General features: G+C 65.2%; 54 protein-coding genes (2 of these 54 cut by a window edge). 32 read left to right on the top strand and 22 right to left on the bottom strand.

All coding sequences use genetic code 11. The annotated features are described in order from the left end of the window. The 14 genes from ACVW17_RS34135 to ACVW17_RS34070 form a co-directional block, all read left to right on the top strand. Positions 1-440: the 3' end of a DUF445 domain-containing protein gene (locus ACVW17_RS34135; protein WP_456798427.1), read on the top strand. It extends 844 nt beyond the left edge of the window; 440 of the gene's 1284 nt are visible here — the last part of the coding sequence; its start codon lies off the left edge, out of view; it ends in the stop codon at positions 438-440. Positions 441-634: 194 nt separating this feature from the next. After that, positions 635-1405, top strand: coding sequence for an esterase/lipase family protein (locus ACVW17_RS34130; RefSeq protein ID WP_456798426.1), 771 nt, complete (start codon positions 635-637; stop codon positions 1403-1405). Between the two features lie 214 nt (positions 1406-1619). Then, positions 1620-2489 (top strand): phenylacetic acid degradation operon negative regulatory protein PaaX, encoded by an 870-nt coding sequence (gene paaX / locus ACVW17_RS34125; protein WP_456798425.1) that lies wholly within the window; start codon positions 1620-1622, stop codon positions 2487-2489. Between the two features lie 76 nt (positions 2490-2565). Next, the gene (gene paaA / locus ACVW17_RS34120; RefSeq protein WP_456798424.1) at positions 2566-3558 is read left to right on the top strand and encodes a 1,2-phenylacetyl-CoA epoxidase subunit PaaA; all 993 of its coding nucleotides are present in this window, start codon (positions 2566-2568) and stop codon (positions 3556-3558) included. Positions 3559-3570: 12 nt separating this feature from the next. Next, positions 3571-3858 (top strand): 1,2-phenylacetyl-CoA epoxidase subunit PaaB, encoded by a 288-nt coding sequence (gene paaB / locus ACVW17_RS34115; RefSeq protein ID WP_456798423.1) that lies wholly within the window; start codon positions 3571-3573, stop codon positions 3856-3858. A gap of 146 nt (positions 3859-4004) precedes the next feature. Then, entirely contained in the window at positions 4005-4781 is a 777-nt protein-coding gene (paaC, locus tag ACVW17_RS34110; protein WP_456798422.1) for a 1,2-phenylacetyl-CoA epoxidase subunit PaaC, read from the top strand. Beyond that, positions 4775-5278: a 1,2-phenylacetyl-CoA epoxidase subunit PaaD gene (gene paaD / locus ACVW17_RS34105; protein WP_456798421.1), complete on the top strand. Its 504-nt coding sequence runs from the start codon at positions 4775-4777 to the stop codon at positions 5276-5278. The genes paaC and paaD overlap by 7 nt, the downstream gene beginning before the upstream one ends. A gap of 127 nt (positions 5279-5405) precedes the next feature. Continuing rightward, a complete protein-coding gene (gene paaE / locus ACVW17_RS34100) occupies positions 5406-6485 on the top strand; it encodes a 1,2-phenylacetyl-CoA epoxidase subunit PaaE (RefSeq protein ID WP_456798420.1) in 1080 nt (359 codons plus the stop codon). 199 nt (positions 6486-6684) lie between these two features. After that, positions 6685-7140, top strand: a complete 456-nt coding sequence (paaI, locus tag ACVW17_RS34095) for a hydroxyphenylacetyl-CoA thioesterase PaaI (protein WP_456798419.1) — start codon at positions 6685-6687, stop codon at positions 7138-7140. A gap of 20 nt (positions 7141-7160) precedes the next feature. Next, on the top strand, positions 7161-8492 hold the full coding sequence (gene paaK, locus ACVW17_RS34090) for a phenylacetate--CoA ligase PaaK (protein ID WP_456798418.1): 1332 nt from the start codon (positions 7161-7163) through the stop codon (positions 8490-8492). A gap of 32 nt (positions 8493-8524) precedes the next feature. Next, positions 8525-9544, top strand: coding sequence for a quinone oxidoreductase family protein (locus ACVW17_RS34085; protein WP_456798417.1), 1020 nt, complete (start codon positions 8525-8527; stop codon positions 9542-9544). A 109-nt stretch (positions 9545-9653) separates the two neighbouring features. Then, positions 9654-10709 (top strand): YeeE/YedE family protein, encoded by a 1056-nt coding sequence (locus ACVW17_RS34080; RefSeq protein ID WP_456798416.1) that lies wholly within the window; start codon positions 9654-9656, stop codon positions 10707-10709. Positions 10710-10901: 192 nt separating this feature from the next. After that, the gene (locus ACVW17_RS34075) at positions 10902-11336 is read left to right on the top strand and encodes a DUF4304 domain-containing protein (protein WP_456798415.1); all 435 of its coding nucleotides are present in this window, start codon (positions 10902-10904) and stop codon (positions 11334-11336) included. A 77-nt stretch (positions 11337-11413) separates the two neighbouring features. Further along, positions 11414-11629, top strand: a complete 216-nt coding sequence (locus ACVW17_RS34070) for a hypothetical protein (protein WP_456798414.1) — start codon at positions 11414-11416, stop codon at positions 11627-11629. Positions 11630-11886: 257 nt separating this feature from the next. Here ACVW17_RS34070 and ACVW17_RS34065 read toward each other — a convergent pair whose 3' ends face one another. Next, on the bottom strand, positions 11887-12228 hold the full coding sequence (locus tag ACVW17_RS34065; protein ID WP_456798413.1) for a hypothetical protein: 342 nt from the start codon (positions 12226-12228) through the stop codon (positions 11887-11889). A gap of 984 nt (positions 12229-13212) precedes the next feature. Continuing rightward, entirely contained in the window at positions 13213-14112 is a 900-nt protein-coding gene (locus ACVW17_RS34060) for a DMT family transporter (RefSeq protein ID WP_456798412.1), read from the bottom strand. Positions 14113-14201: 89 nt separating this feature from the next. Between ACVW17_RS34060 and pdxR the strand changes: the two genes are divergently transcribed. Beyond that, on the top strand, positions 14202-15659 hold the full coding sequence (pdxR, locus tag ACVW17_RS34055) for a MocR-like pyridoxine biosynthesis transcription factor PdxR (protein ID WP_456798411.1): 1458 nt from the start codon (positions 14202-14204) through the stop codon (positions 15657-15659). Positions 15660-15928: 269 nt separating this feature from the next. Here the strand turns inward: pdxR and ACVW17_RS34050 are convergent, their stop codons facing one another. From ACVW17_RS34050 to ACVW17_RS33990, 13 genes are all read right to left on the bottom strand, one after another. Further along, complete coding sequence (locus tag ACVW17_RS34050) at positions 15929-17149, bottom strand: bifunctional alpha/beta hydrolase/OsmC family protein (protein ID WP_456798410.1); 1221 nt, start codon at positions 17147-17149, stop codon at positions 15929-15931. Positions 17150-17177: 28 nt separating this feature from the next. After that, entirely contained in the window at positions 17178-17840 is a 663-nt protein-coding gene (locus ACVW17_RS34045) for a sulfite oxidase-like oxidoreductase (RefSeq protein ID WP_456798409.1), read from the bottom strand. A gap of 13 nt (positions 17841-17853) precedes the next feature. Continuing rightward, entirely contained in the window at positions 17854-19176 is a 1323-nt protein-coding gene (locus ACVW17_RS34040) for an MFS transporter (RefSeq protein WP_456798408.1), read from the bottom strand. Between the two features lie 77 nt (positions 19177-19253). After that, on the bottom strand, positions 19254-20480 hold the full coding sequence (locus ACVW17_RS34035; RefSeq protein ID WP_456755956.1) for a cytochrome P450: 1227 nt from the start codon (positions 20478-20480) through the stop codon (positions 19254-19256). Positions 20481-20540: 60 nt separating this feature from the next. Continuing rightward, on the bottom strand, positions 20541-20747 hold the full coding sequence (locus ACVW17_RS34030; protein WP_029078045.1) for a ferredoxin: 207 nt from the start codon (positions 20745-20747) through the stop codon (positions 20541-20543). Between the two features lie 197 nt (positions 20748-20944). Then, positions 20945-22228, bottom strand: a complete 1284-nt coding sequence (locus ACVW17_RS34025; protein ID WP_456798407.1) for an aspartate aminotransferase family protein — start codon at positions 22226-22228, stop codon at positions 20945-20947. A 4-nt stretch (positions 22229-22232) separates the two neighbouring features. Further along, positions 22233-23297, bottom strand: coding sequence for a phosphotransferase (locus ACVW17_RS34020; protein WP_456798406.1), 1065 nt, complete (start codon positions 23295-23297; stop codon positions 22233-22235). A 22-nt stretch (positions 23298-23319) separates the two neighbouring features. Next, entirely contained in the window at positions 23320-24249 is a 930-nt protein-coding gene (locus ACVW17_RS34015) for a 2-hydroxyacid dehydrogenase (RefSeq protein WP_456798405.1), read from the bottom strand. 3 nt (positions 24250-24252) lie between these two features. Further along, a complete protein-coding gene (locus ACVW17_RS34010; RefSeq protein ID WP_456798404.1) occupies positions 24253-25872 on the bottom strand; it encodes an ABC transporter ATP-binding protein in 1620 nt (539 codons plus the stop codon). Positions 25873-25875: 3 nt separating this feature from the next. After that, positions 25876-26715: an ABC transporter permease gene (locus tag ACVW17_RS34005; RefSeq protein WP_456798403.1), complete on the bottom strand. Its 840-nt coding sequence runs from the start codon at positions 26713-26715 to the stop codon at positions 25876-25878. Continuing rightward, positions 26712-27683, bottom strand: coding sequence for an ABC transporter permease (locus tag ACVW17_RS34000; RefSeq protein WP_456798402.1), 972 nt, complete (start codon positions 27681-27683; stop codon positions 26712-26714). The genes ACVW17_RS34005 and ACVW17_RS34000 overlap by 4 nt, the downstream gene beginning before the upstream one ends. A gap of 73 nt (positions 27684-27756) precedes the next feature. Next, positions 27757-29307, bottom strand: a complete 1551-nt coding sequence (locus ACVW17_RS33995) for an ABC transporter substrate-binding protein (protein WP_456798401.1) — start codon at positions 29305-29307, stop codon at positions 27757-27759. A gap of 27 nt (positions 29308-29334) precedes the next feature. Then, complete coding sequence (locus tag ACVW17_RS33990) at positions 29335-30108, bottom strand: class II aldolase/adducin family protein (protein WP_456798400.1); 774 nt, start codon at positions 30106-30108, stop codon at positions 29335-29337. A gap of 148 nt (positions 30109-30256) precedes the next feature. On the opposite strand from ACVW17_RS33990, the gene ACVW17_RS33985 reads away from it, so the two are divergent. The 3 genes from ACVW17_RS33985 to ACVW17_RS33975 all read left to right on the top strand — a co-directional run bounded on the left by ACVW17_RS33985 (position 30257) and on the right by ACVW17_RS33975 (position 32891). Then, positions 30257-30961, top strand: coding sequence for a GntR family transcriptional regulator (locus tag ACVW17_RS33985; protein WP_456755947.1), 705 nt, complete (start codon positions 30257-30259; stop codon positions 30959-30961). 45 nt (positions 30962-31006) lie between these two features. After that, positions 31007-32032 (top strand): histone deacetylase family protein, encoded by a 1026-nt coding sequence (locus ACVW17_RS33980; protein WP_456755946.1) that lies wholly within the window; start codon positions 31007-31009, stop codon positions 32030-32032. A gap of 229 nt (positions 32033-32261) precedes the next feature. After that, complete coding sequence (locus tag ACVW17_RS33975; RefSeq protein WP_456755945.1) at positions 32262-32891, top strand: TetR/AcrR family transcriptional regulator; 630 nt, start codon at positions 32262-32264, stop codon at positions 32889-32891. Here the strand turns inward: ACVW17_RS33975 and ACVW17_RS33970 are convergent. After that, on the bottom strand, positions 32888-34309 hold the full coding sequence (locus ACVW17_RS33970) for an amidase (RefSeq protein ID WP_456798399.1): 1422 nt from the start codon (positions 34307-34309) through the stop codon (positions 32888-32890). The genes ACVW17_RS33975 and ACVW17_RS33970 overlap by 4 nt on opposite strands. A 221-nt stretch (positions 34310-34530) precedes the next feature. Further along, complete coding sequence (locus ACVW17_RS33965; RefSeq protein WP_456798398.1) at positions 34531-35307, bottom strand: SDR family oxidoreductase; 777 nt, start codon at positions 35305-35307, stop codon at positions 34531-34533. Positions 35308-35477: 170 nt separating this feature from the next. Between ACVW17_RS33965 and ACVW17_RS33960 the strand changes: the two genes are divergently transcribed. Further along, positions 35478-36551 carry a tartrate dehydrogenase gene (locus tag ACVW17_RS33960; protein WP_456755942.1) on the top strand — a complete coding sequence of 358 codons (1074 nt, stop codon included), beginning with the start codon at positions 35478-35480 and terminating at the stop codon, positions 36549-36551. 147 nt (positions 36552-36698) lie between these two features. Here ACVW17_RS33960 and ACVW17_RS33955 read toward each other — a convergent pair whose 3' ends face one another. The 3 genes from ACVW17_RS33955 to ACVW17_RS33945 form a co-directional block, all read right to left on the bottom strand. Beyond that, positions 36699-37610, bottom strand: coding sequence for an NAD(P)-dependent oxidoreductase (locus ACVW17_RS33955; RefSeq protein ID WP_456798397.1), 912 nt, complete (start codon positions 37608-37610; stop codon positions 36699-36701). A 30-nt stretch (positions 37611-37640) separates the two neighbouring features. Further along, the gene (locus ACVW17_RS33950) at positions 37641-38891 is read right to left on the bottom strand and encodes an allantoate amidohydrolase (protein ID WP_456798396.1); all 1251 of its coding nucleotides are present in this window, start codon (positions 38889-38891) and stop codon (positions 37641-37643) included. Between the two features lie 138 nt (positions 38892-39029). Then, positions 39030-39947: a LysR family transcriptional regulator gene (locus ACVW17_RS33945; RefSeq protein WP_456755939.1), complete on the bottom strand. Its 918-nt coding sequence runs from the start codon at positions 39945-39947 to the stop codon at positions 39030-39032. Between the two features lie 120 nt (positions 39948-40067). On the opposite strand from ACVW17_RS33945, the gene ACVW17_RS33940 reads away from it, so the two are divergent. The 6 genes from ACVW17_RS33940 (at position 40068) to ACVW17_RS33915 (ending at position 45539) form a co-directional block, all read left to right on the top strand. Continuing rightward, complete coding sequence (locus ACVW17_RS33940; RefSeq protein ID WP_456798395.1) at positions 40068-40886, top strand: putative hydro-lyase; 819 nt, start codon at positions 40068-40070, stop codon at positions 40884-40886. A gap of 84 nt (positions 40887-40970) precedes the next feature. Next, positions 40971-42212: an ABC transporter substrate-binding protein gene (locus tag ACVW17_RS33935; RefSeq protein ID WP_456755937.1), complete on the top strand. Its 1242-nt coding sequence runs from the start codon at positions 40971-40973 to the stop codon at positions 42210-42212. 31 nt (positions 42213-42243) lie between these two features. Beyond that, complete coding sequence (locus ACVW17_RS33930; protein WP_456755936.1) at positions 42244-43122, top strand: branched-chain amino acid ABC transporter permease; 879 nt, start codon at positions 42244-42246, stop codon at positions 43120-43122. Continuing rightward, positions 43122-44108: a branched-chain amino acid ABC transporter permease gene (locus ACVW17_RS33925; protein WP_456755935.1), complete on the top strand. Its 987-nt coding sequence runs from the start codon at positions 43122-43124 to the stop codon at positions 44106-44108. The genes ACVW17_RS33930 and ACVW17_RS33925 overlap by 1 nt, the downstream gene beginning before the upstream one ends. Beyond that, positions 44105-44851, top strand: coding sequence for an ABC transporter ATP-binding protein (locus ACVW17_RS33920; protein WP_456798394.1), 747 nt, complete (start codon positions 44105-44107; stop codon positions 44849-44851). The genes ACVW17_RS33925 and ACVW17_RS33920 overlap by 4 nt, the downstream gene beginning before the upstream one ends. After that, on the top strand, positions 44835-45539 hold the full coding sequence (locus ACVW17_RS33915) for an ABC transporter ATP-binding protein (protein WP_456798393.1): 705 nt from the start codon (positions 44835-44837) through the stop codon (positions 45537-45539). The genes ACVW17_RS33920 and ACVW17_RS33915 overlap by 17 nt, the downstream gene beginning before the upstream one ends. A 195-nt stretch (positions 45540-45734) precedes the next feature. Here ACVW17_RS33915 and ACVW17_RS33910 read toward each other — a convergent pair whose 3' ends face one another. Together ACVW17_RS33910 and otnC are read right to left on the bottom strand one after the other, a co-directional pair. Further along, positions 45735-46037 carry a hypothetical protein gene (locus ACVW17_RS33910; RefSeq protein WP_456755932.1) on the bottom strand — a complete coding sequence of 101 codons (303 nt, stop codon included), beginning with the start codon at positions 46035-46037 and terminating at the stop codon, positions 45735-45737. A gap of 33 nt (positions 46038-46070) precedes the next feature. Then, complete coding sequence (gene otnC / locus ACVW17_RS33905; protein WP_456755931.1) at positions 46071-46727, bottom strand: 3-oxo-tetronate 4-phosphate decarboxylase; 657 nt, start codon at positions 46725-46727, stop codon at positions 46071-46073. Between the two features lie 177 nt (positions 46728-46904). Between otnC and ltnD the strand changes: the two genes are divergently transcribed. The 7 genes from ltnD to ACVW17_RS33870 all read left to right on the top strand — a co-directional run. Further along, complete coding sequence (gene ltnD / locus ACVW17_RS33900; RefSeq protein WP_456798392.1) at positions 46905-47816, top strand: L-threonate dehydrogenase; 912 nt, start codon at positions 46905-46907, stop codon at positions 47814-47816. 12 nt (positions 47817-47828) lie between these two features. Then, positions 47829-48611: a 2-oxo-tetronate isomerase gene (gene otnI / locus ACVW17_RS33895; protein WP_456755929.1), complete on the top strand. Its 783-nt coding sequence runs from the start codon at positions 47829-47831 to the stop codon at positions 48609-48611. Then, positions 48608-49909, top strand: a complete 1302-nt coding sequence (gene otnK / locus ACVW17_RS33890; RefSeq protein WP_456798391.1) for a 3-oxo-tetronate kinase — start codon at positions 48608-48610, stop codon at positions 49907-49909. Before otnI ends, otnK begins: the two co-directional genes overlap by 4 nt. Positions 49910-50080: 171 nt before the next feature. Beyond that, positions 50081-51772: a methyl-accepting chemotaxis protein gene (locus ACVW17_RS33885; protein ID WP_456755927.1), complete on the top strand. Its 1692-nt coding sequence runs from the start codon at positions 50081-50083 to the stop codon at positions 51770-51772. A gap of 192 nt (positions 51773-51964) precedes the next feature. Next, positions 51965-53671, top strand: a complete 1707-nt coding sequence (locus tag ACVW17_RS33880) for a methyl-accepting chemotaxis protein (protein ID WP_456798390.1) — start codon at positions 51965-51967, stop codon at positions 53669-53671. Positions 53672-54056: 385 nt separating this feature from the next. After that, positions 54057-57236 carry an efflux RND transporter permease subunit gene (locus ACVW17_RS33875; RefSeq protein ID WP_456798389.1) on the top strand — a complete coding sequence of 1060 codons (3180 nt, stop codon included), beginning with the start codon at positions 54057-54059 and terminating at the stop codon, positions 57234-57236. Beyond that, positions 57223-57323, top strand: partial view of an efflux RND transporter periplasmic adaptor subunit gene (locus ACVW17_RS33870; protein WP_456798388.1) — the 5' portion only. The gene runs 1102 nt beyond the window's last position; 101 of the gene's 1203 nt are visible here — the first part of the coding sequence; the start codon lies at positions 57223-57225; its stop codon lies beyond the right edge, outside the window. The genes ACVW17_RS33875 and ACVW17_RS33870 overlap by 14 nt, the downstream gene beginning before the upstream one ends.

Here is a 57323-nt window from a genome sequence, read left to right as displayed (position 1 = left end):
AGGCGTTCGCCGATCGGATCGACGGGCTCAAGCGCGACCTGCTGGCGCGGCCGGAGCTCGCCAATCTCGGGCGCACCGTCTGGGCCAACGTCAAGGACTTCATCGCGCGCAGCGCCTCCGGCGAGTCGCAGGTGTTGCAGCATCAGCTGGCGCGTATGTTCGTCGAGGCCGGCGATGCGCTCGACGGCGATGCGGACCTGCGCAGCGAAATCAATCAGGGCCTGGTCGCGATCCTGCGCACGGTCGTTACCGAACAGAAGAGCGGCGTCTCGAGCTTCATCGCCGACCAGATGAAGAGCTGGGACATGGAGCAGTTGATCTCGCTCATCGAGGTCAATGTCGGCAAGGACCTGCAATACATCCGCTTCAACGGCTCGCTGATCGGCGGGCTTGCCGGCCTTGCGCTTTACACGCTGGAATATGCGCTGCGCCTGCTGTGACCGATTGGGCACGGCGACCACATTAGTTGTGGCAAGTGTGACCTGGACCGCTTGCACGAAAGTGATCGGTTCCCTAGCTTTTCATGATCGTTTGTTGCGTTGCGGAACGATTCCGCCGGGTTTGCGTCAACCCTATTGACTCACCTGATGATCCCATTGCCGGCCGTCACCACGGCGCCGGAACAGGAGCTGAAATGTCCGTTGCTGCGCAGACGCTACGCCCGCCGTCCAGGACGCTGATGTTTCTGGAAGGCCGCGCCATTCACGAGCTCGGTGCCTTCCTCGGCGCATTGCCGCTGCTGAGCCTCGCGCCGCGCGGCGATGGGCATCCGGTGCTGGTGCTGCCCGGACTGATCGCCTCCGACTTGTCGACGCGCCCGCTGCGCGACTTCCTGGGGAGCAAGGGCTACGCCGTCAGCGGCTGGCGCCAGGGCCGCAACCTCGGGCTTCGCGCCGGCGTGCAGGACGGGATGGTCGATCTGCTGCAGGAGATGAACGAGACGACCGGTCGCAAGGTCTCGGTGGTCGGCTGGAGCCTCGGCGGCTTGTATGCGCGCCAGCTCGCCAAGATGATGCCGGAACGCGTGCGCCAGGTGATCACGCTCGGCAGCCCGTTCGCCGCCGGCCCGAAATCGACCAATGCCTGGCGCGTCTACGAGATGGCCAGCGGTCGCCGCGCCGACGAGGAGGATTCCCGCTTCGGCGGCTCGCTCGCCAGCGCACCGCCGGTGCCGACCACCGCGATCTTCAGCCGCACCGACGGCGTCTGCGCCTGGCAGGGTTGCCGCGAGCAGGCCTCGTCGATGACCGACAGCATCGAGGTCGAGAGCAGCCATTGCGGCATGGGCCATCACCCGGCGGTGGTCTACGCGGTCGCCGATCGCCTCGCGCAGAAGGAAGGCGAGTGGGCGCCGTTCGACCGCAGCGGCTGGCGCAGCCTGGTCTATCCGGATCCCAACCGCTGACTTTGTTTGCCTCGCCCCGCTTGCGGGGAGAGGTCGGATCGCATGAAGCGAAGCGCAATGCGATCCGGGTGAGGGGGAGTCTCCGCGAGTCGTCTTTCACCGTGAGCGCGGAGGCAGCCCCTCACCCCAACCCTCTCTCCGCAAGAGGGTGGCGAGGGAGAAGCCAGAGCGGCGACATTGTCGTTCCTCGACAAAACGCGCTATGCGTTGCGGCATGCCACAGCCGCTTGCCCGCATCGTCGATCAGCTGAAGCGCGAGCCGTCACGCACCGGCTCGATCATCATCACCGTGTTCGGCGACTCCATCGTGCCGCGCGGCGGCGCGGTGTGGCTCGGCACGCTGCTCGAATTCTTCAAGTCGCTCGACATCGACGGCAATGTGGTGCGCACCGCGATGTCGCGGCTGGCGGCCGACGGCTGGCTCGAGCGCAGCAAGGTCGGCCGCAACAGCTTCTATCGGTTGAACGCCCGGGGACGGCAGACCTTCGACACCGCGACGCGGCACATCTACGATCCGCCGCCGTCGGACTGGACCGGCCGCTTCGAGCTGCTCCTGATCGGCAATGCCGAAGACCGCGACGCCGCGCGCGAGGCGTTGAAGAATGCCGGCTTCGGCAGCCCGCTGCCGGGCGTGTGGGTCGCGCCGTCGGGCGTGCCGATCCCGGATGAAGCGTCGCGCGCGATCCGTCTCGAAGTCTCCGCGGAGGACGACAGCGGGCGCCGGCTGCTCAGCGCGAGCTGGCCGCTCGATCGCACCGCGGACGCCTATCTGAAGTTCATGAAGACGTTCGAGCCGCTGCACGGTGCGATCATGCGCGGCGAGAGACTGAGCGACGCCGACGCCTTCACCGCGCGCATCCTGCTGATCCACCATTACCGCCGGGTCGTGCTGCGCGATCCGCTGCTGCCGTATCAGCTATTGCCGAAGGACTGGCCGGGCAGGGCTGCGCGCAAGCTCTGCGGCGAGATCTATCGCGGGCTGCTTCCCGCGTCGGAACAATGGCTTGACGATCACGCGACCAACGAGGACGGGCCGCTGCCGAAGCCCAACGGGGCGGTGGCGCGACGTTTCGAGGGCGTCTGAACATATTACAAAAATATCTTGCGTTTCAAAAATTGTGTTATATATTGCTGCCTAACAACACACTGGGAGGTCGGCCATGTACACGCAGGCGCTCAACTCATCCGACGGCGACGATCGCGGCGTCGAGGATGTTGCCCGTGCCGATCAGTTCCAGGCCCGCATCGACGCCGACGAGCGCATCGAGCCGAACGACTGGATGCCCGCCGCGTATCGCAAGACGCTGACCAGGCAGATTTCCCAGCACGCCCATTCCGAAATCGTCGGCATGCTTCCCGAGGGCAACTGGATCACCCGCGCGCCGTCGCTGCGCCGCAAGGCCGCGCTGCTCGCCAAGGTGCAGGACGAATGCGGCCACGGGCTCTATCTCTACGCCGCCGCCGAGACGCTCGGCACCTCGCGCGAGGAGCTGGTCGATGCGATGCTCTCGGGCAAGGCGAAATATTCCTCGATCTTCAATTATCCGACGCTGACCTGGGCCGACATCGGCACCATCGGCTGGCTGGTCGATGGTGCTGCGATCATGAACCAGATCCCGCTGTGCCGCTGCTCCTACGGCCCCTATGCGCGCGCGATGATCCGCGTCTGCAAGGAGGAGTCATTCCATCAGCGCCAGGGTTTTGAGATCATGGTGACGCTGTGCCGCGGCACCGCCGAGCAGAAGGCGATGGCGCAGAATGCGCTCGACCGCTGGTGGTGGCCGGTGCTGATGATGTTCGGCCCGCCCGACCAGGTCAGCCAGCACAGCGACACTTCGACCAAGTGGAAGATCAAGCGCTTCTCAAACGACGAGCTGCGCCAGAAATTCATCGACGCCACCGTGCCGCAGGCCGAGTTCCTCGGGTTGACGATTCCCGATCCCGGCATGAAGCAGAACGAGAACGGCAATTGGGTGCACAGCCCGATCGACTGGGACGAGTTCAAGCAGGTGCTGGCCGGGAACGGCCCCTGCAACCGCGATCGCCTCGCCGCGCGCCGCAAGGCGCATGAGGAAGGCGCCTGGGTGCGCGAGGCCGCGATGGCCTATGCCGAGAAGCGCAAGCGCCGCCAGCTCGCGCAAGCTGCCGAATAGAGGAGCGCCGCTATGGCCACGCCGAACGTTCCGCTCTGGGAAGTCTTCATCCGCAGCCGCAACGGCCTCGCGCATAAGCATGTCGGCTCGCTGCACGCAGCGGACTCGACGCTCGCGATACAGGCCGCGCGCGACATCTACACCCGTCGCGGCGAGGGGCTGTCGATCTGGGTGGTGCCGTCGAACGCGATCACCGCGTCCGATCCGGCCGAGAAGGGCATGATGTTCGAGCCGGCGGAGTCCAAGATCTACCGCCACCCGACCTTCTACGACGTCCCCGACGAAGTCGGGCATATGTGAATTTCACCCGTCATGGTGAGGAGGCGCGTTAGCGCCGTCTCGAACCATGACGCCCGGATCGTGATCGCAGCCCATCCTTCGAGACGCCTGCTGCGCAGGCTCCTCAGGATGACGTCGAGCAAGTGGATGCAGGTGGAATAGAGAACATGGCAACCGCCAATATCGAAGTCTCCGAAACGCCGCTGGTGCTCTACGCGCTGCGCCGCGCCGACGATGCGCTGATCCTCGGCCATCGGCTGTCCGAATGGTGCGGCCATGCGCCGGCGATGGAGGAGGACATGGCGCTCGCCAATATGGGGCTCGACCTGCTCGGCCAGGCCCGCGAGCTCTACACCTATGCCGCCAAGGTCGAAGGCCGCGGCAATGATGAGGACAAGTTCGCCTATCTGCGCGACGTCCGGCAGTATCGCAACCTGCTGCTGGTCGAGCAGCCGAACGGCGACTTTGCCCGCACCATGGTGCGGCAGTTCTTCTACGCGGCATTCGCCGATCTCTACTGGCGCGCGATGATGGCGTCCTCCGATCCGACGTTTGCTGCGATCGCGGCGAAGTCGGAGAAGGAGAGCGCCTATCACGTCAGGCATTCGTCGGAATGGATCGTCCGGCTCGGCGACGGCACCGAGGAGAGCCACCGCCGCGCGCAGCATGCGATCGACGACCTCTGGGCCTATACCGGCGAGATGTTCGCGGTCGACGACGGCGAACGCGGCCTGATCGATGCCGGCATCGCGATCGATCCGGCGACGCTCAAGTCGCGCTGGCTGAAGACCGTCAGCGGCATCGTCAACGAGGCGACGCTGGCGTTGCCGAACAGCGATTGGATGCAGCAGGGCGGCCGCGTCGGCAGCCATAGCGAGCATCTCGGCCATCTCCTCAGCGAATTGCAATCCCTGCAGCGGACCTTCCCGGGGGCCACATGGTGACCGTCGCGCTCAGCGATGCCGATCTGCGCCGGCGCGCCTGGCGCGCGGCCGCACAGGTGGTCGATCCGGAAATCCCGGTGCTGACCATCGCCGATCTCGGCGTGCTGCGCGACGTCGCGGTGCATGACGGCCATGTCGAGGTCGCGATCACGCCGACCTATTCCGGCTGCCCGGCGATGAACATGATCGCGCTCGAGATCGAACTCGCGCTGGAGCGCGAAGGCATTCACGCGCCGAAGGTGCGCACCGTGCTGTCGCCGGCCTGGACCACCGACTGGATGAGCGAGGACGGCCGCCGCAAGCTCTGGGACTACGGCATCGCGCCGCCACAGCCCGGCTCCTCGCGCCGCGCGCTGTTCGGCCAGCAGCAGGTGGCGTGCCCGCACTGCAGCTCCGTCGATACCGAGCTGCTGTCCGAATTCGGCTCGACCTCCTGCAAGGCGCTGTGGCGTTGCAAGAGCTGCCGTGAACCCTTCGATTACTTCAAGTGTCATTGACCATGCTCGAGGCTATCAACAAGCACCCCGTCATTGCGAGCGAAGCGAAGCAATCCATGCTTCCTCGCTCGCGGAGCGATGGATTGCTTCGTCGCTTCGCTCCTCGCAATGACGGCGGAGATAGCTGATGTCCCTTGCGCCGCGCTTTCACCGTTTGTCCGTCAGCGATCTGCGCCGCGAGGCGTCGGACGCCGTCTCGATGACCTTCGCGATCCCCGACGATCTGCACGACGACTACCGCTTCACGCCGGGCCAGTACCTGACCTTGCGCACCACGATGGACGGCGAGGAAGTCCGTCGCTCCTATTCGATCTGCTCGGGTCCCGACGACGGCGAATTGCGCATCGCGGTGAAGAAGGTCGACGGCGGCGCATTCTCGAACTGGGCCGCCGACGAGCTGAAGGCCGGCGACCAGCTCGACGTGATGACGCCGACCGGCCGCTTCGGCGTCGCGCATGCGCCCGGCGAGGCGCGGACCTATGTCGGCTTCGCCGCCGGCAGCGGCATCACGCCGATCCTCTCGATCATCAAGGGCGTGCTGGCGCGCGAGCCGAATAGCCGCTTCTTCCTGTTCTACGGCAACCGCTCGACCGAAGGCGTCATGTTCCGCGAGGCGCTGGAGGAACTGAAGGACCGCTTCATGCAGCGGCTGTCGGTGTTCCACGTCATCTCGGGCGAGGAGCAGGACATCCCGATCCTGCACGGCCGGCTCGACGGCGACAAGGTGCGGGTGCTGCTGCGCTCGCTGGTGCCGGCCGCAACCGTCGATCACGTCTTCATCTGTGGGCCGGCCGCGATGAGCGAGACCATCGAGGCGACCTGCCGCGAGATCGGCATCGCCGACGAGCGCATCCATGTCGAGCGCTTCGTGTCGGAATTCGGCGGCAAGCCGCGCCCGAAAATCGTCGTTGCCACCGGCGCGCCGCCGAAGGCGATCGCCGGACTGATCATCGACGGCAAGCGCCGCGAAGTCCCGGTCGCCGACGGCGAATCGATCCTCGACGCCGCGCTGCGCGCCGGCATGGACCTGCCGTTTGCCTGCAAGGGCGGCATGTGCTCGACCTGCCGCGCCAAGCTTATCGAGGGCGAGGCGCCGATGGACCTGAATTATTCGCTGGAGCCGTGGGAGCTGAAGGCGGGGTTCATCCTCACCTGCCAAGCCAAGCCGTGCTCGGAGAAGGTCGTGGTCGACTACGACCATGTCTAGGTGTCATTCCGGGGCGCGCGTAGCGCGAGCCCGGAATCCATTCTTCTACCGGGGACGCGGCCCAATGGATTCCGGGCCTGCGCCTTGCGGCGCATCCCGGAATGACGGCGCAAGAGTTGACGACCATTTGGTGTCGCGCACGACACTGATGTGACACCAAGAGGCCCATCGCAACGGGCCCGTGCACAGGGAGTTCGACGTGAATGTGAAGGCCACGCTATCGCCTGAGGATGTCGCCCGCGCCTGCGCGGAGGCGATGTGGAAGGAAGACGACGCCAGCAAGGGCCTCGGCATGGAGCTGGTCGAGATCAAGCCGGGGCAGGCTGTGATGGCGATGACCGTGCAGCCGCACATGGTCAATGGCCAGCGCATCTGCCATGGCGGCTACATCTTCACGCTGGCGGATTCAGCTTTCGCCTTTGCCTGCAACAGCCATAACGATCGCGCAGTGGCGGCGCAGGGCAACATCACCTTCATCCGGCCCGGCAAGCTCGGCGACCGGCTGGTGGCGACCGCGCGCGAGATCTCGCGCAGCGGCCGCTCCGGAATTTACGACGTGCGCGTCGCCGCCGGCGACAGCGTGATCGCCGAATTCCGCGGACATTCGCGGGTGATACAAGGCAGCTGGCTGCCGGATACGGACACCAAGGCATAAAGGCTTCAGGGGAAACGTCGATGGCAACGGCAAAGCTCAGGGTTGGAGACAGCGGCTATCACGCCGAGCTCGATGCGGCTGAACGCGCCTCGCGCGACGAGATCATGGCGTTGCAGACCAGGCGGCTCGCCTGGTCGCTCAAGCATGCCTATGACAACGTCGCGCATTACAAGAAAAGCTTCGATGCCGCGGGCGTGCACCCCACAGACTTCAAGCAGCTTTCCGACCTCGCCAAATTTCCCTTCACGGTGAAGACCGACCTGCGCGACAATTACCCCTTCAACATGTTCGCGGTGCCGCGCGAGCAGCTGGTGCGGGTGCACGCTTCCTCGGGCACGACCGGCAAGCCGATCGTTGTCGGCTATACCAAGGCCGATATCGACACCTGGGCGGACGTGATGGCGCGCTCGATCCGCGCCGCCGGCGGCCGCACCGGCATGCTGATGCACAATGCCTATGGCTATGGCCTGTTCACCGGCGGCCTCGGCGCGCATTACGGCGCCGAGCGGCTCGGCTGCACGGTGATCCCGATCTCCGGCGGCATGACCGAGCGCCAGGTGCAGCTCATCAACGATTTCAAGCCCGATATCATCACGGTGACGCCGAGCTACATGCTGGCGATCCTCGACGAGTTCAAGCGGCAGGGGCTCGATGCGCGCAAATCGTCGCTGAAGTTCGGCATCTTCGGCGCCGAGCCCTGGACCAACGCGATGCGCGTCGAGATCGAGCAGGCCTTCGACATGGATGCCACCGACATCTACGGCCTGTCCGAGGTGATCGGCCCCGGCGTCGCGCAGGAATGCGTGGAGACCAAGGACGGGCTGCACGTTTGGGAGGATCATTTCTATCCCGAGGTGATCGATCCCCTGACCGGCAAGGTGCTCGGCGACGGCGAGAAAGGCGAACTGGTGTTCACCTCGCTGACCAAGGAAGGCTTTCCGATCATCCGCTACCGCACCCGCGACCTGACGCGGCTGCTGCCCGGCACGGCGCGGCCCGGCATGCGGCGGATGGAGAAGGTGACCGGCCGTTCCGACGACATGATCATCCTGCGCGGCGTAAACGTGTTCCCGACCCAGATCGAGGAAGCGCTGCTGGCGACCGACTGGTGCGGCGGTCACTTCATCATCGAGCTGACCCGCGAGGGCCGCATGGACGAGATGACGGTGCTTGCCGAAGCCCGGCCCGAGAGCTGGGACGGCGAGGGGCTCGTCGCGCACGCCGAAAAGCTCTCCGCCTTCATCAAGAACACCATCGGCATCTCGACCCGAATCCGCGTCGTCGCGCCCGACACTCTGGAGCGTTCCCTCGGCAAGGCGAAACGGGTTTACGACAAGCGGCCGAAAGGGTAACTCCTGCTCATAACAGAGCAGGGTGATCCTTGATGCCGGTTTCTTCAAAGCCTGACGCGCGACCCGTCACGGTCGAGGCCCGTTGCGTCCGCCTGCTGGCGAAGGCGGAGAACGCGGCGGCGGTGGCGCCGGTTGTCGAGACCCATGCACTTTGGCGCGGCGACAATGATGTCTTGATCGAGATGAAAGCCGCGGCGGTCAATCCGTCCGACGTCAAGGCTGCCACCGGCCTGATGCCCTATGCCGTATTCCCGCGCACCTCTGGCCGCGACTATGCCGGCGTCGTGATCGATGGTCCCTCGGGCCTGATCGGGCGCGAGGTGTTCGGCTCGTCCGGCGACCTCGGCATCCGCCGCGACGGCAGCCATGCCACGCATCTGGTGGTCGAGGCCGCTGCCGTGGTGGAAAAGCCCGCCGGCCTGTCCTGGGACGAAGCTGCCGGGATCGGCGTGCCGTTTGTCACCGCGATGGAAGGCCTGCGCCGCGCCGGTCTGCCGAAACCAGGCGAGACCATGCTGGTGATGGGCGTCAACGGCAAGGTCGGCCAGGCCGCGGTGCAGATCGCGAGCTGGCACGGCGCGCGCGTGATCGGCGTCGTGCGCAAGAGCGAGCCCTATGAGGGCCACAGCAATGCGCCGGTCGAGGTGATCGATGCCTCCGCCGCCGATGTGGCGGCACGGGTGCGTGAGCTGACCGGCGGCAAGGGCGCCGACATCGTCTACAACACGGTCGGCGATCCCTATTTCCAGGCGGCGCACAAGTCGCTGGCGCTGCGCGGCCGCCAGGTCCTGATCGCGGCGGTCGATCGAATCGTGCAGTTCAACATCCTCGAATTCTATCGCGGCCAGCACACTTATGTCGGCATCGACACGCTCGCGCTGTCGTCGGTTGCGACCGGCGAGGTGTTGCGCGAGCTCGCACCGGGCTTTGCCGGCGGACATCTGAAGCCGTTTCCGATCCGGCCGAGCGCGATCTACCCGCTGGAACAGGCCAAGGCCGCGTTCGTTGCCGTGGCAGGCTCGTCGCGCGACCGCGTGATTTTGCGACCGTGAACTACCGTCATTGCGAGCGAAGCGAAGCAATCCATTCTCTCCCATTGCGGTGCTATGGATTGCTTCGTCGCTTCGCTCCTCGCAATGACGAACCCTTGAGGACGTTTCCATGGACCCCGCAACGATCGTCATCCTTGCCGCCCTCATCATCGGCCTGATCTACGGCTCGGTGGGTTTGCTCAGCGGCTTCTGCATGATGAGCGGCCTGCGCGGCTGGTGGGCGGAGGGCGACGGCCGCCTGGCACGCACCTATGCGCTGGCGATGGGGGTTGGGATCGCGGCTTCGCAATTGCTGGCGGCAGCAGGGCTCGTCGATCTCGGCAAGTCGATCTATCTGCAACCATCCTTCTCGGCGCCGGTGATGTTCCTTGGCGGGCTGTTGTTCGGCTACGGCATGGTGCTGTCGAACGGCTGCGGCTCGCGCGCGCTGGTGCTGCTCGGGCGCGGCAACCTGCGGTCCTTCGTGGTCGTGGTCGTGCTCGGCATTTTTGCCGAGATAACGTTGAAGGGCCTGATCGCGCCGGCGCGGATCGCGATGGTGCAGGTATCGCAGGCCACGGTATCAGGCAATTCGGTGCCGGCGCTGCTGGCAAGCGCCGGCCTCGGCGCGGTGCCGGCGCGGATGGTTGCGGCTTCGGTGCTGGCAGCCGTGCTGATCATCTTCGCCTTCGCCCATGCGCCGTTCCGCAAGTCGCCCGGCCAGATCGCGGCCGGCCTGATCGTCGGCCTGCTGGTGGCGGGCGGCTGGTACGCGACCGGCTATCTCGGTGCCGATGATTTCAATCCGGTGCCGGTCACGTCGCTCACCTTCATCGCGCCGATCGCCGACGCCCTGCAATATGTCATGCTGTCGACCGGCTCGACGCTCAATTTCGGCATCGTCACCGTGTTCGGCGTGTTCGCCGGCAGCCTGATCACGGCGATTGCAACCGGGCGCTTCAAGCTCGAAGGTTACCGGTCGCCGCAGCACATGCTGCGCTCGGCAGGCGGCGCCGCCCTGATGGGCGCGGGCGGCGTGATGGCATTCGGCTGCTCGGTCGGGCAGGGGCTGACCGGACTGTCGACGCTGTCGCTATCGTCGTTCATCGCCATCGCCGGCATCATGCTCGGCACCGGCGCCGGCTTGCGCGGCGCGCTGCGGGTCCGGCCGCTTGCAACGGCCTAGGAGGTTTACTCATAGCCGTCGGCTTCCAGTCATAGAGCGGAAGTTGCCCAGTTCGGTAGCTGTCGGCGGCTTATGACCCAAAGCAGACAACTTCGATACCGGCGGGCGTGCAGACGCTGATCAATCGCGGTAAAGGGTAGTCAGAACGAGGCAATCGCGCCAGCGGTTTAGCGTAAATGGAAGGGAGCGAAGGTGAGCGACTCACGGGCTGACATGGATCGAGAAATCAAAGCTGCCGTTATTCCCTGGCTGCGCGCTCAAGGATTCAAGGGATCATTTCCGCATCTGCGCCGAACCGGTCAGTCCGCGATTGATCTTCTGACTTTCCAATTTGATCTCCACGGCGGAGGCTACGTGATCGAAATCGCGCAGTGTCCGCTGGATGGGATTGTCACGCATTGGGGAAAGACTATACCGGCAGCCAAGGCCAAGGCTTGGGATGTTCATCCTTCGCGCCGCAAGCGCATCCAAGCTAATGACACGGCGGGCACAGCTGGATGGTTTCGGTATGACGTCCATCCGCCGAGCAAGGTTGCCGCGCTCACATTGAAGAAACTCCGCGATGAAAACCTCTGGACGAACCTTGGTCCGGTTGATCCTCCTGACAAGTTGCATTTGCCAAGATAACGACCGAACGTTGGCATCGATCTGGTTTGATAATCTCCGCGTGTGCCCGCTGCACCCTCAGTTTGAAGGAGAACAGAATGTCTGGCGAACTCGACATACACGGTGATCTGGTTGATCCCGCAGAGCGATATCAAGATTTCATGCTTCAGATTTACGACCTTTGGTCGCTGGCGGAAAAGTACGGTTACTCAAAAGGGGCGCGTGACACCCTCAACCAAGCCCGCTTATCTTTTATGGAGGAATTTGAGGCGCGCCATCCCGGCTTCGGTAAGGGTCGAGCGCTCTGGAGATAGACCCTCACTGTCAGCTTTGGTCGATGCGCGTGATGTCGTCTTCTGGCCCGCTGCTGACCTCCACGCGAACTACCGCGGCGTCCGGTATCCGGCGTAGACCGGACCAGCCCTGAAACAGGGTTGAGGTCGCAATTTGACCCGAAGCGGACGATACCGGCGGGAGTGCAGGCTTGGATAAATGGCGGTAAAGGATAGCGAGAGCGAGGCAACCGTGCCGGGCGGTTTAGCGCCGGTCGCCAGAGTGTGACGATTTCTGCTCAATCTGGTATCGGACTCTCGCCGAACCTCCTCACGAGATTTTCGCAGGCCGTTTGACCAGCTTTCTTCGCCCAGGCTTCCGCATGTTCGATCTCGGGCTGAAGCCTTTCGAGCGCGTCACGGTTCCAGAATGTGCGTTCTGCACCAATTGGCAGTGCGTCGGTTTCACTATCGATAGCCAGGAATTTGACAAGGTCCGCGTCCATCTCCGAAAGATTGGCCTTTCGGCCGAGACGCCAGATCGAGCGCGCTCCTTCGACGTAGGAAAGCTCGCCATCGAGAATCTGACGGGCAAGCTCGCCAATTTTCCTTCTGGCGACCTCAATTTCGTTAAGGTTCACGCGGCGTGGTCCTCTTCGATTTATTCAACCTCCGACAGCATAACCCCGCCATCTTCGTTTTCAACCGTAACGCTTCATCAGGAAGTGGGCGAAAGCTTCCGCTTTTGGCCCACTGCTGACCTTCACGGGAGCCACCGCGGCGTCCGGTATCCGGCGTATAGCGGACCAGCCCTGAAACAGGGTTGAAGTCGCAGCTTGACCCGAAGCGGAAGTCAGCTATTTGACGAAGACGGACTTGTTCACGGTACCGGTCGCGCGATCAAACCACATCGCCCATGCGCTCCAGGTAACGGCTCGGATATAATCTCCGTCGAGAGCCAATTCGACGAAGCAATCCGGGCCAGTACTAGCAGGCAATGCCGCTCGCCAGCGCACTGCACCATCGGCGCTGAGACAAACGAAATTTTGGGCGATAGCTTTCATTCGCAGTGTCGAAAAGCACCGCGCGTCCATCTGGCAAATCAACGGTTTTGATAATGTCTTTCATCGTACAAAAGGCCGCCTCGGTCAGCGGTCTCTTTCATATCAGGCCAAGCTGGCGGTGTCGCCTCCTGGCCCCAAACGGCCATCCGATCAGAGGAGTGTCTTAATTCTCGATTGGCCAAAAGCCCGGGCCCAAAGGCCCGTCAACCGGAACAAGCCGCCAGCGCGCTTTCGATTGGACATGCCGAAACCATCGCTCGCCCAAGATGAGTTGCTGATCGACTGGCGCGTCTAATTCCTCAGCGACATTGCTTGCGACCTGTTCTTCCATCCACCTCAGGAAGCGTTGGAGCTCTCCCGGATAGGAGAAGCGGTCGATTTTTTCCCAAGGACAGTCCATTGCGGTGCCCTAAAAAGGCTGCTCCGTTGGCGGCCTCTTTCGTATCAGGCCAAGCAGGGAAAGTCACCTCTTGGCCCAAGGCCGACATGCAGCGACGTCGATTTCGACGTCAGTTTCCGAGACCGAAGCGGACGTGACGAATCTATCAGTGCGGGCCCTCATTACGCCCGCGCCGGCGCGTCCGCGAGCGAGCTCAGCGCGATGCCGCCGATGATCAGGGCCGCTGCGATCGCCAGTGAGAGATCGATCGGTTCGCCGAGCAGCAGTGAAGCGGTCACGATGCCGACGATCGGCGTTCCCGTGGTACCGAGCGATGTCGTCAGCGCCGGCAGGCTCTTGTTGACCATGGACATCGCCCAATAGGCGAGCGCCGTGCCGATGAAGCCGGAATAGAGGAACAGCAGCACGAGGTGCGGGGACCATGTCACCGTGGGCACGCCCTCGGTGACCAGCGCCGTCGTGGTCAGCACCAGCGTCGCGACCAGCACCTGCCACAGCAGGAGCTGCAGCGGCGTCGCGATCCAGCGGTGCGAGCGGATATAGATGATGTTGGCGGCCCAGCAGATCGCGGCGAGGATGATCATGCCGGCGCCGGCGATGACGTGCAGGTTGCTCCAGTCCAGCGATGCCGGGTTGAGGATCACGCAGAGGCCGGCGAGTCCCGACGCGACGCCGACGAGTTTCAAGGGACCGAGCCGTTCGGTTCGCGCCGCACCCGCCGCCAGCGCCACCCAGAGCGGCGTGGTGTAGCCGAGCACGATGCCCTTACTGGCCGGCAGATAGCGCAGGCCGGCGGCGACCAGCGTCGAGAAGAACGTCATGTGCAGCAGCGCGACGCTGAGCACCACCGGGACATCGGCGATCCGCGGAATGATCAGGTTGCCGCTGGCGCGCAGGATCACCGAGAGCGCGGCCAGGGCGACCCAGCTGCGGATCGATGCGGTCCACAGCGGCGGCACCGCCACGACCAGCGATTTCGTCACCGACCAGTTGATGCCCCAGGCCAGCACCACGACGATGAACAAAGCGGCGGCTTTGGCCGGCGATAGCGATTGATTCACGGCGGTATCCTTGCAGGCGATACCGCTTGTGAATAGGATTGCGCTGGCTCTATCGAAAGAGCCAGATCGGATAGAACTAAGGAGCCAGATTGATCCTCGCCGAATTGCTCGAGCTGAAGCGGTCGGACGATGCCGGGCTGGCCGCGCAGCTGACGCAACAGCTGCGCGCGCTGATGGCGAGCGGCCGAATCCGCAGCGGCGCCGTGCTGCCGTCGAGCCGCACGCTTTCAGCCGAGCTTGCGGTCTCGCGCAACACGGTGACGCATGCCTATGAGCAACTCGCGGCCGAAGGCTATCTGTGCGTCGCCGCGCGGCGCCGGCCGGTGGTGACGGACGACATCGAGGCGCGCTTTGCCAAACCGACGTCGGTGCCACGACGCGATGGCGCCCGCAGACCGCTGCTGTCGCCCTGGGCCTTGCAGCTTTCCGAGACAGATTGGCCGCTGTCCTACCAGGCCAATTTCCGGCCGCTCCGTCCCGGGCTGGCGGATGCGCGCGAGTTTCCGCACCAGATCTGGGCTCGCTGCCTGCGCCGCGGCGCGCTGCGCCGCCGCTTCAACGACCAGACCGTGGTCAACCGGCCGAGCCTGCGCGAAGCCTTGCGCGACTACCTCGAAATCAGCCGTGGCGTGCGCGCCGAGGCCGACCAGATCCTGATCCTGCCGACCGCGCAGGCGGCGCTGACGCTGATCGCCGCAACCGTCATCGCGCCGGGCGATGCGGTGTGGACCGAGGATCCCGGCTATCCCGGCGCCGCGGCGGCGTTTCGCGCGGCCGGCGCCGACGTCGTCGGTGTCAGCCTCGACCAATGGGGCATGATGCGGACGCGCGCGGCGCGTGCGCCAAAGCTGATCTTCACGACCCCCTCGCATCAGCATCCGACCGGGCGGGTGATGCCGGTTGCGCGCCGCACCGAATTGTTGGCGTCCGCCGAGCCCGGCAAGACCTGGATCGTCGAGGACGATTACGACGGCGAGTTTCACTATGACAGCCGTCCGATGCCGGCGTTGCAGGGGCTCGACCGCGAGGGACGCGTGCTCTATCTCGGGACGTTTGCAAAAGCGATGACCGCCGATATCCGCATCGGCTATCTGGTGGTGCCGCCGCAACTGGCGCGAACCATGGAGATCGCGCAGCGGCATCTCGGGCTGGTCGCGTCCGTGCATGTCCAGGAAGCGCTGGCCGATTTCATGGCTGACGGGCATTTCCCGGCACACATCAGGCGCATGCGGCGGATCTACCGGTCGCGCCGCGATCATCTCGCCGCGGCGCTGGCGCGGCAGCTGGGCGAGGTCCTCGCGGCCGAGGTCCCGCCGGGCGGCATGCAGCTAATCGCGCGTTTCAAGGACGGCACGGTGGACCAGGGCGCCGTGACCCGGCTGGTGGCCGCCGGTGTCGAGGTGCGCGCGCTGTCGAGCCTCGCGCTGGAGCGGCCGCGCGACCACGGCCTGTTGCTCGGCTTCGCGGCCTGGCGCGAAAACGAGATCGGCGCCGCGGTGCGGACCATGGCGAACTGCCTGACGGGGAAGCGCGCGGCGCGGGGATAGACGGCGAGGGGGGTTGTAGGATTTCTGAATATTAGAAATGTATTGCTGAGTTGCCCGACGTGTCAAGTGGCCTGGAGCATGATCCGGAAAAGTGCGAAGCGGTTTTCCGAAAAGATCATGCTCAAACAAGGAGCTAACGCGCGATAACAATACAAGCCAATCTCCGCGCTTCAGTCGGCAGCCGGTTACCGTCGGCTCCTTTGCATGGGGTTGTTCCTCGATATTTGTCAGCGCGCCCTTGCGATGGCTCTTTTCCCTGCCTCGCAGGCTCACTCCGCCGCCCTGGTGACGATCCGCACCTCCGAGGTCAGCGTCTTGTGCACCGGACACTTGTCGGCGATCTCCATCAGCCGCTTGCGCTGGTCGGCGTCAAGCTCGCCGTCGATCCTGATGACGCGCTCGATCTGGTCGAGCATGCCCTCGCGCGTCTCGCACTCCTCGCAATCCTTGGCGTAGATCTTGTTGTGCTGGAGCGTCACGGTGATGCGATCGACCGGCAGCGACTTGCGGTCGGCATACATCCGCATCGTCATCGAGGTGCAGGCGCCGAGCCCGGTGAGCAGGAAATCGTACGGCCCGGGGCCGCTGTCATTGCCGCCGACGGCAACGGGTTCGTCGGCGATCAACCGGTGCGGACCGGTGGTGACGAGCTGCTGGAACTTGCCGTTGCGGGTTTCCTGCACCACGACGTTGCGCGGCGCGCTGCCGGCCTCCGCCGCCGCCTGCGGCATGAGGTCGACATAGCGCTCGGCCCAGGCGCCGATCACGTCGGCGACATAGGCGGCGTCCTGCTTGCCGCTCAGGAGATGATCCGCGCCCGCCAGCGAGACGAAGCTTTTCGGATGCCTGGCCGCGATGAAGATGTTGGTGGCGTTGTCGATGCCGACGGTGTCGTCGGTCGGTGCATGCATGATCAGCAGCGCCTTGTGCAGCTGCTTGACCTGCGCCATCAAATTCTGCTCGGCGACATCGTCGAGGAATTCGCGCGTGATGCGGAACGGGCGGCCGGCGAGCGACACCACGCCTTCACCCTGCGCGCGGATGTCCTCGATCTTGTCCTTGAAGAAATGCGTGACGTGGGCGGGGTCGGACGGTGCGGCGATGGTGACGACGGCCTTGGCCTCGGGGATCTGGCCCGCTGCCGCCAGGATCGCGGCGCCGCCGAGGCTGTGGCCGATCAGGATCGCCGGCGCCTTGCGCGTCTCGCGCAGATGGTCGGCGGCGCGGACCAGATCGGCGACGTTCGACGAGAACGTCGAGTTGGCGAAATCGCCCTCGCTGGAGCCGAGGCCGGTGAAATCGAAGCGCAGCGTGGCGATGCCCTTGGCGGCGAGCGCTGTCGCGATGCGCTTGGCCGCCAGCACGTCCTTGCCGCAGGTGAAGCAATGCGCGAACAGCGCATAGGCCTTGATCGGGCCGTCTGGCGTATCGAGCGCGGCGGCAAGCTGGTGGCCGCCCACACCGGTGAATTGAAAGCGTTCGTGCGGCACGGCCAGGCTCCATCACTGCGTTGGTTCGTCAGTCGCCAGAATAGCGCTGTTCGGCCCAGGGATCACCGCGATTGTGATAGCCGCGCACTTCCCAGAAGCCGGGCGCATCCTCGGTGACGAATTCGATGCGTTGCAGCCATTTGGCGCTCTTCCAGAAATAGAGATGCGGCACCACCAGCCGCACCGGGCCGCCATGCTCCTGCTCCAGCGGCTTGCCCGACCAGCTATGCGCGAGCAGCGCGTCCTCCGCGGCAAAGTCCTCGATCGGCAGGTTCGTCGTATAGCCGTCATAGGAATGCAGCACGACGAAGCGCGCGTCCTCGCGCGGTTGGCAGGCGGCGAGCAGGTCGCGCGTCGCAAGCCCCTCCCATTGATTGTCGTAGCGCGACCAGGTCGTGACGCAGTGGATATCCGAAACAAATTTCGTTTGTGGCTGCGCGGTGAATTGCGGCCAGTCCCAGTAGATCGTCTGCTCGACCGCGCCGTAGATGTCGAGCCGCCAGCGCTCCCGCGTGATGTTCGGCAGCAGCCCGAGATCGAGCACCGGCCAGTCCTTGGTCAGATGCTGTCCCGGCGGCAGGCGCTGCGCCTCCGGCCTTGTGACCTTGCCGGTGAGGAATTTGCCTTCGCGGGCCCAGCGCTGCTTGCTGCGCGTCAACTTGCTCTCGGGCGGCTCCTGGTCGTCGGTCATCGGCGTTCCGCCATCATTCGTGGCGATGCATCGCGGAGTCGTGCTTGGTGTCGCGCATGGTCGAGTAGATCAGCAGCGACAGGAAGATCATGCCGCTGAGATAGTAATAGAACCAGTCCTCGTGCCCGATGCTCTTGAAATAGAGCGCGACCGCGGGCGCGGTGCCGCCGAAGATCGATACCGTGATGGCGTAGGGCAGGCCGACGCCGAGTGCGCGGACATTGGTCGGGAACAGCTCGGCCTTCACGATCGCGTTGATCGAGGTGTAGCCGGCGACGAAGATCCAGGCGCCGCAGATCAGCAGGAAAGCGATGAAGGGCGATTTGGTCTCCTTCAGCGCGGTCAGGATCGGGATCGTCGCCAGCGTGCCGGCGATGCCGAAGAAGATCAAGAGCGGCTTGCGGCCGATCTTATCGGAGAGACCGCCATAGATCGGCTGCAGGATGGTCGCGAAGATCAGCGAGCCGAAGATCACGAAGGTGGTCTGGTCCTCGGTGAGGCCGACCGACAGTTTCACGAAGGTCTGCATGTAGGTGGTGAAGGTGTAGAACGCCGCGGTGCCGCCGGCGGTGAGGCCGACCACCAGCAGCAATTCGCGCGGGTAATTCAACAGGCCAACGATCGAACCGGTCGGCTTGGAGACCTTCTTGGCCTCCTCGAACGCCTCGGTCTCGTGCAGGCCGCGCCGCATCACCGCTGCGAAGATCGCGAGCAAGGCGCCGATCACGAAGGGGATCCGCCAGCCCCAGGCCTTCAACTCGTCCGGGGTCAGGAACACCTTCTGCAGCAACAGCAGCACGATGATCGCGGTCAACTGGCCGCCGATCAGGGTGACATACTGGAAGCTGGAGTAGAAGCCGCGATGCTTGGGATCGGCGACCTCGCTGAGATAGGTGGCGCTGGCGCCATATTCGCCGCCGAGGCTGAGGCCCTCGATGACGCGGGCGAGCGCCAGGATCGCCGGCGCCGCAATGCCGATCGTGGCATAGGTCGGCGTCACCGCGATGATCAGCGAGCCGAAGCACATGCAGACCACCGAGAGCGTCAAGGACAGCCGGCGGCCGTAGCGGTCGGCGATGAAGCCGAACAGCCAGCCGCCGAGCGGGCGCATCAGGAAGGTCGCGGCGAACAGCACGGCGGCATTGAGCTGCTGCACCACCGGGTCGCTATGCGGGAAGAACGCCGGCGCGAAATACAGCGCGAACGCGGTGTAGGCGTAGAAATCGTACCATTCGACGAGATTGCCGACCGATCCGATGAAGATCGCCTTCACCCGCCGCTCGACGTCATGGATGTCGAGACGATCGCTCTTGGGTTGAGCGGTTTGTTCGGACATTGGCAGGCCTCCCCGGATTCTCTGGCACGATTCCGGGGCAACCTATCTCATTTGCGTGGGGCGATGTAACCTGCTCTTCAGGCGTTCTTGCCGAACAGGACAGGCAGTTGACGCGGGCCGCGCACCGTGCCTTCCGACCAGGTCACCTTGCCGGCCGGGTCGAGCCGGAAATCCGGAATCCGCTTCAGCCATTCCTCGATCGCGACTTGCATCTCCATCCGCGCCAGATTGGAACCGACACAGCGGTGGATGCCGAGGCCGAACGCGGCGTGGCGGTTTTCCTTGCGGTCGATCACCACCTTGTCGGCATCGGGGAACATGGCGGGGTCGCGGTTGGCCGCGGGGAACGACAGCAGTACCATGTTGCCGGCCTTGACCGGGCAGCCCGAGATCGTGGTCTCCTTCATCACCTCGCGCGCCATCGTGACCGGCGAATAGGCGCGCAGGAATTCCTCGATCGCGGTCGGGATCAGCGCCGGCTCCGCGACCAGGCGCGCGCGATCGGCCGGCGTCCTGGCGAGGTGCCAGAGCGAGGAGCCGATCGCGCTCCAGGTGGTGTCGATGCCGGCGATCAACAGCAGCCGCAGCGAGCCGAGCACGTGCTCGTCGGTCAGCGGCTGGCCGCCGGGGCCCTTGGCCCGCAAGAGCTGCGAGATCAGATCGTCACCCGGCTCAAGCTTGCGCTGCTCGAGATGGGCCATGAAATAGCCGGTCATCTCGCGCACGCCGTTCATCAGCTCCTCTTCGTTCTTGATGCCGAGCTCGAGGATCTGGTGGATCCATTTGATGAAGAGGTCGCCGTCCTTCTCGGGAATTCCCAGCATATGCGCGATGGCGCGCACCGGGATGTGCTTGGTGTAGCGCGCTGCGGCGTCGCAATGGCCATCGGCGATGAACTCGTCGATCAGCTCGTTGCAGATCGCGCGCACCCGCGGCTCCAGCCGCTTCATCGCATCCGGCGTGAACGGCGGCAGCAGCACCTGCTTGGCGGGCTTGTGTTCCGGCGGATCGGATGTGATCGGCGGTGCGCGGGCCGAGATCTCCGGGCGGACGTCGCGCACGATGACGCGGCGCGAGGAGAAGTGCTCGGTGTCGTAGGCGATCTCCTTCACCGCCTGATAGGTGGTCGGCATGTAGCAGCCGAGGAAACGCTCGGTGTGCACGACCGGCGAGGCGGCGCGCAGCGTCTCCCAGATCGGGAATGGGTCGTCGGTCCAGACCGGATCGGTGTGGTCGAAATCATGCACCCAGTCGGTGACCGGAGGATGTTCGGGCAGATAGCTTGCGGACGGGGAATCGGACATCAGCTCGTTTCCTTCTCGTTCGATCAAACGCTGGTCGGCGCAGCGGGCGGCGCGCGGCCGTTACTCCTCGGTGACTTCGATCGCGATTTCCGGGCAGTTGGTCTGCGCGAGCCAGGCCTTGTCCTCGAGCCCGGCGGGAACGGTCCCGTCGCCGGCTTCATGGGCGTTGCCGTATTCATCGAGCTCGAACAGTTCGGGGGCGAGTGATTTGCAGCGCGCGTGACCCTGGCATTTGTCCTGGTCGACGCGGATTCTGAGCTTGGACATGCAAGCACTCTCCCTCGGCTCTGGCGCGCTGCGGAGCGCGCCGGGTTCCTCATTTTCGCATGATGCAAGTTCTAGCTTGCTTGGGCGGCCGGCCTCAAAGCCGGATCGCCAAGTTATACTCTATTACATTATCGTCAGGCGCGCGCGTCAAGCGAAAATTCAGTGGCTGGGCGCCGGCCGTTTGGGATGGTGGGCCGTCAGCCCGGCGAATTTTCCTGCAGCGCCCGGTCGAGCGCGTCGACCAGCAGGTCGACATGCTCCGGGCCGAATACCAGCGGCGGCCGGATCTTCAGGACATTGCCGCCGGGCCCGGCCGCGCTGATCAGCACGCCGTTCTCGCGCATTGCATTCACGATCCTCGCTGCCTGCTGGCCGGCGGGCGCGCCGCCATGACGCAAGTCGACACCGATGAACAGGCCGGCACCGCGGACCTCCGCCACCAATTCATGGCGCGCGCGCAATGCGTCGAGCCGCTGCCGCAGAAGCGTACCGGTACGCCCGGCATTCCCGACCAGGCCTTCGCGCTCGATCACGTCGAGCACCGCCATGCCGGCGGCGGCCGACACCGGATTGCCGCCAAAGGTGTTGAAATAGCGCGAGCGGGCGCCGAACTCCTTCAGCAACTCTGGTTGCGCGGCCATCGCGGCGATCGGATGGCCGTTGCCCATCGGCTTGCCCATCGTGACCAGGTCGGGAACGATGCCGTGGCGGGCAAAGCCCCAGAGGTCCTGGCCGCAACGGCCGAAGCCCGGCTGCACCTCGTCGGCGATGAACAGTGCGCCGGCCGCATGCGCGGCCTCCACCGCCGGCCGCAGGAAGCCCGGCGGATCGGCGAACACGCCGTCGCTGGAGAAGATCGTGTCGACCAGCAGCGCGGCCGGACGAATGCCGCTGCGGGCCATATCGGCGAATGCGGTCCGGACGTGGCTTGCAAAGATCTCGCCCGTTTCATCGCCGGCGGACTGCGGCGCCGACACCAGACGGACATGGGGCGCGGTTGGCTCGGGCAGGCCGAGTGACGGCGACAATTCGGCCAGCGCGCCGGTGACGCCGTGATAGGCGGTGCGGGTGACGATGACGCCGGTGCCGCCGGTGCAGGTGCGGGCGACGCGGAGCGCCAGATCGTTGGCCTCGCTGCCCGTGCAGGTGAACATCACCTGGCCGATTTCGGCCGGGAAGGTCGCGAGCAGCCGCTCGGCGTAGTCGAGGATCGTCTCGTGCAGATAGCGGGTGTGGGTGTTGAGCACCGCGGCCTGCCGCGCGATCGCCTCGATCACATGCGGATGGCAGTGGCCGACGCAGGCGACGTTGTTGTAGGCGTCGAGATAGCGCTTGCCTGCGGCGTCGTACAGCCAGATGCCGTCGCCGCGCACCACATGCACTGGCTGCTCGTAGAACAGCCGGTAGGCCGGACCGAGCAGCCGGTTGCGGCGCGCGATCAGCTCTTGGGTCGATTGCTGCGTCGAGATGTCGGCCGGCATTGTGTCACTCTCCCTGGCAGGCTCGCTCGATCTGTTGTGCGGCCTCTGTTCGCGTCAGCGTCGCGATCCGGGCGAGCCGGGCCGACGCCTGCTTGTTGTTGCGCAGAATATAGCCGCTGTTCTCCGGATAGCGAGCGGCCCTGATGTTGCTGATCACGATCGTCATCACCATGCGGGTCGCGATCAGGTCGAATAGGATGCCGCGCTCGCGCGGCTCGAGCGGCGAGACCGCATGATAGGCCGCGATCAGATCGAGTGTCGGCGCCAGCGGCTCGTCGCTGTCGGTCACCTGATAGGCGGCTGCTATCGCGAGGTCGTTGATGCGGGCCGTCGCCGTCATGTCGCCGAAATCGATGATGCCGCAGACGCGGGCTTGAGAGGCCGCGTCGACGACGATGTTGTGCGGATTGAGATCGTTGTGCAGCGGTTGCTTTGGAAGCTGCGCCAGCACAGGAGCTGCGTCGGCCTCGAAATGATCGAGGACGCGTTCGACCTGCTCGCGCTGGGCTGATGGCACCGCGCCGAGCAGCGGCCGCAGCTCGGCGGCATGCTGGATGTCCCAGAGCAGTTTGTGGTCCGCACCGGGGTGAACGAAGTCGCGCAGCGCAAGCGCGAGCCGGGCCGCGCAGCGGCCGACGTCGCCGCGCAAGGTCGCCGATTGCGGCGCCTGATGTATCGGCGTTCCCGCAAGGAACGTCAGCAGCCGCACCACCCTCGTCGAGCCGTCGTCGAAGCCGATGTCGAGCTCGGCTGCGCCATTCCGCGCAGGGATGATGCGCGGGATCGGCAGCAGCGGATCACGGATCGCGACGTGACGCAGCGCCTCGGTCTGCAGATTGGTGACGGCGCGATCCTCCGTGGGATTGGCGATCTTGAGGACGTATTCGCATCCATCTGGCGCGCGCAGCCGGAAATTCTGGTCGCGCTCGCTGTCGAGCCGGCGGATCTCGGCCGACAGGCCGTAGTGCTCCCTGACAAGCGTCAGCGCATGTGCCTCCGCGATCGGCCCGGCGGCGCGCAGCCCGTCGAGCGGGTGCGTGGCGTCAGTGGACGAGCGGGAGATCTGCATCTGACGCTCCTCGGTGCCGCAATCAATAACCGCGAGTGCGGTCGATCGCATGCGGCGGACGCCGTCCGGCGCGGATCGCGTCTGCCGTCGTGGCGAGCGTGGTCGCAACGGCGCTGATGCTGACGTCGCTGGCGTCATGCGGCGTGATGGCGATGCGCGGATGATGCCAGAACGGATGCATCTTGGGCAATGGCTCGGTCGCGAACACGTCGAGCGCAGCTCCTGACAGCTGACCGCTCTCGAGTGCCGCGAGCAGATCGGCTTCCACCAGATGCTCGCCGCGGCCAACCTGGATCAGATAGCCGCCACGGCGCATCCGGCCGAACAGGTCGCCATTGAGGATGTTGCGTGTCTCCGGCGTCAATGGCAGCAGATTGACCAGCACTTCGGTCTCGCCGAGCATCGCGGCAAGACCGGCGGGTCCATGGAAACTGCGGCTTGCCGATGAAATCGCCTTGGCGGTCCGGCTCCAGGACATCACGGGAAAGCCGAGATAGGCGAGGTCGACGGCGACGCGCCGGCCGATCTCGCCATTGCCGAGGATGCCGACCGGGACATCCTGCGCGCGGCGCTGCGCGCCGCGTTGCCAGATCCGGTCGCGCTGCTGGGCGCGGAAGGCGGCAAAGCCGCGCTGGTGCCCGATCGCATGCCAGGCAATGAAGCCCGACATCATCTGGCCCTGTCCGGGATCGACCACGCGCACCACGTCGACGCTGGGCGGCAGGCTCGGACAGGCCATGATGTTGTCGACGCCGGCGGCGATCGAGCACACCGCCTGCAGATCGGGATAGCGCTCGAACGCGTCGTCGGGCGGATGCCAGGCGAGGGCGAGACGGACATCCGCGGCATCGCCGGCGTGATCGACCACCTCGACGCGCGGCGCAATGCGCGCCAGCTCGGCGCCGAAATAGTCGCGCAGATCGAGCCTGCTGCTGATCAGGACACAACGCATGGTTCAGGCCGCGCGCGATGAGGAGATTTGGCCGGGCACCGCGGCGAGCAGCTCGCGCGTGTAGGGATGCTCGGGCGCCGAGAACAGCGCGGCGGTCGGCTTCAGCTCGACGATCGCGCCGCGCTGCATTACTGCGATCCGGTCGCAGATTTGTGCCGCCACCCGCAGATCGTGGGTGATGAACAGCATCGACAGGCCGAGCCGCGCCTTGAGGTCTTCCAGCAGGTTCAGCACTTGCGCCTGCACCGAGACATCGAGCGCCGAGACGGCTTCGTCGGCAACGATGATCTCCGGCTCGAGCGCAAGCGCGCGGGCGATGCCGATGCGCTGGCGCTGGCCGCCGGAGAATTCGTGCGGATAGCGTTCCATCGCGCTGGCGGTGAGGCCGACCAGGCCGAGCAGTTCAGCGGCGCGCTGATGTGCGATCGCCGGATCGGTGCCGTGGGCGATCGGCCCGTCGGCGATGATGTTGCCGACCTTGCGGCGCGGGTTGAGCGAGGCGAACGGATCCTGGAAGATCATCTGGATGCGGCTGCGCTCCTTGCGCAGCGCGGGGCCGGCGATACGGGTGAAGTCGGTGTCGCCGAGACGGACCGTGCCCTGGTCCGGCTCGATCAGGCGCATCACGAGCCGGGCGACCGATGACTTGCCGGAGCCGGATTCACCGACCAGCCCGACGGTCTCGCCTTGCAGGATGTCGAAATTGACCTCGTTCGCGGCGCGCACCCGCCGCTCCGGCTGGAACCAGCCGCCGCCGCTGACATAGGTCTTGTCGAGACCGATCACCTCGACCGCCTTGGCGCGATCCGTGAGCGGCGCGCGCGCCGGCGGCTGCATCGATGGCACCGCCGCGAGCAGCGCCCGCGTGTAGGCATGTTGCGGGCGCCGCAGCACCTCGTCGGCCGCGCCCTGTTCGACCACCTTGCCGTGCTGGAGCACGACGACGCGGTCGGCGATATCGGAAACGACGCCGAAATCGTGGGTGATGAACATCACCGCCATGTTGCGGCGGCGCTGCAAATCGCGGATCAGCTCGAGGATCTGTGCCTGCGTCGTAACATCGAGCGCGGTCGTCGGCTCGTCGGCCACCAGCACGGCCGGCTCCAGCGCGAGCGCCATCGCGATCATCGCACGCTGCCGCTGACCGCCGGACAGCTGATGCGGATAGGCGCGCGCCGAACGTTCGGGCTCCGGCAGGCCGACCTCGCGCAGCAGCTGCAAGGCTTTCTGCTTGCGTTGCCGCGATGTCAGGAGATTGTGCGCCTCGAACATTTCGGCGATCTGCTCGCCGATCCGCATCAAGGGATTGAGCGCGGTCATCGGCTCCTGGAACACCATCGCGATATGGCGACCGCGCAGGGCGAGCCAGCCGGTGTCGTCGAGGGTGAGCAGATTTTGGCCATCATACGCAATCTCGCCGGCCTCCCGGATGATGGTGTCCGGCAACAGCCCCAGCAGCGCATGCGCGCACATCGACTTGCCGGAGCCGGACTCGCCGACCACGCAGAGGATCTTGCCGGGCACGAGATCGAACGAGATGCCGTCGACGGCGTAGGCGCGGTCGGAGCCCGGCGGCAGTGCGAGCTTCAAATCCTTGATCGAGACGACAGGTGCGGCCGACATGCGTCAACGCCCTTCCTTGTTGAGGCGCGGATTGAACGCGTCGTTGAGGCCTTCGCCGATCAGGTTCAGCGCCAGCACCGAGAGCAGGATCGCGATGCCGGGGAACAGGGTGATCCACCAGGCCTGCCGGATCACGGTGCGGCCGGCGCCGACCATGTAGCCCCAGGACATCAGATTGGGATCGCCGAGGCCGAGGAAGGAGAGCGAGGATTCCAGGAGGATCGCGGTCGCGACCATCAGCGAGGCCAGCACGATGACGGGCGACAGCGCGTTGGGCAGGATCTCGCGCCAGATGATCCAGCCGTGGCTCTGTCCGGTGACGATCGCGGCCTGGACATATTCGCGGGTGCGCAGCGACAGCACCTCGCCGCGGACCAGGCGGGCGACCGGTGGCCAGCTCACGATCGCGATCGCCAGCACGATCGAGACGATCGAGGGCTGCAGGATCGCGACCAGCACGATGGCGAGCGCGAAGCTCGGCACGGTCTGGAAGAATTCGGTGAAGCGCATCAGCGCGTCGCCGACCTTGCCGCCGAAATAGCCGGCGAGGGCGCCGACGGGGATCCCGACCGCGAGCGCGGCCATGGTCGAGACCAGGCCGACCAGCAGCGAGACGCGGGCGCCGTAGATGATGCCGGCGAGCACGTCGCGGCCGAGCGCATCGGTGCCGAGCGGCAGGCCGGGCACCGTGAGCGGCGGCAGGAACGGCCGCTGTACCATGCGCCAGGGCGAGGTCGGAAACAGCAGCGGGCCGAAGATCGCGATCGCGATCGCAAGCAGCAGGATCACGAGCCCGATCATGCTGCCGGGGTTGCGCAGCATGGTGCGCCAGAACTTGCTCATGAGGCGAACTCGATGCGGGGATCGACCGCGCGGTAGATCAGGTCGGTGATCAGGTTGAAGGCCAGCACCATCGCCGAGCACACCACGAAGACGCCGAGCAGGAGATTGTAGTCGCGCTGCAGCAGCGCCTCGTACATCAGCCGGCCGATGCCGGGCCAGGCGAACACGGTCTCGGTGAGCACGGCGCCGCCGACCAGCGTGCCGGCCTGCAGGCCCGCCAGCGTCACCACCGGCAGCAGCGCGTTGCGCAGCACGTGGCGGCGCTGGATCACGGCGTCGCGCAGGCCCTTGGCGCGTGCGGTCTTGACGAAATCATGCCGCTTCACCTCGAGCATCGAGGCGCGGGTCATGCGGGCATAGGTCGCCATGAAGAACAGGCCCATCGTCGTCGCCGGCAGGATCAGATGTGCGCCGACGTCGAGCACATGGGCGAGACCGGTGTAGTTGGCGCCGACGGTCTCGTAACCGAAGCTCGGCAGCCAATCCATCGCGACCGAAAACAGCAGGATCGCCATCAGCGCCACCCAGAACAGCGGCGTGGCGTAGAAGATCAGCGCCAGTATCGTGATTGCGGTGTCGGCCCAGCTGCCGGCAAAGCGTGCGGCCAATGTTCCGAATAGAACGCCGAGCAGCAACGAGATCACAAAGGCCGTGACGGTCAGCAGCAGCGTCGCCGGCAGCCGCTCGGCGATCAGCTTGGCGACCGGCATCTGCTGGCGGAACGAGAAGCCGAGATCGAACGTCACGATGCCCTTGACGTAGCGGTAGAGCTGGACCGGCACCGGCTGGTCGAGCCCGAACTTCTCGCGCAGTTGCGTGACGAAGATCTGGTCGCTGGCGCCGGCCTCGCCCGCCATCACCATCGCCGGATCGCCCGGCGCCATGCGGATCAGCATGAAGTTGAGGACGACGATCGCGAGCAGCACGACCACGGCCTTGGCTAGTCTCTGGGCTATGAATGCGAGCATCGGTGACTTCGGTTGTGTTCGGAAAGGGAGGGGGCCGCGGCGCCTTGTGCAGGCCGCGGCTCGGCAATGAGCCCTATTTGTCGAGCCAAGCGTCGCGGAAGCCGTCGTTGACGCCGATCGCGGTCGTGATCAGGTTCTTGACGTTGCAGCGGGTGATGGTTGGGAATTGCAGCTCAAGCAGCCAGGCCACCGGTACATCGTCGACCAGGACTTTCTGCGCTTTGTCATAAAATGGTTTGCGTGCCGCGTCGGGGAAGGCGACCGCGCCGTCGGCAAACAGCTTGTCGATTTCCGGGTTCGAATAGCCTTCGACGTTGTTGAACGGATTGCCCTTGACGATCTGGCTGGAGACATAGGTGCGGCTGACGCCAAGCGCGGGATCGCCGTACTGATAGACATAGGTGAAGGCGATATCGTAGTCCCACTCCGAGGTCTTCTGGTTCCAGCCTGCGACATCGGTCGAGAGCATTTCGACGTTGATGCCGACATCCTGCAGGTTCTGCTTCACGGCCTCGGCCCAGCGCTGCCAGGTTTCGCCATAGGGCAGCGGCAGCAGCCGGACCTTCTCGCCGTTGTAGCCGGCTTCCTTGAGCAGCGCCTTGGCCTTGCCCGGGTCGTAGTCGTATTTCGCCACGTCGCTGCTGTAGTACTTGATGGACGAGCTCGACGGACCGGTCGCGACCTTGCCGAGGCCGTTCCAGATCACGTCTTTCGCGAAATTGCGATCGAGCGCGTACATCACCGCCTGGCGGAATTTCTTGTTCGCGGTCGGGCCGGAGCGGTTATTGAGCCACAGCCATGACAGCGGGCTGAAGAACTCCCAGCCGGCACCGGTGACGCAGACATTCTTCAGCTTGGACAGGCGCGGCACGTCGAAATTCTCGACCGAGCCGCCTGGCAGCACGTCAACCTTGCCGGTCTCGAACGCCACCGCACGTGCGGCGGCGTCGGGGATCACGTGCCAGTAAATCTCGTCGAGATGCGGGAGGCCCTTGATGTAGTAGTCCGGATTCTTGACCAGGCGGATGAACGAGCCCTTCTGCCATTCCTTGAACATGAAGGGGCCGGTGCCAACAGGCGTATTGTTGGCGGGGTTGGTCTTGAAATCGGTGCCTTCATAGATGTGCTTCGGGATCATCGGCAGCGATCCGACCTCGAACACGCCGAGAAACGGCCCGAACGGCTGCTTCAGGTTGAAGATCACCGTATTGTCGTCAGGGGTCTCGATCTTGTCGACTTGCGCGAAATTGCCGCGCGCGCGGGGGTGGGTCTGCTTGAGGAATTCGATCGAGAACACGACGTCGGCCGAGGTGAACGGCTTGCCGTCATGCCAGGTGACGCCCTTGCGCAGCTTGAATGTATAGGTCTTGCCGTCCTCGCTGACGCTCCAGCTTTCGGCGAGACCGGGCAGCGGCTCGAGTTTCGCTGAATAGCGCAGCAGGCCTTCATAGATGTTGCCGGCGACCATCTGGGTCGGGCCGTTCTGCACCAGGCCCATCATCAGGCCCGGCGGCTCAGGCTGGATCACCGCGTTGATCACGCCGCCGGATTTCGGCTCCTCGGCGAATGCCGCGGTGCTCAGGGCACTCGCCAGCAAAAGACTCAACAGAACGCGCTTCAACATGTTCAGGCTCTCTTGTTCGAATAAGCTCTAGTTGACGAAATCCGGATCGGTGCGCGCGAGCATGCGCTTGAAGGCGGCCCACTCGGTATCGGGCACGCCGTTGGTCTCGATGCCGTCGTAGAAGGTTGCGTATTGCCCGGCCGTCTTGGGCGCGACCGCGTCCGACAGCGGTGCGATCTCGGCGCCGGCGGACTGGATCGCGAGCTGTGCGCGGCAGGAGCGCTCCAGATTGTGCATCAGCTTGAAGGCCTCGGAGACCGAGCGGCCGCAGGTCAGCATGCCGTGATTGCGCAGCACCATCACGAACTTGTCGCCGAGGTCGGCGACCAGGCGCTCGCGTTCGTCGAGATCGAGCGCGATGCCCTCATAGTCGTGATAGGCGAGGCAGCCGGTGAACTGCATCGACCATTGATTGAGCGGCAGTAGCCCCTGCTTCTGGCAGGATACCGCGACACCGGCCACGGTGTGGGTGTGCAGCACGCAGGCGACGTCCGGCCGCGCCGCATGCACCGCGCTGTGGATGGTGAAGCCGGCCGGATTGATGCCGAGCCCGAGCGGGTCGTCGATCACGACGCCGCCGAGATCGACGGTGACGAGGTTGGACGCGGTCACCTCCTCGAAGCGCATGCCGTAGGGATTGATCAGGAAGCGGTCGTGCCTGCCGGGCAGCCGCACCGAGATGTGAGTGTAGATGCTGTCATCGAGTCCGAGCCGGTGGATCAGCCGGTAGGCCGCGGCGAGGTCGATGCGGAATTGCTGGTTCTGGTCCGTCACGGCGTCGGGCCGCACATGCGTCGTCATCGTTGCTGCTAGTCCCTGTGCGCGGGCCGTTTTTGTTGCGTTGCAATACCCGCGTCGCTAAACTGTCGACAATCTAAGAGTTGATCAAGGCTAAACTGTCGACAATCGACGATTAAATAATGTACAAGGGTCGAAACGGACCCTTTTGATGCGCACGATTTCCCCTCCGGTCGGCTTGCCGGCCCTCAACGAGACCGATCTTGTCGGCCAGGTCGCCCGGCGTCTGACCGAAGCCATCGTGCAGGGGCGGCTGCCGCCGGGATCAAAGGTCGTCGAAGCCGGCATTGCGCGCGAGCTGGGGGTGAGCCGGGCGCCGGTGCGCGAGGCGGCGCGGCTGCTCGAGCAACAGGGCTTGCTGGTCGCCAACCCGCGCCGCGGCTTCTTCGTCCGGCAGTTTGCCGCTGACGATATCGACGAGATCTACGACCTGCGTCTCTGCGTCGAGCGTCATGCCGCGGTGCTTGCCGCGCGCAACCTGACGCCGGAGACGCGCGACAAGCTGCGCCGCCAGATCGACGTGCTGCACGAGACCGCCGATCTCGACGATCCGGCGCGGCAGGTCGAGGAGGACTACCGCTTCCATCGCCTGATCTGCGAGATTGCCGGCAACCGGCGGATGCTGCGGCTGTTCGACGATCTCGCCTCCGAGCTGCGCATGGTGATCGGGCTGATCGGCCGCCTCTATGACGATCCGCATGAGATCGCGCGCACGCACGAGCCGGTGCTCGCCGCGATCGAGGCCGGTCATCCCGAGCGCATCGTCGCACATGTCGACTACCACATCGGCCATGCCTGGCGCGAAGTCGGACGGCTGGTGCGCGAGATTCCGCCGTGGCCGGTGGCGGCGAAATAGCCGTGCTATCTGCGATCTTTCCGATTCATCCAACAGGAGTATCCCGTGAAGGCCGTCTACAGTGATCTGCACCGCAGCCATGATCCGCAGTTCTTCCTGGTCCGCGGCGTAGTCCAGCGCACCACCGAGCAGCCCGAGCGCGCCGATCGCCTGCTGGCGGGCCTGAAGGCCGGCAAGCACACGCTGATCGAGCCGACCAAGTTCGGGCAGGGGCCGCGGGCGCGCGTGCACAGCCCGGAATATCTGAGCTTCCTCGCCGAGGCCTGGGATGCGTGGACCGCGCTCGGCGATGCCGGGCCGGAGATGATCGCGAACATCCACCCGGTGCGCAACGCCGCCACCTATCCGACCCATATCGTGGGCAAGCTCGGCTGGCACACGGCGGATACCGCAGCGCCGATCGGCGCGGGCACCTGGGCCGGCGCCTGCGCCTCGAGCGACGTCGCGGTCACCGCCGCGCAGATGGTGCTGGACGGCGAGGATGCGGTTTATGCGCTGTGCCGACCGCCCGGCCACCACGCCTATCGCGACATGGCCGGCGGCTTCTGCTTCCTCAACAACAGCGCGATCGCGGCCGAGCATCTGCGCCAGAAGCATGAGCGCGTCGCCATCCTCGATGTCGACGTGCATCACGGCAACGGCACGCAGGGCATTTTCTACGAGCGGCCGGATGTCTTCACCGTCTCGATCCACGCCGATCCGTCGTTCTTCTATCCGTTCGTCTGGGGCTACGCGCATGAGCGCGGCGCCGGACCCGGCCTCGGTGCCAATCTCAACATTCCCCTCGCCAGGGGCACCGGCGACGACGATTACATGAAGGCGCTGGCGGCGGCGGAGCGGGCGATCCGTGCCTTCGCGCCGACCGCGCTCGTGGTCGCGCTCGGCCTCGATGCCTCCGAGAAGGATCCGCTCGCGGGCCTCGCCGTCACCACCGACGGCTTCCGCCGGATCGGCGAGGGGCTGGCCCGCTTCGGGCTGCCGACGGTGCTGGTGCAGGAGGGCGGCTATCTCTCCGATATCCTCGGCGCCAATCTGACGGCGGTGCTCGGCGGGTTCGAGGCTGCGCGCTAAAGTATGATCCGGAAAAGTGCGAACCGGTTTTCCGGAAAGATCATGCTCAAACAAGGAGCTAAAGCGCGATGACGATTCAACCCAATCTGATCGCGCTTTAGCGGCTTGCAGGAACCGGCCAGTCGCTGGCCGGTTTCGCGAACAGGTCTGGAAGGGACAAGGTAAGTGTTTGACTTCTCTGATATCCTGTTCTCAGCTACGGTCTGATGGGTCGATCATCGTTGCTGTAATGGGACAAATCGTTCGTAAGCCGTTCAAAACCTACCACCATGGCGACCTGCGCGAAGCGCTGATCCAGGCCGCGTTGCGCGAGGTCGAGCTTGGCGGGCCGGAAGCGATCAGCATCAAGGCGCTGGCCAAGCAGCTCGGCGTCTCGCAGCCGGCGCCGTACCGGCATTTCGCCGACCGCGAGGCGTTGCTCGAGGCGGTCACCGCGGAGGCGTTCCGGCAGTTCAACGTGATCATGCGCGAGGCGATCGCGCTGCCGGGCAAGGGCTCGAAACTGTCGCGTTTCGCGCAGGCCGCGCTCGCCTTCGGGCTCGAGCGCCATGGCATTTACCGGCTGATGTTCGCGTCGCGCACCATGGCCTGCGCGCCCAAGGGCAGCGAGCTGCACGTCGCGGCGATGGAAACGCTGGCGCTGTTGATCGAGTCGTTCGAGGCGCCGGCCGTCGGGCTGTTGCGCGAGCGTCAGGCGCTGAAGATCTGGGCCGGGCTGCACGGCATCGTGATGCTCGCCGAGCAGGGCCTGCTCACCGGCGAAGCCGCGCAGATCAGCCGCGAGGAGCTGCTCGACGAGATCGTCGAGCAGACCAAGGCCGCACTTACGATCGCGCTGCAGGCGGCGGAAGGTAATTAGCGCGGCGGCCGCGGATCGATCGGGGTGGTGCCGCGCACGCCCAGAATGTCCTCCAGCACTTTCGCGCCGGCCAACAGTTGCGCCTCGGCGCGCGGCTTGGCCACCATCTGCAGACCGATCGGCAGGCCCGACGCGGTGAAGCCGCAGGGCAGCGACAGCGCCGGGCAGCAGGCCAGCGTGATCGCGTAGACGATGCCGAGCCATTCGACGTAATTGTCGAATTTCCTGCCGTCACACTCGGCGACGTAGCGGTTCTCGACCGGGAATGGCGGCACGATGGTCGCAGGCGCCAGCAAGAGATCATAGGTCTCGAAGAATTCGAGCGCACGCTGCGTCATCGCGACGCGCTGCGCTTCGGCACGCTCGAGCTTCTCGACCGTCAGCTTGAGCCCCTCCTCGATGTTCCAGATCACCTCGGGCTTCAGCAAATCCCGCTTGGTGCGCAGCAATTCGGCCTTGCTGATCGCGAAATCGAACGCGCGCAGCACGTGGAAGCATTCATGGGCCTCGCGCAGATCGGGATGCGCCTCCTCGACGATCGCGCCGGCCTCCGCAAAACGCTCCGCCGCCTTGCGGGTCACCGCCTTGACCTCGGGATCGACCGGCGTGATGCCGAGATCGGGCGAATAGGCGATCCGCTTCGGCTTGTTGCCGGACCGCGTCGCCGACAGGAAGGACGTCGGCAGCGCGGGCAACGACAGCGGATCGGCGGCGTGCTCGCCGCTCATCGCGTCGAGCAGCAGCGCGAGGTCTTCGACATTGCGCGCCATCGGTCCCTGCACGCCGAGGGTCCGGTCGACGCCGAATTTCGGTGTATGTGCGACGCGGCCGATCGAGGGCCGCAGGCCGACGATGCCGCAGAAGCTCGCTGGGTTGCGCAGGCTGCCGCCCATGTCGGAGCCGTGCGCGAGCCACGCGGTGCCGCTGGCGAGTGCCGCCGCGGCGCCGCCGGAGGAGCCGGCGGCCGAGCGCGATGTGTCCCAGGGATTGCGGGTCGGGCCGAACACCTCGTTGAAGGTGTTGGCGCCGGCGCCGAATTCCGGCGTGTTCGACTTGGCATAGATCACGCCGCCGTTCTGTTCGAGGCGTTCGACCAGGATGTCCGACTTCGCCGGCACATTGTCCTTGAAGATCGGCGAGCCCAGCGTGGTCAGCACGCCGGACACCGCGGTGAGATCCTTGATCGGAACGGGAAGCCCCGCGAGCAGGCCGCGCTCGCCGGCGGGCTTCTGCATCAGGGCCTTGGCATGGCTGCGGGCGCGGTCGAAGCAGAGCGTCGGCAGCGCGTTGACCTTGCCGTCGACCTCGGCGATGCGCTGTTCCAGCACGTCGAGCAGGTCGAGCGGCGTGACGTCGCCGACTTTCAGTTTCTCGACGACGGCACACGCCGTTTCCTTCACCAAGCCCTGATCAGCCACTTGCTTGTCTCCGTTGTTGCAAGTCTTCTGTTGTTGCTGCTGTAGAACATTTTGGCCGGAAGTGGAAATCGCAGGCATTGCGAACGGCTCGCTCTCTCCCCGTCATCCTGAGGTGCGAGCGGAGCGAGCCTCGAACGATGAATCGGCCCGGCCAGTGGCCGTCGATCCTTCGAGACGCCGCTTCGCGGCTCCTCAAGGATGACGGAGGAGAAAGCGAGCGCTTATCCCCACCCCGACGTCAGCCCGCCATCCACCGTGTAGATCACGCCCGAGGTATAGCCGGCGCGGTCGGAGGCGAGGAACGCCATCAGGTCGCCGATCTCGCGCGCATGCGCGGGGCGGCCGAGCGGCAGGCCCTTCTGGAATTCGGTGTAGCGGTTCTCGTCGCCGAACTGGTTCTTGGCGCGGGTCTTGAGCAGCGTGACGTGGCGATCGGTGCCGACGGGACCGGGATTGATGCCGACGACGCGGATGTTGTCGGCGAGGCTTTTGCCGCCGAGCGCGCGGGTGAACGCCATCAGCGCCGCGTTGCCGGCGCTGCCGCAGATGTAGTTGGCGTCGAACTTCTCGCCGGCCGCGCCGATGTCGTTGACAACAACGCCGCCGCCGCGCGCCTTCATCTGGGCATAGACCGCGCGCGTCAAATTGATGTAGCCGAACACCTTGAGCTCCCAGGCATGGCGCCAGGTCGCCTCGTCGATCTTGTCGATCGAGCCGCCCGGGATATCGCCGGCATTGTTGACCAGGATGTCGATGTCGACCGCCTCTTTTGCCAACCGCGCCAGGTCGTCCGACTTGCGCAGATCGACCACGCTGATCGCCGCATCGATCTGGTGCGCGGAGCGCAGCCGGTCGGCCAGCGCCTTGAGCTGCTCGCCGTTGCGGGCGGCGAGCAGCAGATTGGCACCTTCCTCGGCAAAGGCTTCGGCGGCGGCCGCGCCAATGCCCTTGGAGGCGCCGGTGATCAGGACACGCTTGCCGCGCAGATGCAGATCCATGGGATGTCTCGCTTTGGGTTGAGGAGTGAGATGTCGGCGAAATTGGTGGGGCAGGGTCGCGCGGCGGTCAACACTGCAGTGCAGCGTTGCGCTCGCGCGCAGTTTGGTCCATTGCAGGGCGATCAGAATAGGCGGCAATGCCGGCCGGGCAAATCACAAGGGTGTTCTCGATGAGCAAGAAGCAATATCGAATTGCGGTCATTCCCGGCGACGGCATCGGCAAGGAAGTGATGCCGGAGGGCCTGCGCGTCATCGAGGCGGCGGCCAGGAAGCACGGCGTCGACGTCAAGTTCGACCATTTCGACTTCGCCTCCTACGACTATTACGAGAAGCACGGCGAGATGATGCCGGCCGACTGGAAGGACAAGATCGGCAAGCACGACGCGATCTACTTCGGCGCGGTCGGCTGGCCCGCCAAGATCCCGGATCACGTCTCGTTGTGGGGCTCGCTGATCAAGTTCCGCCGCGAGTTCGATCAATACGTCAATCTGCGCCCGGTGCGGCTGATGCCCGGCGTGCCGTCGCCGCTGGCGAACCGCAAGCCCGGCGATATCGATTTCTGGGTGGTGCGTGAGAACACCGAGGGTGAATATTCCTCGGTCGGCGGCCGCATGTTCCCGGACACCGACCGCGAATTCGTCACGCAGCAGACCGTGATGACCCGCACCGGCGTCGACCGCATCCTGAAATTCGCATTCGATCTCGCGCAGTCGCGGCCGAAGAAGCATCTGACGTCGGCGACCAAGTCGAACGGCATCTCCATCACCATGCCCTATTGGGACGAGCGCGTGGAGGCGATGGCCAGGAAGTATCCGGGCGTGAAGTGGGACAAGTACCACATCGATATCCTCACCGCGAACTTCGTGCTGCATCCGGACTGGTTCGACGTCGTGGTCGGCTCCAATCTGTTCGGGGATATCCTCTCTGACCTCGGCCCGGCCTGCACCGGCACGATCGGCATCGCGCCGTCGGGCAACATCAATCCGGAAGGCGATTTCCCCTCGGTGTTCGAGCCGGTCCACGGCTCGGCACCTGACATTGCCGGCCAGGGCATCGCCAATCCGATCGGCATGATCTGGTCGGGTGCGATGATGCTGGAGCATCTCGGCGAGAAGCAGGCGGCTGCCGCGATCGTCGGCGCGATCGAGCGCACGCTCGGCGAACGCACGCTGCGCACCCGCGACCTCGGCGGCAATGCCGACACCACGGCCTGCGGCAAGGCGGTCGCGGAGATGGTGGATTAGGCAAGCCGCGTCGTCGTCCCTGCGAAAGCAGGGACCCATAACCACAGGGTTCGGTTGTTGAGACACGCTGTGGCCACAGCCTTCGCGGTAACGCAGGGCTGTGGTTATGGGTCCCGGCTCGCGCTTCGCTTGGCCGGGACGGTGAAATTATTGCTTCACGATCCGTCGGCAATGCTCCCAGGCCGCGTGGATCAAATTCTCGCTCGCTTCGGGCGTGCGGAAGGCGGAATGCGCCGACAGCGTCACGTTCGGGATCTTGGTCAGCGGGTGATCCTTCGGCAGCGGCTCGACGTTGTAGACATCGAGACCGGCGTGGCGGATGTGACCGGACTTCAGCGCATCGATCATCGCCTGCTCGTCGACGATGGCGCCGCGCGCGGTGTTGATCAGCACCACGCCCTTTTTCATCTTCGCGATCTTGTCGCGCGTGATCATGCCGCGGGTCTCGTCATTGAGCAGCAGATGGATCGAGACCACGTCGCTGTTCGCCAGCACGGTGTCGAGCTCGGTGAATTCGACGCCGGGATGGCTCTTGGGCGACCGGTTCCAGGCGATCACCTTCATGCCGCTGCCGAGCGCGATGCGTGCGACCTCGGCGGCGATGCCGCCGAAGCCGACCAGGCCGAGCGTCTTGCCGGTGAGCTGCATGCCGTCTTCGCGCAGCCAGTTGCCGGCGCGCATCTCGCGGTCCATCTGCGCGATCACCCGCGCCGACGACCACATCAGCGCGATCGCGGATTCCGCGACCGCGGTGTCGCCGTAGCCCTTGATCAGATGCACGGAGATGCCGAGCTGGGCGAGCTCCTCCGGATTCATGTAGCTGCGTGCACCGGTGCCGAGGAACACGACGTGCTTCAGGCCCGTGCACTTCTTCGCAATGTCGGTCGGCAACGCGGTGTGGTCGACGACAGCGATCTCGGCGCCCTCGAGCACCGCCGGATAATCCTCGGACTTGATGTCCGGGTTGCGGTTGATCCGCATCTTGGGATCGCCCGGTTTTTCCAACCGTTCGGTGATGACAGCGAGCGATTCATTGGCGTCGACAAACACTGCGCGCACGAAAGCCTCCATCGAAGCAAGGAAAGATGATCAGGACGCGACGCCGGCGAGCGCCAGCACCGTATGCAACAGGACGTTGGCGCCGGCGGCGCAATCGGGCTGGGTGGCGTCTTCCAGCTCGTTGTGGCTGATGCCGTCCTTGCAGGGCACGAACACCATCGCGGCCGGCATCACGGTGTTGAGGTTGCAGGCGTCATGGCCGGCGCCGGAGGTGATGCGGCGATGCGAATAGCCGAGCTGCTTTGCGGCGTTCTCCACCGCGTCGACCAGCTTCGGGTCGAAATGCGTCGGCGCCTTGCGCCAGACCAGGTCGAGCTGGACTGCGACCTTGCGCCGGGTGGCGATCTCGGCGACCGCGGCACGCAGGTCGCGATCCAGCGCGTCCATGATCGCGGCGTCCGCGCTGCGGCAGTCCACCGTGAAGGCGATCTCGCCGGGGATGACGTTGCGCGAGGGACTTGCGATGACCGCTTCGCCGATGGTGCCGACCGCCTTCGGGCCGTGCTTTTTGGCAATGCTCTCCATCGCCAGCACGATTTCCGACAGCGTCGCCAGCGCGTCGCGGCGCAGCGGCATCGGGGTCGAGCCGGCGTGGCTCTCGAAGCCCGTGATCTTGCCGTCGTACCACAACACGCCCTGGCCGGAATCGACCACGCCGATGGTCTTGCCCTCGGCCTCCAGGATCGGGCCCTGCTCGATATGCAACTCGACGAAGCCTGAGAACTTCTGGCGGCCGACCGGGGCATCGCCGCGATAACCGATCGAGTCCAGCGCCTGCGCCACGGTGACGCCCTCGGCGTCCTTGCGCGACAGGATGTCGTCGGTGGTGAAATCGCCGACATAGGCGGCAGAGGCCATCATCGCCGGCGCAAAGCGCGAGCCTTCCTCATTGGTCCAGTTGCAGATGCAGATCGGCAGCTCGGTCTCGATCCCGGCATCGTTGAGCGTGCGCACCAGTTCGAGCGCGGCGAGCGTGCCGAGGATGCCGTCATATTTGCCGCCGGTCGGCTGCGTGTCGAGATGCGAGCCGACGCCGATCGGCGGCTTCGACATGTCCCGTCCCTTCCGCAACCCGAACATCGATCCGAGCGCGTCGATCTGCACCTCGAGCCCGGCGTCCTCGCACGCCTTGCGGAACCAGTCGCGCACCTGCTTGTCCTCGGCGCTCAAGGTCAGCCGCCGCACGCCGCCCTTCTGGGTTGCGCCGAACTGCGCGGTTTCGTGGATGGCGCCCCAGAGGCGGGCGGAATCGATCTGCAGGTTGGTGGCGGCTCGGCTCATGTCGTCAGTCCATTCTTTGTCGTCATTCCGGGGCGATGCGTCAGCATCGAACCCGGAATCTCGAGATTCCCCCGTGCGCGGTTGCGCACCTGAGGTCTGGTCCTTCGGACCATATGACAGTTCATCTCCGGCCTTCGTTCAATGACGTGCCGTTCTCGTGTCGTCAACCGCCACGCTCGCCTGCGCGATCTGCCTGGCGAGATGGGCAACACGCTCGATGGCGACCGCATCGGGAGAGGCGAGCCAGCTCGCGGTGAAGGTGAGCGGCGGCAGCTTGAGGTCGGTGTCGAGCAATTGCAGCCGGCCGTCGGCCAGTTCGTTCTCGACGATCGCCGACGGGATCACCGCAATGCCAAGGCCTTCATTGGCCATGTGGATCACGGTCGCGAGCGAGGTCGAGGCGTGCAGCCGGATCGGCGGCAGATCGGGCGCGTTGAACAGGGCGCGCACGGTCTCGTAGGGCTGGGTCTTGCGCGGAAAGGTGATGATCGGAAACCGCGCCAGATCCTGCCGCGCGACCGGGCCGTCGCAGAGGCCGAGCGCCGGGCTCGCCAGGAAGCCGATCGGGTAATCGCACAGCACGTGGTTGTGGGCGCCGGACGCCGAGATCGGTCCGAGCACGAAGGCGAGCTCGATCTCCTGCGCCAGCAGCCGCTGCGTCAGATTGGGCGTGATGTCGACCTCGATCTCCAGCGACAGGTTCGGGTAGATCTCGTTGACGCTCTTCACCAGTCGCGGCAGCCAGGTGTGCACGATGGTCTCCGCGACACCGAGCCGCAGCGCGCCGCGCATCGCCGAGCGGTCGCCGACCTCGGCCATCATCTCCGAGCGCAAGCCGATCAGCTTCTCGGCATAGACCATCATCAGCCGCCCACTCGGCGTCGGCGAGGCCACCCGATGATCCCGGTTGAGCAGTTTGACACCCATCTCGCGCTCGAGCTGGGCAATGCGCTGGGAGATCGCCGGCTGGGTGGTGTTGAGCCGCTGGGCGGCGCCGCGAAAGCTGCCGAGCTTGACGACCCAGAGGAAGGTTTCGATCGAGCGGAAGTCCGTCATTGGAAGCATTTTCCGGATCGATAAATTTGTATTATCGATTTTGATTAGAAAGGACGATTAGACATTATATCACGCTTGGTGTTGGTTTGTCCTTGTCGAGATTATGAGCAGGAGGCTCCGATGACTGTTTTTGCGGCAGTGCAGCGATCTCAGGGCGAAGCGGTGCTTCCGAGCGTCGAAGCGCGCCGCGCCTGCCGTGACGGCACGGCCTCGGTCACCACAGCCGGTCTCGCCAACGGCTTCGTCCAGGGCAATCTCGCGATCCTGCCGGAAAAGCTCGCCGGCGCCTTTCACCGCTTCTGCCAGCTCAATCCGAAGCCGTGTCCGATCATCGGCATGTCCGATGTCGGCGATGTCAGGATCCCCGCGCTCGGCCTCGATCTCGATATCCGCACCGATGTGCCGCGCTACCGGGTCTGGCGCGACGGCGAGGTGGCCGACGAGCCGACCGACATCACAAGGTACTGGCGCGACGATCTCGTCACCTTCGTGCTCGGCTGCTCCTATTCGTTCGAGGAGGCGCTGCTCGATGAGGGGCTGCCGATCCGTCACATCGAACGCAATCTGCGTGTGCCGATGTACCGCACCAACATCGCCTGCCAGCCGTCGGGGCCGTTCGCGGGACCGATGGTGGTGTCGATGCGCCCGTTCAAGCCGGCGGATGCTATCCGCGCGGTGCAGATCACCTCGCGCTTTCCCTCGGTGCACGGCGCGCCGGTGCATCTCGGCCATCCGCATGCGATCGGCATCAAGGACATCGCAAAGCCCGATTACGGTGACGCGGTGCCGGTGGCCGATGACGAGATCCCGGTGTTCTGGGCCTGTGGCGTGACGCCGCAATCGGTGATCGCAAGTGCGAAGCTGCCGTTTGCGATCACGCATTCGCCGGGCCTGATGCTGGTAACCGATCTCAGGAACAAGCAGCTCGCTGTGCTTTGAATAGGCAATTCGTGCAATTCATTGAGGCTTTACTGCGCGCTACAAGCATCACATCGATAACAGGCTGACCAAGGGGAAATTTCGATGACGATCTCTCGCCGTAACGTATTGCTTGGCGCCTCCGCCGCAGCGCTCGTGCCGATGATGGCCCGCGCGCAAACCTCCGAAGTGGTGATTGGCGTGCTCTACCCGTTTTCGGGCGCCAGCGCCCAGATGGGCGTTGATGCGCAGAAGGCCTACGAGACCGTGCTCGAGATCATCAACAAGAAGTACGATTTCGATCTGCCGCTCGCCAAGGATGAGGGATTGCCGGGGCTCGGCGGTGCAAAGATCCGTCTCGTCTATGCCGACCACCAGGGCGACCCGCAGAAGGGCCGTGCGGAGGCCGAACGCCTGATCACCCAGGAGAAGGTCTGCGCGATCGTCGGCACCTATCAGAGCGCGGTCGCGGTCACGGTGAGCCAGACCTGCGAGCGCTACCAGATCCCGTTCGTTTCGGCCGACAACTCGTCGCCGAGCCTGCATACCCGCGGCCTGAAATTCTTCTTTCGCGCGGCGCCCCACGACGAAATGTTCTCGAAGGCCATGTTCGACTTCTTCGATGCCATGAAGAAGAAGGGCACCAAGATCGAAACGCTGGCGCTGTTCCACGAAGACACCATCTTCGGAACGGACTCGGCGAACGCGCAGACCAAGCTGGCCAAGGAGCGCGGCTACAAGATCGTCGCCGACATCAAGTACCGCGCCAATTCGCCGTCGCTGTCGGCCGAGGTCCAGCAGCTCAAGGCTGCCAATGCCGACGTCCTGATGCCCTCGAGCTACACCACCGACGGCATCCTGCTGATCAAGACCATGGCCGAGCTCGGCTACAAGCCGAGCGCCATCGTCGCGCAGGCCGCCGGCTTCTCCGAGAAGGCGCTGTATGACGCGGTCGGCGACAAGCTCGACGGCGTGATCACCCGCGGCAGCTTCTCGCTCGATCTCGCGGCCAAGCGGCCGATGGTCGGCAAGATCAACGCCATGTTCAAGGAAAAGTCGGGCAAGGACCTCAACGACAACACCTCGCGCGAGTTCATGGCGCTGATCGTGATCGCGGATGCGATCAACCGCGCCAAGTCGACCGACGGCGAAAAGATCCGGGAAGCGCTCACCGCGACCGACATTCCGGCCGAACAGACCATCATGCCGTGGAAGCGCGTCAAGTTCGACGAGATGGGCCAGAACAACGACGCCGATCCGGTGCTGCTGCAATATGTCGGCGGCAAGTTCGTCACCGTGTTCCCGGCGCAAGCCGCGGTCGCCGAAGCCGTCTGGCCGATGAAGTGACGGTCGCGCGCGGGGGCGGGGGCAACACGCTGTGACAGCCGACACCATCATCCAGAGTCTGGCGAGCGGCCTTTTGATGGGGCTGCTCTACGGACTGATCGCCGCAGGCCTCGCATTGATCTTCGGATTGATGGACGTCGTGAATTTCGCGCACGGCGAGTTCCTGATGATCGCGATGTACGCGACCTTCTTCCTGTTCGCGTTCTTCGCGATCGATCCCCTGCTGTCGGCGCCGTTGGTCGCCGCGGCGTTGTTCGTGTTCGGCGCGGTGGTCTATCTGTTGATCGTCCGCTTCGCGATGCGCGCCAAGGCCAATGCCGGCATGGTGCAGATCTTCTCGACCTTCGGCCTTGCGATCGTGATGCGGGGGCTCGCGCAGTTCTTCTTCACGCCCGACTATCGCAGCGTCACCAACTCCTGGGTCGGCGGCAAGACGGTCTCGATCGCCGGCATCTATTTGCCGGAGCCGCAGCTGATCGGCGCCCTGGTCGCGATCGTGGCGTTCGTCGCGCTGTATTTCTTCATCAATCGCACCGATTTCGGCCGTGCGCTGGAGGCGACGCGCGAGGACGCCGGCGCGGTCGCTCTCGTCGGCATCGACAAGAACCGGGTGTTCGCGCTCGGCTGGGGTCTGGGCGCGGCACTGGTCGGCCTCGCCGGCGCCATCATGGCGATCTTCTTCTACGTCTATCCCGATGTCGGAGCGTCGTTTGCCCTGATCGCCTACGTCACCGTCGCGCTCGGCGGCTTCGGCAGCGTGTTCGGCGCCTTTGCCGGCGGCATCCTCGTCGGCCTGGTGGAAGCGACCACCGCGCTGATCCTGCCGCCGTCGCTGAAGTCGGTCGGCATCTACGCCGTCTATCTCCTGGTCGTCTTCATCCGCCCGCGTGGCCTGTTCGGATCGATGTGATGGACACCCACTTCGCCCAACGCCGCAGGCGTGACCTGATCGTGGCGCTTTGTCTTGCGGTGATCGCCGCGCTGGCGCCGCTGTTCGTCAAGGACGTCTACGTCCAGAACATCATGGTGCTGACCCTGATGTATGCGGCGCTGTCGCAGAGCTGGAACATCTTGTCCGGTTATTGCGGACAGATCTCGCTCGGCCATGCGCTGTATTTCGGGCTCGGCGCCTACACCACCGCGCTCCTGTTTACCAAGTTCGGCGTGCTGCCGTGGTTCGGCATGCTGGCGGGCGGGGCGATCTCCGCCCTGATCGCGATGGCGCTCGGCTATCTCTGCTTCCGTCTGCGCGGCCATTATTTCGTGATCGCGACCATCGTGATCGCCGAGATCGCGCTGCTGCTGTTCCAGAACTGGGACTGGGCCGGTGCTGCGCTCGGCATCGATATCCCGATGCGCGGCGACAGCTGGCTCAAATTCCAGTTCGCGCGTTCGAAATTGCCCTACCTCTATTTCGCGCTGACGCTCGCCTGCATCGCCTGGCTGGTCACCTGGTGGCTGGAAGATTCCAAATGGGGCTATTGGTGGCGCGCGGTGAAGGACAATCCCGACGCTGCCGAAAGCCTCGGCGTGGTGGTGTTCAATTCCAAGATGGGCGCCGCGGCGGTCTCCGCCTTCCTGGTCGCGATCGGCGGCAGCTTCTACGCCCAGTTCGTGTCCTACATCGATCCTGAAAGCGTGATGGGCTTCCAGTTCTCGCTGCTGATGGCACTGCCCGCGGTGCTAGGCGGCATCGGCACGCTGTGGGGCCCGGCGCTCGGCGCCGTCATCCTGATCCCGCTGACCGAGCTGACCCGCTCCTATGTCGGCGGTTCGGGGCGCGGCGTCGACCTGATCGTCTATGGCGCGCTGATCGTCGCGATCTCGCTGGCGCTGCCGAAAGGCCTCGTCAGCGTGTTCGGCATGCTCTCCGGGCGCAAGGGAGCCGCACGATGACGGCACTCCCTGAGACCCCGCTCCTGGAAACCAGGGGCGTCTGGCAGCGCTTCGGCGGCCTGGTCGCCAACAGCGATGTCTCGATCTCGGTCGGGCGCGGCGAGATCGTCGGCCTGATCGGCCCGAACGGCGCCGGCAAATCGACGCTGTTCAACCTGATCGCGGGCGTGCTGCCGCCGACCCAGGGCTCGATCATGTTCGACGGCGAGGACGTCACCCGGCTGCCGGCGGCCGAGCGCTGCCAGCGCGGTGTCGGACGCACCTTCCAGGTGGTCAAGAGTTTTGAGACCATGACCGTGATCGACAACGTCATCGTCGGCGCGCTGATCCGCAACACCAAGATGCGCATTGCGCGGCAGAAGGCCTACGAGGTGCTGGAGTTCTGCGGACTTGCCGCGCGCGCCGACAAGCTCGCCGCCGACCTCGTGCCGTCGGAGAAGCGCCGGCTCGAGGTCGCGCGTGCGCTGGCGACCGAACCGAAGCTGTTGCTGCTCGACGAGGTGCTCACCGGCCTGACGCCGGTCGAGGCCCAGACCGGCGTCGAGCTGGTGCGCAAGGTGCGCGCCACCGGCGTCACCGTGCTGATGGTCGAGCATGTGATGGAAATCGTGATGCCGCTGGTCGACCGCGCCATCGTGCTCAACCTCGGCAAGGTGCTGGTGGAGGGCAAGCCGACCGAGGTCGTCCGCAATCCGGAAGTCATTTCTGCCTATCTCGGGGATCGTCATGCTGTCGGTGCGTGAAGTCACCACCGCCTATCAGGGCCTGGTCGCGATCTCCTCGGTGTCGATCGACGTCACCAAGGGCGAGATCGTCTGCGTCGCCGGCGCCAACGGCGCGGGCAAGTCGACGCTGTTGAAATCAATCGCCGGCGCCGAGCGCCCGCGCGCAGGGACCGTCACCTTCGACGGCAAGCGGATCGACGGCCAGCCGCAGCACGTCATCACGGCCGGCGGCATCGCCTTCGTGCCGGAAAACCGCCGGCTGTTTCCGCGGCTGTCGGTGCGCGACAATCTGCGGCTCGGCAGTTACCTCTATCGCAGCCAGGCCGACCGCGATGCGCCGCTCGATCTGGTGTTCAACCTGTTCCCGCGGCTTGGCGAGCGGCTCGAGCAGCGCGCCGAGACCTTGTCGGGTGGCGAGCAGCAGATGCTCGCGATCGGCCGCGCGCTGATGACGCGGCCGCGCCTCCTGATGCTCGACGAGCCGTCGCAGGGCATCATGCCGAAGCTGGTCGACGAGATCTTCCAGGCCGTGAAACGTATCCGCGACGCCGGCATGACGGTGCTGATCGTCGAGCAGCGGATGGCCGAGTGCCTGGAGATCGCCGACCGCGCCTACATCCTGCAAACCGGCCGCGTGCTGATGCAGGGCACATCAGCCGAGATCAGCGGCAATCCGGATGTGCGGAAGGCGTATCTGGGGCTGTAGCGATAACCGTTGTCTCCGCGGATACAGCCGTCATCCTGAGGTGCGAGCGGAGCGGGCCCCGAAGGATGGCCGCGGGCGATCATGTGGCCCATCCTTCGAGGCTCGCCCAGCGGCGCAAGGGCGCCGCCGAGCTCGCACCTCAGGATGACGTCGGTATGTGTGGCGATATGGGCTACCAAATCCAGCCTACGCCGCCTACTTGCTCTGTTCCTTGCCGTCTTCGACCTTCTCGACCTTCGCCGCAAGATCCGGCACGCGGCTGACGCGGTAGGTCGCGTTGTTGCAGGTCAGCGTCCAGGCCTCGTTGTCGGGCTTGGAGAGCTTGTCGTCCCGCTCGGCCTTGAGCGGCTTGTCGCAGGCATAGCCCTGCGCGCGTAGCTGGATCGCCAGCAGGTCCTGCAAGCTCTGCTCGGCCCGTGCCGTCGATCCCGCAAGGTGGCCGGCGAACAGAGCGGCGAGTGCCAAACCTTTGAACGCGAAGCCCGTGAACCTCATCATGACTGTCCTCCGCATATCCATCCTCCGCTTGATCTAGTGAGGGTGATCCGGCAGCACGAGCCCGAACGTCCTGGTCAAATCTGCCACCTGTTCGGGCGAGAGATAGCGCGGGTTCAGCCCGCGCAGCAGCAGATAGAGTTTTGCGGTTTCCTCCAGTTCCTCGGCCGCGAACACGGCAGCTTCCAGCGTGTCGCCGGAGACCACCGGGCCGTGATTGGCGAGCAGCACCGATGAATATTTCCCGGCCAGCCCTTTGATCGCGTCGGCAACGGCGGGGTCGCCGGGGCGATAATACGGCACCAGCGCGGTCTGGCCGCACTTCATGACGTAATAGGCCGTCATCGGCGGCAGCGCGGCGCGCGGGTCGATCTCGGGCAGCATCGACAGCGCGACCGAATGGGTCGAATGCAGGTGCACCACGGCGCCTGCGCTCGTGCGCGTCTGGTAGAGCGCGGTGTGCAGCGGCACTTCCTTGGTTGGGGCATCGCCGGAGAGGAGCCGGCCATTGCCGTCGAGCCGCGACATTTTCGCCGGATCGAGGAAGCCGAGCGAGGCGTTAGTCGGCGTCACCAGCCAGCCGCCGTCGTCGAGCCGGACGCTGATATTGCCCGAGGAGCCCGGCGTCAGCCCGCGCTCGAACAGCGAGCGGCCGAAACGGCAGATGTCCTCACGAAGCCTTGTTTCGCTCATCCGCTGTCGCCTACCTTGTGTCGCCCGCCTTATTTGCGTTGGCGCTATCCGTTTTCCGCTTTGTCTCATGCTTTGGCAGCGCGGCCAAGCCGTGATAGGCAGGCAGCAAATGCGCATGAACCGGAAAGATGGGAAGCCGTTCCATGCGCAATCAAGTAAAAATTCGAGGATCGCCTTATGTCCAGTTCCGCAACACAACACGTCGCCGTCATCGGGCTGGGCTCGATGGGATATGGCATGGCGACCTCGCTCAAGCGCGCCGGCTTTGCGGTGACCGGTTGCGACGTTTCGGCCGATGCCGTCGCGCGCTTCGTGGCTGACGGCGGCAAGGGCGCGAAAACGCCGGCCGAGGCGGCCCGGGATGCCGACATCATCGTCAGCGTCGTGGTCAATGCGGCGCAGACCGAAGCCATCCTGTTCGGCAAGGACGGCGCCGCCGAGACCCTGGCCAAGGACGCGGTCTTTATTTCGTCGGCGACGATGGACCCCGACATCGCGCGACGCCTCGCAAAGCAGCTCGAGGCGACCGGCCGGCACTATCTCGACGCCCCGATCTCCGGCGGCGCGCAGCGCGCGGCGCAGGGGGAGCTGACAATTTTGGCGTCCGGCAGCGCGGCGGCCTTTGCAAAGGCGCGGCCGGCGCTGGATGCGATGGCGGCGAAACTCTACGAGCTCGGCGATGCCGCAGGGCAGGGCGCCGCGTTCAAGATGATCAATCAATTGCTGGCCGGCGTGCACATCGCGGCCGCCTCGGAGGCGATCGCGTTTGCCGCCAAGCAGGGCCTCGACATCAGGAAGGTCTATGAGGTGATCACGGCCTCCGCCGGCAATTCCTGGATGTTCGAGAACCGCATGCCGCATGTCCTCGACGGCGACTATGCGCCGCGCAGCGCGATCGAGATTTTCGTCAAAGACCTCGGCATCATCCAGGACATGGCGCGCAACGCGCGCTTCCCGGTGCCGGTCTCGGCCGCCGCGCTGCAGATGTTCCTGATGACTGCGGCGGCCGGCATGGGCCGCGATGACGACGCCTCGGTGGCGCGGATGTATGCCCAGGTCACCGGCACCAAGCTTCCCGGCGCGAAATAAGAGGACTTTGCGATGCCCCGCTTTGCCGCCAACCTCACCATGATGTTCAACGAGGTCCCGTTCCTCGACCGCTTCGAGGCCGCCGCGAAAGCGGGCTTCACCGCGGTCGAGTTCCTGTTTCCCTACGACCATCCGGCCGAGGAGGTCGGCAAGCGGCTGAAGGGCAACGGACTGACGCAGGCGCTGTTCAACCTGCCGCCGGGTGACTGGAACGCGGGCGAGAAAGGCTTTGCCGCGCTGCCGGATCGCTTCGCTGATCTGCAAGCGAGCCTGAAGACCGCGCTGCCCTATGCGCAAGCGACCGGCGTCAAGCGGGTGCATCTGATGGCTGGCATTGCCGATCGCGGCGATGCCAGGGCGGTTGCGGCATTTCGCAAGTCGGTCGGCTATGCCGCCGAGTTCTTCGCGCCGCATGGCCTCGACGTTGTGATCGAGCCGATCAATCCGCGCAACGTGCCCGGCTACTTCCTCAACGACTTCCTGTTCGCGCGCGACCTGATCAACGAGCTCGGGATTGCGAACCTCAAGCTGCAGTTCGACATCTACCACTGCCAGATCATCCATGGCGACGTCACGATGCGCTTGCGCGAGATGATGCCGATCATCGGCCACATCCAGATCGCCTCGATCCCCTCGCGCAACGAGCCCGATGGCGAGGAGCTGAACTATCCGTTCCTGTTCGGCGAGCTCGACCGGCTCGGCTATGCCGGCTTCGTCGGCTGCGAATACAATCCGCGGGCCAAGACCACCGATGGTCTCGCCTGGTTCAAGCCCTATGCCGGAGTGAAGCCGTGACCTCAGCCGGAAAACTGTCTCTGGGCTGCATCGCCGACGACTATACCGGCGCCTCCGATCTCGCCAACACGCTGACCCGCGCCGGGCTGCGTACGGTGCAGACCATCGGCGTGCCCGCGGACGATCTTGCGCTGCCCGAGGTCGACGCGGTCGTGGTGTCGCTGAAGAGCCGCTCGGTCGAGGCCGGCCTTGCCGTGACGCGTTCGCGCGCGGCGGAGGCCTGGCTGCGCGGCCGTGGCGCGGAGCATATCCTGTTCAAGATCTGCTCGACCTTCGATTCCACCGATGCCGGCAATATCGGCCCGGTGATGGATGCGCTGCGCGCCGACTCCAAGGACAACATCGTGCTGGTGACGCCGGCGTTCCCGGAAACCGGCCGCACCGTCTACCAGGGCAATCTGTTCGTCGGGTCCGTGCCGCTGAACGAGAGCCCGTTGAAGGACCACCCGCTCAACCCGATGCATGATTCCAATCTGGTCCGGGTGCTGGCGCGCCAGAGCAAGACCAGGGTCGGCCTGGTCGATCTCGCGACCTTGAGCCGCGGCGCGGCGGCGGTGCGTGCAAGGCTTGCCGAGCTCGCACAAAGCGGCATCGGCGCTGCCATCATCGACGCGGTGTTCGACCGTGATCTCGAGACCATCGGGCAGGTGGCGCTGGACCACCGTCTGTCGGTCGGCGCTTCCGGGATCGGACTCGGATTGGCGCGCGCGCTGGTCGCAGCCGGCGAGGCCCGATCGAATGCCGCCGATGCGCAGCCAGCGGCGGCAGTCGGCGGCCCGGCAGCCTGCCTCGCCGGCAGTTGTTCGCAGGCAACCCTGCGCCAGATCGCCAACGCCGAAAAGGTGATGCCGGTGCTGCACCTCGACCCCGAGCGGGTGGTCGCCGGCAAGGACGAAGCGCAGCGCGCGCTCGCTTGGGCCAGGGAAAAGCTCGCGGGAGGTCCGATCCTGATCGCCAGCAGCTCGACCCCGGATGAGGTGGCAGCTCTGCAATCGCGTCATGGCCGCGATGCAGCCGGACATGCCATCGAGCAGGCCATGGCCGACATCGCGGACGGTCTGGTGCAATCGGGTGTGCACCGGCTGGTGGTCGCCGGTGGTGAAACTTCAGGCGCCGTGGTCGATCGCCTCGGCATTCCGGGATTCCTGGTCGGCGCTGAAATCGCCGCAGGCGTGCCGGTGCTGCGCGCGGTCGGTGCCAAGACTAACGCCAAGACCTGTGCGATGGTGCTTGCCCTGAAATCAGGCAATTTCGGCGGCCCGGAGTTCTTCTCCGATGCGCTCGCATTGATGCCGTGATGCGGCTGTCGCACATCATGTCACGGCGGTGACAAGCGCATCTCAGTAGTTCAACGGGGAACTAAATTAACCCTACTTAAGGAGGGGGGCTGGCTTTGATGTGTGCGGCGCACCGCCGCGCCCCGAGCCATTCGATTGGGCTTCGCGAGCCCGCGTCCAAGAGACCTCACGATGTTCGCCAAATACTCGATCCGCGCCAAGATCATTGCCGTGGTTGCGTTCCTGCTTGTCGCGATGACCGGCATGGGTTTGCTGGCGGTCGTGAACCTGAGGTCGATCAACGCCAACACCGTCGACATCACGACAAGCTGGCTGCCGAGCGTGCGGGCGCTGGGCGATTTGCGTGCCGGTGTCGTCACTTACCGCAACGTGATCCGCGAGCACATGCTGGCCGAGACGCTCGAGGAGAAGCTGGCGCAGGAAAAGACCCTTGCGACGGTGGTCGAAGCCAACATGAAGCTTCGCGCGATCTATGAACCGCTGATCACGTCCCCGGAAGAGCGCGCCCTGTATAATCAATGGGTCGATAGCTGGACCCGCTACAGGAAGGGCACCGAGGAGGTGATGGCGCTCTCACGCAATGAGGTCGGTAAGATCCCGCACGAGGCCCATGAGCTGAACGCCAAGACCGTGAACAAGATCGGCCTCGAGGCGGACGAGATCCTGCGCAAGGACATCGACCTGAACAATACCGGTGCCGACAAGGCGGCCCAGGATGCGGCGAACAGCTACGCATCGGCCGTCATGCTGCTCGCGATGATCCTTGGCGCCGCCATCATCGTCGGCGTCGGCGTCAGCTTCCTGATGATCCGCGACGTCTCCGCCGGTATCGCCTCGATCGTGAACCCGATGCAGGCGCTGGGCCGCGGCGACCTCACCGCAAACGTGCCGCACCAGGGCGAGAAGACCGAGATGGGCGCGATGGCCGATACGCTGCAGGTGTTCAAGGAAGCCCTGGTCGCCAAGAAGGCGGCCGATGAGGCAGCTGCCGCCGATGCCGAAGCCAAGATCGAGCGCGGCCGCCGGGTCGACGCCATCACCCGCAATTTCGAGCAGATGATCGGTGAGATCGTGCAGACGGTGTCGTCGGCCTCGACCCAGCTCGAAGCCTCGGCCTCTACGCTGTCGTCGACGGCCAGGCGTTCGCAGGAACTGACCACGTCGGTTGCCGCGGCGTCCGAGGAAGCCTCGACCAACGTCCAGTCGGTGGCTTCGGCGACCGAGGAGCTGTCGTCGTCGGTGACCGAGATCAGCCGCCAGGTACAGGAATCGGCGCGGATGGCCGGCGACGCCGTCGGCCAGGCGCGCACCACCAATGACCGCGTCAGCGAGCTGTCGAAGGCCGCCGCGCGCATCGGCGACGTCGTCGAGCTGATCAACACGATTGCCGGCCAGACCAACCTCCTGGCGCTGAACGCCACCATCGAGGCGGCGCGCGCCGGCGAGGCCGGGCGCGGCTTCGCGGTCGTGGCGTCCGAGGTGAAGGCGCTGGCCGAGCAGACCGCCAAGGCGACCGGCGAGATCGGCCAGCAGATCGCCGGGATCCAGACCGCGACCCAGGAATCGGTCGGCGCCATCAAGGAAATCTCGTCGACCATCGAGAAGCTGTCGGAGATCTCGTCGACCATCGCCGCTGCCGTGGAAGAGCAGGGCGCGGCGACGCAGGAGATTTCCCGCAACGTGCAGCAGGCGGCGCAGGGCACCCAGCAGGTCTCGGCCAACATCACCGACGTGCAGCACGGCGCCAACGAAACCGGCTCGGCGTCCACCCAGGTGCTGTCGGCGGCACAGTCGCTCTCGGGCGACAGCAACCGCCTCAAGCTCGAGGTCGGCAAATTCCTCGAGGCCGTCCGCGCCGCCTGACCCAGTTGGAGCATCGATCATCGGAAAATGCCCGGCCGAAAGGCCGGGCTTTTTCTTTATGTAGCGCTCAGTAGTTCCACGGAAGGCACGATTAACCAACCGTAGTGCCGCGCGCGGTACTGTGCCGCAGAGCGACGCGGCCACCCGCACAGAATCGCGAATTCCATTCCAGATCGAAACGAGGCACCCCGGATGATGTTCCTGGCGAGATTCCGCATTCTCACGAAGATACTGGCGATTGTGGGCGGTCTCTCGATCATCGCCGGCATGCTCGCCTATCTCGGGATTTCCTCGCTGAAGTCGCTCAGCGAGCGCGGGATCGTGACGGCGCGGGCCGCGGAGCGGGCATTGCTGTCGGCGCGTGCCAACCAGAACGTGCTGGCGATCAATCGCGCCGAGTTCCGCAGCGCGCTCGATCCGCGCGACGAGAACCGGATTTCGGCGCGAGGCGTGATCGACGAACAACTCAAATTGCTCGAGGAGCGTCTCGCCGAGATCAGCAAGACCCAGGATCCGCAGACCATTGCGTTGCTGTCCGGCGTGCGCTCCGCGCAGTCCGCCTACCAGGCGCAGCTGAAGCAGACGCTCGATGCGGTCGATGGCGCGCGCGCCGCGGATCTGACGCAATCCGCCGAGAAGCTGCGCGACGTCGCGATGAAGAGCCGCGCGGCGGCGGAAGAGCTTCAGGCCAGGGTCCGGGCGGTCGCCGACCGCCAGGATCAGCGGGTCAGGGACAATGTGAAGGCCAACGAGCAGGAATATGCGTCGACCTCGGAGCTGCTGATCCTGCTCGCCGCATCGGGCGTCCTGATCGGCCTGCTGTTCGGCTTTGTCGTCGGACAATATGGCGTCGCAAAGCCGATCCGTGCCGTGGTCGAGCTGCTGCAGCAACTAGCCAACGGCCACTATGACATCCCGGTGCACGGTACCGATCGCCGCGACGAGGTCGGCGACGTCGCCAAGGCCGCACTGGTGTTCAAGGACAACGGGCTTGCCAAGGTCCGGATGGAGCGCGAGCAGAAGGACATGGAAGCGCGCGCCGCCGCGCAGCGCCGCACCGACATGCTCGAGCTGGCCGACGGCTTCGAGCGCGCGGTCGGCGAGATCGTCGAAACCGTCGCATCCGCCTCGAACGAGCTCGAAGCGTCCGCGACCACGCTGACCTCGACCGCCGAGCGGTCGCAAAGCCTGGCGACCACCGTCGCCAGTGCCTCGGAGGAAGCGAGCACCAACGTCCAGTCGGTTGCGTCGGCGACCGAGCAACTCTCGTCCTCGGTCAACGAGATCAGCCGGCAGGTGCAGGAGTCCGCCCGGATGGCGGGCGACGCCGTCAGCCAGGCCCGTGCGACCAACGACCGGGTCGGCGAGTTGTCGAAGGCCGCCGCCCGGATCGGCGACGTGGTCGAGCTGATCAACACCATCGCCGGACAGACCAACCTGCTGGCGCTGAACGCGACCATCGAGGCGGCGCGCGCCGGCGAGGCCGGGCGCGGCTTCGCCGTGGTGGCCTCCGAGGTTAAGGCGCTCGCGGAGCAGACCGCCAAGGCGACCGGCGAGATCGGCCAGCAGATCGCCGGCATCCAAGCCGCGACCGAGGATTCCGTGAACGCGATCCGCGCGATCGGCTCGACCATCGAGCGGCTGTCGGAGATCTCGTCCACCATCGCCGCCGCGGTCGAGGAGCAGGGCGCGGCAACGCAGGAGATTTCCCGCAACGTGCAGCAGGCGGCGCAGGGCACCCAGCAGGTCTCCGCCAACATCACCGACGTGCAGCACGGCGCCAACGAAACCGGCTCGGCGTCGAGCCAGGTGCTGGCGGCGGCGCAGTCGCTGTCGGGCGACAGCAGCCGCCTCAAGCTCGAGGTCGGCAAGTTCCTCAACGCCGTTCGCGCCGCCTGATCCGGCGCCGACCGGGTCGGCGGCCGGGATCGTTCTCCGGGCAACTCGTCGCAGCGCGGTGACCAGCCGGCGCAGCACGCTTTGCATTTTCGCAGAGCTGCGATGCGCTAACCTACTGGCGGCCGCAACGGCGTGCTCGGGTTGCTCGCATTCGCAGCAGAGCCGTCTCTTTTTGACGGTGATCCGAGTGCCGATCGACGGCAAGCCGCCCCGCACGTCGATCGAAGCGTGCGGCCTCACTGCGCTATGCCAAGGAAGTGAAGGCCGCTGCGGCGCCGCAGGTTGGCGTTTTGCCCGGCATCGGGTAAATCGGCCGCTATCGGAACGGCTTTTGCAATGTCGATTCCTCTGCCTGGGCGGGCTTCATTTCGGGAATGCTGCTTTTATGATCGCACTGGTCCGTATCGCGCTGAGCCGGCCATATACTTTCGTCGTGCTCGCAATCCTGCTGTTGATTATCGGACCGCTGGCAGCGCTGCGCACGCCGACCGACATCTTCCCCGAAATCCGCATTCCCGTGATCGGCGTGGCCTGGCAGTACACCGGCCTGCCGCCGGACCAGATGTCCGGCCGTATCACCACGCCGTTCGAGCGCACGCTGACCACGACGGTCAACGACATCGAGCACATCGTTGCGAACTCCTATAACGGCATCGGCATCGTCAAGATCTTTTTCCAGCCCAATGTCGACATCCGCACCGCCAATGCGCAGGTCACCGCGATCTCGCAGACCCTCCTCAAGCAGTTGCCGCCGGGCGCAACGCCGCCGCTGATCCTGAACTACAGCGCCTCGACGGTTCCGATCATCCAGGTCGCGCTGTCGGGCGAAGGCCTGACCGAGCAGAACCTCGCCGACATCGGCATCAACCAGCTGCGCACGCCGCTGGTCACGGTGCCCGGCGCCGCGATCCCTTATCCGTATGGCGGCAAGCAGCGCCAGATCCAGATCGACCTCAATTCGACCGCCCTGCAGGCCCGCGGCCTGTCGGGGCAGGATGTCGCCAACGCGCTCGCTGCGCAGAACCTGATCACGCCGGTCGGCACCCAGAAGATCGGCAGTTTCGAATACACCATCAATCTGAATAACTCGCCGCTCCGTATCGAGGAGCTCGGCGACCTGCCGATCAAGACCGTCAACGGCGCCATGGTCTACGTGCGCGACGTCGCCACCGTCCGCGACGGCAACCCGCCGCAGACCAACATCGTCCATGTCGACGGCAACCGTTCGGTGCTGATGATGGTGCTGAAGGCCGGCGCGGTTTCGACGCTGGATATCATCGCCGGCATCAAGCAGAAGGTGATCGACGTCAAGGATCAGTTGCCGGACGCACTCAAGATCGGCTTCGTCGGCGACCAGTCGGTGTTCGTCCGCGGCGCGATCACCGGCGTCGCCTTCGAAGGCGTGATCGCGGCCCTTCTGACCAGCGTGATGATCCTGTTGTTCCTCGGCAGCTGGCGCTCGACCGTCATCATCGCGGTGTCGATCCCGCTGTCGGTGCTCGGTGCCATCATCATGCTGTCCTTGATCGGCGAGACGCTGAACATCATGACGCTCGGCGGCCTCGCGCTCGCGGTCGGCATCCTGGTCGACGACGCCACGGTGACGATCGAGAATATCAATTACCACCTCGAGCAGGGCAAGCCGGTCGAGCAGTCGATCCTGGACGGTGCCAACCAGATCGTGACGCCGGCCTTCGTCTCGCTGCTCTGTATCTGCATCGTGTTCGTGCCGATGTTCTTCCTCTCCGGCGTCGCGCGCTTCCTGTTCGTGCCGATGGCCGAAGCGGTGATGTTCGCGATGATCTGGTCGTTCATCCTGTCGCGCACCCTGGTGCCGACCATGGCGAAATATCTGCTGCAGCCGCATGTGCATCACGAGGGCGCGCCGCCGAAGTCGCGCAATCCTTTGGTCTGGTTCCAGCGCGGTTTCGAGGCCCGGTTCGAGCGCATCCGCGCCGGCTATCGCGGCCTGCTCCTGCTGGCGCTCGGCCATCGCAAGGTGTTCGTCGGCGGCTTCCTTGCGGTCGTGGCGGCGTCGTTCCTGCTGGTGCCGTTCCTTGGCCGCAACTTCTTCCCCGCGGTCGATGCCGGCAACATCCTGATGCATGTCCGCACCCAGGTCGGCACCCGCGTCGAGGAAACCGCCAACCAGATGGCCGATGTCCAGAAGGCGATCCGCAAGTTGATCCCGGGCGAGATCGAGACCATGACCGACAACATCGGCATGCCGATCTCCAGCATCAACCTGACCTACAACAACACCGGCGTGATCGGTCCGCAGGATGCCGACATCCAGATCAAGCTGAAGGAAGGTCACAAGCCGACCGAGCAGCATGTGCGCGCGCTGCGCGAGCAGTTGCCGCGGCTGTTCCCGGGCACCAGCTTCTCCTTCTTGCCGGCTGACATCGTCAGCCAGATCCTGAACTTCGGCGCGCCGGCGCCGATCGATCTGCAAATCCGCGGCGCCAATCTCGAGGCCAACTACGCCTATGCCAACAAGCTGCTGGCGAAGATCAAGCGGATTCCCGGTATCGCCGACGCGCGGATCCAGCAGTCGCCGAACAATCCGACCTTCAACATCGATGTCGACCGCACCCGCGCGCAATATGTCGGCCTGACCGAGCGCGACGTCACCAATGCGCTGGTCGTCACACTCGCAGGCTCGTCGCAGGTCGCGCCGACCTACTATCTCAATCCCGACAACGGCGTGTCCTATTCGATCGTGATGCAGACGCCGCAATACCAGATCGATTCACTGAGCGCGTTGCAGACCCTGCCGATCACCGCGACCGGCAACACCCAGGCGCCGATCCTGGGCGGCATCGCCGACATCAAACGCGCGACCTCGAGCGCGGTGGTCTCGCAATACGACATCCAGTCGCTGGTGCAGATCTACGCCACCACGCAAGGCCGCGATCTCGGCGGCGTCGCCACCGACGTGCGCCAGCTGATCGCCGACACCGCCAAGGAAGTGCCGAAGGGCTCCTCCGTGGTGCTGCTCGGTCAGGTGCAGACCATGAACTCGGCCTTCACCGGCCTGCTGTTCGGCCTGCTCGGCGCTGTCGTGCTGATCTACTTCCTGATCGTGGTGAACTTCCAGTCCTGGTCGGACCCGTTCGTGATCATCACGGCGCTGCCCGCGGCGCTCGCCGGAATCGTCTGGATGCTGTTCACGACGGAGACGACGCTGTCGGTTCCGGCGCTCACCGGCGCCATCATGTGCATGGGCGTCGCCACCGCCAACAGCGTGCTGGTGATCAGCTTCGCGCGCGAACGCTATGAAGAACTCGGCGACCCCGTGGCTGCGGCGCTGGAGGCCGGCTTCGTCCGGTTCCGCCCGGTGCTGATGACGGCGCTCGCCATGATCATCGGCATGGCGCCGATGGCGTTGGGCCTGGGTGAGGGCGGCGAGCAGAACGCGCCGCTGGGCCGGGCCGTGATCGGCGGCCTGATCTTTGCAACGTTCGCGACGCTGATGTTTGTTCCCGTGGTATTCAGTATGGTACACAAGAAGCAAGGCGCCAAAGTCGCCGCCTCATCGGAGATTCCGCATGCAGCCCACTGAACAGCGCCCACCGGTGTCCGGCCGGAGATTGGGCATATTCGGCGTGGTTGCACTGGTCGGTGCCGGACTGATCGTCGGCACCGGCAT

This window comes from Bradyrhizobium sp. USDA 4473 (assembly GCF_054063335.1).
The sequence above is the reverse complement of the archived record's forward strand: the minus strand, read 5'-3'. Positions and strand labels throughout refer to the sequence as shown.

What these genes read in the sequence shown, in the direction of transcription:
- ACVW17_RS34130 (WP_456798426.1), top strand. Translation starts at nt 635, where the DNA reads ATGTCCGTTGCTGCGCAGACGCTACGCCCGCCGTCCAGGACGCTGATG.
- paaX (WP_456798425.1), top strand. Translation starts at nt 1,620, where the DNA reads ATGCCACAGCCGCTTGCCCGCATCGTCGATCAGCTGAAGCGCGAGCCG.
- paaA (WP_456798424.1), top strand. Translation starts at nt 2,566, where the DNA reads ATGTACACGCAGGCGCTCAACTCATCCGACGGCGACGATCGCGGCGTC.
- paaB (WP_456798423.1), top strand. Translation starts at nt 3,571, where the DNA reads ATGGCCACGCCGAACGTTCCGCTCTGGGAAGTCTTCATCCGCAGCCGC.
- paaC (WP_456798422.1), top strand. Translation starts at nt 4,005, where the DNA reads ATGGCAACCGCCAATATCGAAGTCTCCGAAACGCCGCTGGTGCTCTAC.
- paaD (WP_456798421.1), top strand. Translation starts at nt 4,775, where the DNA reads ATGGTGACCGTCGCGCTCAGCGATGCCGATCTGCGCCGGCGCGCCTGG.
- paaE (WP_456798420.1), top strand. Translation starts at nt 5,406, where the DNA reads ATGTCCCTTGCGCCGCGCTTTCACCGTTTGTCCGTCAGCGATCTGCGC.
- paaK (WP_456798418.1), top strand. Translation starts at nt 7,161, where the DNA reads ATGGCAACGGCAAAGCTCAGGGTTGGAGACAGCGGCTATCACGCCGAG.
- ACVW17_RS34085 (WP_456798417.1), top strand. Translation starts at nt 8,525, where the DNA reads ATGCCGGTTTCTTCAAAGCCTGACGCGCGACCCGTCACGGTCGAGGCC.
- ACVW17_RS34080 (WP_456798416.1), top strand. Translation starts at nt 9,654, where the DNA reads ATGGACCCCGCAACGATCGTCATCCTTGCCGCCCTCATCATCGGCCTG.
- ACVW17_RS34070 (WP_456798414.1), top strand. Translation starts at nt 11,414, where the DNA reads ATGTCTGGCGAACTCGACATACACGGTGATCTGGTTGATCCCGCAGAG.
- ACVW17_RS34045 (WP_456798409.1), bottom strand. Translation starts at nt 17,840, where the DNA reads ATGACCGACGACCAGGAGCCGCCCGAGAGCAAGTTGACGCGCAGCAAG.
- ACVW17_RS34040 (WP_456798408.1), bottom strand. Translation starts at nt 19,176, where the DNA reads ATGTCCGAACAAACCGCTCAACCCAAGAGCGATCGTCTCGACATCCAT.
- ACVW17_RS34035 (WP_456755956.1), bottom strand. Translation starts at nt 20,480, where the DNA reads ATGTCCGATTCCCCGTCCGCAAGCTATCTGCCCGAACATCCTCCGGTC.
- ACVW17_RS34030 (WP_029078045.1), bottom strand. Translation starts at nt 20,747, where the DNA reads ATGTCCAAGCTCAGAATCCGCGTCGACCAGGACAAATGCCAGGGTCAC.
- ACVW17_RS34025 (WP_456798407.1), bottom strand. Translation starts at nt 22,228, where the DNA reads ATGCCGGCCGACATCTCGACGCAGCAATCGACCCAAGAGCTGATCGCG.
- ACVW17_RS34020 (WP_456798406.1), bottom strand. Translation starts at nt 23,297, where the DNA reads ATGCAGATCTCCCGCTCGTCCACTGACGCCACGCACCCGCTCGACGGG.
- ACVW17_RS34015 (WP_456798405.1), bottom strand. Translation starts at nt 24,249, where the DNA reads ATGCGTTGTGTCCTGATCAGCAGCAGGCTCGATCTGCGCGACTATTTC.
- ACVW17_RS34010 (WP_456798404.1), bottom strand. Translation starts at nt 25,872, where the DNA reads ATGTCGGCCGCACCTGTCGTCTCGATCAAGGATTTGAAGCTCGCACTG.
- ACVW17_RS34005 (WP_456798403.1), bottom strand. Translation starts at nt 26,715, where the DNA reads ATGAGCAAGTTCTGGCGCACCATGCTGCGCAACCCCGGCAGCATGATC.
- ACVW17_RS34000 (WP_456798402.1), bottom strand. Translation starts at nt 27,683, where the DNA reads ATGCTCGCATTCATAGCCCAGAGACTAGCCAAGGCCGTGGTCGTGCTG.
- ACVW17_RS33995 (WP_456798401.1), bottom strand. Translation starts at nt 29,307, where the DNA reads ATGTTGAAGCGCGTTCTGTTGAGTCTTTTGCTGGCGAGTGCCCTGAGC.
- ACVW17_RS33990 (WP_456798400.1), bottom strand. Translation starts at nt 30,108, where the DNA reads ATGACGACGCATGTGCGGCCCGACGCCGTGACGGACCAGAACCAGCAA.
- ACVW17_RS33985 (WP_456755947.1), top strand. Translation starts at nt 30,257, where the DNA reads ATGCGCACGATTTCCCCTCCGGTCGGCTTGCCGGCCCTCAACGAGACC.
- ACVW17_RS33975 (WP_456755945.1), top strand. Translation starts at nt 32,262, where the DNA reads ATGGGACAAATCGTTCGTAAGCCGTTCAAAACCTACCACCATGGCGAC.
- ACVW17_RS33965 (WP_456798398.1), bottom strand. Translation starts at nt 35,307, where the DNA reads ATGGATCTGCATCTGCGCGGCAAGCGTGTCCTGATCACCGGCGCCTCC.
- ACVW17_RS33960 (WP_456755942.1), top strand. Translation starts at nt 35,478, where the DNA reads ATGAGCAAGAAGCAATATCGAATTGCGGTCATTCCCGGCGACGGCATC.
- ACVW17_RS33950 (WP_456798396.1), bottom strand. Translation starts at nt 38,891, where the DNA reads ATGAGCCGAGCCGCCACCAACCTGCAGATCGATTCCGCCCGCCTCTGG.
- ACVW17_RS33945 (WP_456755939.1), bottom strand. Translation starts at nt 39,947, where the DNA reads ATGACGGACTTCCGCTCGATCGAAACCTTCCTCTGGGTCGTCAAGCTC.
- ACVW17_RS33940 (WP_456798395.1), top strand. Translation starts at nt 40,068, where the DNA reads ATGACTGTTTTTGCGGCAGTGCAGCGATCTCAGGGCGAAGCGGTGCTT.
- ACVW17_RS33935 (WP_456755937.1), top strand. Translation starts at nt 40,971, where the DNA reads ATGACGATCTCTCGCCGTAACGTATTGCTTGGCGCCTCCGCCGCAGCG.
- ACVW17_RS33925 (WP_456755935.1), top strand. Translation starts at nt 43,122, where the DNA reads ATGGACACCCACTTCGCCCAACGCCGCAGGCGTGACCTGATCGTGGCG.
- ACVW17_RS33920 (WP_456798394.1), top strand. Translation starts at nt 44,105, where the DNA reads ATGACGGCACTCCCTGAGACCCCGCTCCTGGAAACCAGGGGCGTCTGG.
- ACVW17_RS33915 (WP_456798393.1), top strand. Translation starts at nt 44,835, where the DNA reads ATGCTGTCGGTGCGTGAAGTCACCACCGCCTATCAGGGCCTGGTCGCG.
- ACVW17_RS33910 (WP_456755932.1), bottom strand. Translation starts at nt 46,037, where the DNA reads ATGATGAGGTTCACGGGCTTCGCGTTCAAAGGTTTGGCACTCGCCGCT.
- otnC (WP_456755931.1), bottom strand. Translation starts at nt 46,727, where the DNA reads ATGAGCGAAACAAGGCTTCGTGAGGACATCTGCCGTTTCGGCCGCTCG.
- ltnD (WP_456798392.1), top strand. Translation starts at nt 46,905, where the DNA reads ATGTCCAGTTCCGCAACACAACACGTCGCCGTCATCGGGCTGGGCTCG.
- otnI (WP_456755929.1), top strand. Translation starts at nt 47,829, where the DNA reads ATGCCCCGCTTTGCCGCCAACCTCACCATGATGTTCAACGAGGTCCCG.
- ACVW17_RS33885 (WP_456755927.1), top strand. Translation starts at nt 50,081, where the DNA reads ATGTTCGCCAAATACTCGATCCGCGCCAAGATCATTGCCGTGGTTGCG.
- ACVW17_RS33880 (WP_456798390.1), top strand. Translation starts at nt 51,965, where the DNA reads ATGATGTTCCTGGCGAGATTCCGCATTCTCACGAAGATACTGGCGATT.
- ACVW17_RS33875 (WP_456798389.1), top strand. Translation starts at nt 54,057, where the DNA reads ATGATCGCACTGGTCCGTATCGCGCTGAGCCGGCCATATACTTTCGTC.